The sequence below is a fragment of the Streptomyces sp. NPDC001513 genome (assembly GCF_042894695.1).
In the GTDB taxonomy this organism is placed as follows: domain Bacteria; phylum Actinomycetota; class Actinomycetes; order Streptomycetales; family Streptomycetaceae; genus Streptomyces.
The window spans coordinates 448,639-506,070 of sequence record NZ_JBIAVU010000004.1 but is presented as its reverse complement, the minus strand read 5'-3'; the positions used below and the strand labels follow the sequence as shown (position 1 = coordinate 506,070).

The 57,432-nt window shown below is 68.0% G+C and carries 44 protein-coding genes and 4 pseudogenes (1 of these 48 only partly in view); 22 read left to right on the top strand and 26 right to left on the bottom strand.

Annotated features, from left to right (window positions below):
* Window positions 1-1,238: 1,238 nt before the first annotated feature.
* The 4 genes from ACFYZ4_RS11600 to ACFYZ4_RS11585 all read right to left on the bottom strand — a co-directional run bounded on the left by ACFYZ4_RS11600 (window position 1,239) and on the right by ACFYZ4_RS11585 (window position 5,827).
* On the bottom strand, window positions 1,239-1,649 hold the full coding sequence (locus tag ACFYZ4_RS11600) for a phosphotransferase (protein WP_390783766.1): 411 nt from the start codon (window positions 1,647-1,649) through the stop codon (window positions 1,239-1,241).
* 481 nt (window positions 1,650-2,130) lie between these two features.
* Window positions 2,131-3,498 carry an MFS transporter gene (locus ACFYZ4_RS11595; protein WP_390783765.1) on the bottom strand — a complete coding sequence of 456 codons (1,368 nt, stop codon included), beginning with the start codon at window positions 3,496-3,498 and terminating at the stop codon, window positions 2,131-2,133.
* Between the two features lie 102 nt (window positions 3,499-3,600).
* Entirely contained in the window at window positions 3,601-5,070 is a 1,470-nt protein-coding gene (locus ACFYZ4_RS11590) for an NUDIX domain-containing protein (RefSeq protein ID WP_390783764.1), read from the bottom strand.
* A gap of 352 nt (window positions 5,071-5,422) precedes the next feature.
* Window positions 5,423-5,827, bottom strand: coding sequence for a hypothetical protein (locus ACFYZ4_RS11585; protein WP_390783763.1), 405 nt, complete (start codon window positions 5,825-5,827; stop codon window positions 5,423-5,425).
* A 397-nt stretch (window positions 5,828-6,224) separates the two neighbouring features.
* On the opposite strand from ACFYZ4_RS11585, the gene ACFYZ4_RS11580 reads away from it, so the two are divergent.
* Window positions 6,225-7,538: a helix-turn-helix transcriptional regulator gene (locus ACFYZ4_RS11580; RefSeq protein WP_390783762.1), complete on the top strand. Its 1,314-nt coding sequence runs from the start codon at window positions 6,225-6,227 to the stop codon at window positions 7,536-7,538.
* 89 nt (window positions 7,539-7,627) lie between these two features.
* On the opposite strand, the gene ACFYZ4_RS11575 is transcribed toward ACFYZ4_RS11580, so the two are convergent.
* Window positions 7,628-7,870, bottom strand: coding sequence for a hypothetical protein (locus ACFYZ4_RS11575; protein WP_390783761.1), 243 nt, complete (start codon window positions 7,868-7,870; stop codon window positions 7,628-7,630).
* Window positions 7,871-9,147: 1,277 nt separating this feature from the next.
* On the opposite strand from ACFYZ4_RS11575, the gene ACFYZ4_RS11570 reads away from it, so the two are divergent.
* The 3 genes and pseudogenes from ACFYZ4_RS11570 to ACFYZ4_RS11560 all read left to right on the top strand — a co-directional run bounded on the left by ACFYZ4_RS11570 (window position 9,148) and on the right by ACFYZ4_RS11560 (window position 11,183).
* On the top strand, window positions 9,148-9,810 hold the full coding sequence (locus tag ACFYZ4_RS11570; protein ID WP_390783827.1) for an HNH endonuclease family protein: 663 nt from the start codon (window positions 9,148-9,150) through the stop codon (window positions 9,808-9,810).
* A 361-nt stretch (window positions 9,811-10,171) separates the two neighbouring features.
* A pseudogene (locus ACFYZ4_RS11565) lies at window positions 10,172-10,432 on the top strand (IS110 family transposase); the annotation flags it as partial.
* A 19-nt stretch (window positions 10,433-10,451) separates the two neighbouring features.
* Window positions 10,452-11,183 (top strand): DUF2625 domain-containing protein, encoded by a 732-nt coding sequence (locus ACFYZ4_RS11560; protein WP_390783760.1) that lies wholly within the window; start codon window positions 10,452-10,454, stop codon window positions 11,181-11,183.
* Between the two features lie 632 nt (window positions 11,184-11,815).
* Here ACFYZ4_RS11560 and ACFYZ4_RS11555 read toward each other — a convergent pair.
* Complete coding sequence (locus ACFYZ4_RS11555; protein ID WP_390783759.1) at window positions 11,816-13,549, bottom strand: DNA/RNA helicase domain-containing protein; 1,734 nt, start codon at window positions 13,547-13,549, stop codon at window positions 11,816-11,818.
* A gap of 556 nt (window positions 13,550-14,105) precedes the next feature.
* Here ACFYZ4_RS11555 and ACFYZ4_RS11550 point away from each other — a divergent pair.
* Window positions 14,106-15,071, top strand: a complete 966-nt coding sequence (locus ACFYZ4_RS11550; RefSeq protein ID WP_390783758.1) for a DUF3883 domain-containing protein — start codon at window positions 14,106-14,108, stop codon at window positions 15,069-15,071.
* Window positions 15,072-16,114: 1,043 nt separating this feature from the next.
* Here the strand turns inward: ACFYZ4_RS11550 and ACFYZ4_RS11545 are convergent.
* The gene (locus tag ACFYZ4_RS11545; protein ID WP_390783757.1) at window positions 16,115-16,537 is read right to left on the bottom strand and encodes a hypothetical protein; all 423 of its coding nucleotides are present in this window, start codon (window positions 16,535-16,537) and stop codon (window positions 16,115-16,117) included.
* A 671-nt stretch (window positions 16,538-17,208) separates the two neighbouring features.
* On the opposite strand from ACFYZ4_RS11545, the gene ACFYZ4_RS11540 reads away from it, so the two are divergent.
* Window positions 17,209-17,742, top strand: a complete 534-nt coding sequence (locus tag ACFYZ4_RS11540) for an NUDIX hydrolase (RefSeq protein ID WP_390783756.1) — start codon at window positions 17,209-17,211, stop codon at window positions 17,740-17,742.
* Here the strand turns inward: ACFYZ4_RS11540 and ACFYZ4_RS11535 are convergent.
* On the bottom strand, window positions 17,712-19,070 hold the full coding sequence (locus ACFYZ4_RS11535; protein WP_390783755.1) for a hypothetical protein: 1,359 nt from the start codon (window positions 19,068-19,070) through the stop codon (window positions 17,712-17,714). The two genes, ACFYZ4_RS11540 and ACFYZ4_RS11535, sit on opposite strands and share 31 nt — an antisense overlap.
* Before the next feature lie 739 nt (window positions 19,071-19,809).
* On the opposite strand from ACFYZ4_RS11535, the gene ACFYZ4_RS11530 reads away from it, so the two are divergent.
* From ACFYZ4_RS11530 to ACFYZ4_RS11520, 3 genes are all read left to right on the top strand, one after another.
* A complete protein-coding gene (locus ACFYZ4_RS11530; protein ID WP_390783754.1) occupies window positions 19,810-19,965 on the top strand; it encodes a hypothetical protein in 156 nt (51 codons plus the stop codon).
* 90 nt (window positions 19,966-20,055) lie between these two features.
* A complete protein-coding gene (locus tag ACFYZ4_RS11525) occupies window positions 20,056-21,267 on the top strand; it encodes a JmjC domain-containing protein (RefSeq protein WP_390783753.1) in 1,212 nt (403 codons plus the stop codon).
* The gene (locus ACFYZ4_RS11520) at window positions 21,201-22,046 is read left to right on the top strand and encodes an aldo/keto reductase (protein ID WP_390783752.1); all 846 of its coding nucleotides are present in this window, start codon (window positions 21,201-21,203) and stop codon (window positions 22,044-22,046) included. The genes ACFYZ4_RS11525 and ACFYZ4_RS11520 overlap by 67 nt, the downstream gene beginning before the upstream one ends.
* Here the strand turns inward: ACFYZ4_RS11520 and ACFYZ4_RS11515 are convergent.
* Window positions 22,037-22,894: a hypothetical protein gene (locus ACFYZ4_RS11515; protein WP_390783751.1), complete on the bottom strand. Its 858-nt coding sequence runs from the start codon at window positions 22,892-22,894 to the stop codon at window positions 22,037-22,039. The genes ACFYZ4_RS11520 and ACFYZ4_RS11515 overlap by 10 nt on opposite strands.
* A 407-nt stretch (window positions 22,895-23,301) precedes the next feature.
* On the opposite strand from ACFYZ4_RS11515, the gene ACFYZ4_RS11510 reads away from it, so the two are divergent.
* From ACFYZ4_RS11510 to ACFYZ4_RS11500, 3 genes are all read left to right on the top strand, one after another.
* Complete coding sequence (locus tag ACFYZ4_RS11510; RefSeq protein WP_390783750.1) at window positions 23,302-23,727, top strand: hypothetical protein; 426 nt, start codon at window positions 23,302-23,304, stop codon at window positions 23,725-23,727.
* Window positions 23,728-23,736: 9 nt separating this feature from the next.
* Window positions 23,737-24,174: a hypothetical protein gene (locus tag ACFYZ4_RS11505; protein ID WP_390783749.1), complete on the top strand. Its 438-nt coding sequence runs from the start codon at window positions 23,737-23,739 to the stop codon at window positions 24,172-24,174.
* 1,077 nt (window positions 24,175-25,251) lie between these two features.
* Complete coding sequence (locus ACFYZ4_RS11500; protein ID WP_390783748.1) at window positions 25,252-25,434, top strand: hypothetical protein; 183 nt, start codon at window positions 25,252-25,254, stop codon at window positions 25,432-25,434.
* A 259-nt stretch (window positions 25,435-25,693) separates the two neighbouring features.
* On the opposite strand, the gene ACFYZ4_RS11495 is transcribed toward ACFYZ4_RS11500, so the two are convergent.
* From ACFYZ4_RS11495 to ACFYZ4_RS11480, 4 genes are all read right to left on the bottom strand, one after another.
* Window positions 25,694-26,128 carry a hypothetical protein gene (locus tag ACFYZ4_RS11495; RefSeq protein WP_390783747.1) on the bottom strand — a complete coding sequence of 145 codons (435 nt, stop codon included), beginning with the start codon at window positions 26,126-26,128 and terminating at the stop codon, window positions 25,694-25,696.
* An 82-nt stretch (window positions 26,129-26,210) separates the two neighbouring features.
* Entirely contained in the window at window positions 26,211-26,729 is a 519-nt protein-coding gene (locus ACFYZ4_RS11490) for a hypothetical protein (RefSeq protein ID WP_390783746.1), read from the bottom strand.
* A 435-nt stretch (window positions 26,730-27,164) separates the two neighbouring features.
* Window positions 27,165-29,888 carry a dsDNA nuclease domain-containing protein gene (locus tag ACFYZ4_RS11485; RefSeq protein WP_390783745.1) on the bottom strand — a complete coding sequence of 908 codons (2,724 nt, stop codon included), beginning with the start codon at window positions 29,886-29,888 and terminating at the stop codon, window positions 27,165-27,167.
* A 152-nt stretch (window positions 29,889-30,040) separates the two neighbouring features.
* Window positions 30,041-33,421 (bottom strand): DNA polymerase III subunit alpha, encoded by a 3,381-nt coding sequence (locus tag ACFYZ4_RS11480; RefSeq protein WP_390783744.1) that lies wholly within the window; start codon window positions 33,419-33,421, stop codon window positions 30,041-30,043.
* A 656-nt stretch (window positions 33,422-34,077) separates the two neighbouring features.
* On the opposite strand from ACFYZ4_RS11480, the gene ACFYZ4_RS11475 reads away from it, so the two are divergent.
* Entirely contained in the window at window positions 34,078-34,245 is a 168-nt protein-coding gene (locus ACFYZ4_RS11475) for a hypothetical protein (RefSeq protein WP_390783743.1), read from the top strand.
* Between the two features lie 78 nt (window positions 34,246-34,323).
* The gene (locus ACFYZ4_RS11470; protein WP_390783742.1) at window positions 34,324-36,330 is read left to right on the top strand and encodes a B12-binding domain-containing radical SAM protein; all 2,007 of its coding nucleotides are present in this window, start codon (window positions 34,324-34,326) and stop codon (window positions 36,328-36,330) included.
* Between the two features lie 271 nt (window positions 36,331-36,601).
* Here the strand turns inward: ACFYZ4_RS11470 and ACFYZ4_RS11465 are convergent, their stop codons facing one another.
* The 3 genes from ACFYZ4_RS11465 to ACFYZ4_RS11455 form a co-directional block, all read right to left on the bottom strand.
* Window positions 36,602-38,749: a tyrosine-type recombinase/integrase gene (locus tag ACFYZ4_RS11465; protein WP_390783741.1), complete on the bottom strand. Its 2,148-nt coding sequence runs from the start codon at window positions 38,747-38,749 to the stop codon at window positions 36,602-36,604.
* A 227-nt stretch (window positions 38,750-38,976) separates the two neighbouring features.
* Complete coding sequence (locus tag ACFYZ4_RS11460) at window positions 38,977-39,312, bottom strand: helix-turn-helix domain-containing protein (protein ID WP_390783740.1); 336 nt, start codon at window positions 39,310-39,312, stop codon at window positions 38,977-38,979.
* 4 nt (window positions 39,313-39,316) lie between these two features.
* A complete protein-coding gene (locus ACFYZ4_RS11455; protein WP_390783826.1) occupies window positions 39,317-40,432 on the bottom strand; it encodes a tyrosine-type recombinase/integrase in 1,116 nt (371 codons plus the stop codon).
* An 811-nt stretch (window positions 40,433-41,243) separates the two neighbouring features.
* Between ACFYZ4_RS11455 and ACFYZ4_RS11450 the strand changes: the two genes are divergently transcribed.
* The 3 genes from ACFYZ4_RS11450 (at window position 41,244) to ACFYZ4_RS11440 (ending at window position 44,480) form a co-directional block, all read left to right on the top strand.
* Window positions 41,244-42,404: a HEAT repeat domain-containing protein gene (locus ACFYZ4_RS11450; protein ID WP_390783739.1), complete on the top strand. Its 1,161-nt coding sequence runs from the start codon at window positions 41,244-41,246 to the stop codon at window positions 42,402-42,404.
* Between the two features lie 350 nt (window positions 42,405-42,754).
* Complete coding sequence (locus ACFYZ4_RS11445) at window positions 42,755-43,528, top strand: hypothetical protein (protein WP_390783738.1); 774 nt, start codon at window positions 42,755-42,757, stop codon at window positions 43,526-43,528.
* 436 nt (window positions 43,529-43,964) lie between these two features.
* On the top strand, window positions 43,965-44,480 hold the full coding sequence (locus ACFYZ4_RS11440; RefSeq protein WP_390783737.1) for a hypothetical protein: 516 nt from the start codon (window positions 43,965-43,967) through the stop codon (window positions 44,478-44,480).
* Between the two features lie 34 nt (window positions 44,481-44,514).
* On the opposite strand, the gene ACFYZ4_RS11435 is transcribed toward ACFYZ4_RS11440, so the two are convergent.
* The 4 genes from ACFYZ4_RS11435 to ACFYZ4_RS11420 form a co-directional block, all read right to left on the bottom strand.
* Window positions 44,515-45,342 carry a HEAT repeat domain-containing protein gene (locus ACFYZ4_RS11435; protein WP_390783736.1) on the bottom strand — a complete coding sequence of 276 codons (828 nt, stop codon included), beginning with the start codon at window positions 45,340-45,342 and terminating at the stop codon, window positions 44,515-44,517.
* A 286-nt stretch (window positions 45,343-45,628) separates the two neighbouring features.
* Entirely contained in the window at window positions 45,629-45,805 is a 177-nt protein-coding gene (locus tag ACFYZ4_RS11430) for a hypothetical protein (protein WP_358726848.1), read from the bottom strand.
* On the bottom strand, window positions 45,802-46,737 hold the full coding sequence (locus ACFYZ4_RS11425) for a hypothetical protein (RefSeq protein WP_390783735.1): 936 nt from the start codon (window positions 46,735-46,737) through the stop codon (window positions 45,802-45,804). The genes ACFYZ4_RS11430 and ACFYZ4_RS11425 overlap by 4 nt, the downstream gene beginning before the upstream one ends.
* A gap of 709 nt (window positions 46,738-47,446) precedes the next feature.
* Window positions 47,447-47,794 (bottom strand): hypothetical protein, encoded by a 348-nt coding sequence (locus tag ACFYZ4_RS11420; RefSeq protein ID WP_390783734.1) that lies wholly within the window; start codon window positions 47,792-47,794, stop codon window positions 47,447-47,449.
* A gap of 261 nt (window positions 47,795-48,055) precedes the next feature.
* On the opposite strand from ACFYZ4_RS11420, the gene ACFYZ4_RS11415 reads away from it, so the two are divergent.
* Both ACFYZ4_RS11415 and ACFYZ4_RS11410 read left to right on the top strand, forming a co-directional pair.
* On the top strand, window positions 48,056-48,478 hold the full coding sequence (locus tag ACFYZ4_RS11415; RefSeq protein WP_390783733.1) for a DUF6924 domain-containing protein: 423 nt from the start codon (window positions 48,056-48,058) through the stop codon (window positions 48,476-48,478).
* A gap of 120 nt (window positions 48,479-48,598) precedes the next feature.
* Entirely contained in the window at window positions 48,599-48,925 is a 327-nt protein-coding gene (locus ACFYZ4_RS11410; protein ID WP_390783732.1) for a hypothetical protein, read from the top strand.
* Window positions 48,926-49,514: 589 nt separating this feature from the next.
* On the opposite strand, the gene ACFYZ4_RS11405 is transcribed toward ACFYZ4_RS11410, so the two are convergent.
* Entirely contained in the window at window positions 49,515-50,648 is a 1,134-nt protein-coding gene (locus ACFYZ4_RS11405) for a hypothetical protein (protein WP_390783731.1), read from the bottom strand.
* Between ACFYZ4_RS11405 and ACFYZ4_RS11400 the strand changes: the two are divergent.
* A pseudogene (locus tag ACFYZ4_RS11400) lies at window positions 50,604-51,743 on the top strand (IS110 family transposase); the annotation flags it as partial. The gene ACFYZ4_RS11405 and the pseudogene ACFYZ4_RS11400 sit on opposite strands and share 45 nt — an antisense overlap.
* 299 nt (window positions 51,744-52,042) lie before the next feature.
* Here the strand turns inward: ACFYZ4_RS11400 and ACFYZ4_RS11395 are convergent.
* The 4 genes and pseudogenes from ACFYZ4_RS11395 to ACFYZ4_RS11380 all read right to left on the bottom strand — a co-directional run bounded on the left by ACFYZ4_RS11395 (window position 52,043) and on the right by ACFYZ4_RS11380 (window position 55,296).
* Window positions 52,043-53,333, bottom strand: a pseudogene (locus ACFYZ4_RS11395) (IS30 family transposase).
* A 194-nt stretch (window positions 53,334-53,527) separates the two neighbouring features.
* Window positions 53,528-53,950, bottom strand: a complete 423-nt coding sequence (locus ACFYZ4_RS11390) for a hypothetical protein (protein WP_390783730.1) — start codon at window positions 53,948-53,950, stop codon at window positions 53,528-53,530.
* Between the two features lie 119 nt (window positions 53,951-54,069).
* Window positions 54,070-54,687: a VOC family protein gene (locus ACFYZ4_RS11385; RefSeq protein ID WP_390783729.1), complete on the bottom strand. Its 618-nt coding sequence runs from the start codon at window positions 54,685-54,687 to the stop codon at window positions 54,070-54,072.
* Window positions 54,688-54,840: 153 nt separating this feature from the next.
* Entirely contained in the window at window positions 54,841-55,296 is a 456-nt protein-coding gene (locus tag ACFYZ4_RS11380) for an alpha/beta fold hydrolase (RefSeq protein ID WP_385585513.1), read from the bottom strand.
* A gap of 411 nt (window positions 55,297-55,707) precedes the next feature.
* Here ACFYZ4_RS11380 and ACFYZ4_RS11375 point away from each other — a divergent pair, with 411 nt between their 5' ends.
* Window positions 55,708-56,544, top strand: a complete 837-nt coding sequence (locus ACFYZ4_RS11375) for an enoyl-CoA hydratase/isomerase family protein (RefSeq protein WP_390783728.1) — start codon at window positions 55,708-55,710, stop codon at window positions 56,542-56,544.
* Window positions 56,545-56,596: 52 nt separating this feature from the next.
* On the opposite strand, the pseudogene ACFYZ4_RS11370 reads toward ACFYZ4_RS11375, so the two are convergent.
* Window positions 56,597-56,869: pseudogene (locus ACFYZ4_RS11370) on the bottom strand (ATP-binding protein); the annotation flags it as partial.
* A 404-nt stretch (window positions 56,870-57,273) separates the two neighbouring features.
* On the opposite strand from ACFYZ4_RS11370, the gene ACFYZ4_RS11365 reads away from it, so the two are divergent.
* Window positions 57,274-57,432: the 5' portion of a nuclear transport factor 2 family protein gene (locus ACFYZ4_RS11365; RefSeq protein ID WP_390783727.1), read on the top strand. Its footprint extends 315 nt past the window's final position; 159 of the gene's 474 nt are visible here — the first part of the coding sequence; it begins with the start codon at window positions 57,274-57,276; its stop codon lies beyond the right edge, outside the window.

Genomic DNA, 57,432 nt, shown 5'->3' with positions numbered 1-57,432 from the left:
AGGCGCACGAGTCGGGGACCGCGGGGCGTCGTGCGGGCCGGGACGGTCTCGGGTCGGAGTTTGCGCAGCGACGGCACCAGGGGGCGACCTGCGACGGGTTGGGTCCTGCGGGGATGGCTGGAAGGAGGAGGTGTAGGAGCCATGGGGGTGCCTTCCGGATGAGGTGTTGTGCTCTGCCCTCACGAAACGGTGGCGTCCTCACCGGGCGGCTCACCATGACTACCCCCGCCGCATCACGAGTGGATCGAGGCTGTGGTGGTGACTCCCCACGACCTCCCCATCGCAGGTCACAGCCCCAGGCCGGCATGAGCCACGGGAAGAGGCATCGCTACAGGCGGGCTTTTGCACGCTCCGCGAACCTGTAACGGAGTTGAAGGAGGACCTCGGCACCTTGCACAGCCGCGCTGGAAGCCGGTACGGCGCCGAGTGGACGGCGACGAAACTCCGCTGAGGCCTCGCTGTCCATGAGTTGGAGCGGGACCGGCTGTGGAACGATTGCGGCCGGTTGCGGGCACGGACGTGGAGTTCACCCCGGCCCCGTAGACCGGGCCATAGACGGGCTGAGGCCGTCACCTCACCAAAAGAGGCGCCGACCCTCTACCATGTCCCGGCCCTGGGTCCGCCGAGCCACTGCAGAGGCGTGCTGCCGGTGGCGACCATGAGCGCTGGTATCGCGCCTGACAGCCGCGGGCATTGACGGGTTGTGCGAACACATCCGGGGCGCCTTTACGTGGTGGGTGCCCGGGATGCTCGGCGTCCACGTCCGGCGGTCGGTGTCCCGGCTGGCCAAGGTGGCGTGGCTGGTCGGCGCGGTCGCGGACGCCGCCGAACTCACAGTGCTCCCAGGCGACGGTGCAAACGTGCGTGCAGGACGAGCTCTGGCCGCCATCCGCGCGGGGTGCCTGCGTGCGACTCCCCAGGAAACTCCCCATCGCAGGTAACAGACCTCTACCGCCGTGACGTCACCAGCTACCTCACCGGGCGGATGGCGATGTTCGAGCGGGCACACAGCCTCAGGCAGCGCTACTTCGTCCAAGCCCTCGGCCTGGCGGGCGACACCCAAGCCCATGTCACCACCTGCCGGACGCTGCGCGGGATGGCCGTGCAGGTCTCCAACCTCGGCTCTGGGCCTAAAGCCCTGGAACTCGCCGACTCGGCGCAGGGGCAGCGAACACCGTCTCCTGTAAGACCTGTTCCACCGTCATACGCCCTCCGACACGACGCCGGCTCCGGGGTGCTCAAGGGGCCGGGGCAGCAGCACGTCGCGCCCGGGCGTGGGGCAGGGCTCTGGCCAGGTGCCACTCCAGCCTTCCCAGCGGCGGGCTTTCGGCGGCCGGCCGAGGCGGGGCGCTGTCGTGGATGACCGCCGCGAGCTGCCCGATGCGGCGGAAGATTCGGCGCTGCTGCTCGGGCGGGTAGACGGCGCCGTGCAGGGACCGGCCGCCCACCCCGGTGAGCACCACAGCCCGCAGCTGCGCGTCTGAGGTCGCCAGCCGGGGCGCGGACGCGCCAAGGACGAACAACCAGTTGCGGAGCGCGTCTACTTCACGCCGGTGGAAGCGGTCGTTCTGGTGGATCTTGACGTACCACTCGCCGTCCTCGGCCCCGTCCGCCCGCCACGCACGCCTCTCCTCGCGCGCCCAGGACACGTCCTTCCAGGTGTGATCCGGCCGAACGTCTGCTCGGCGAACGCGCGCACCGCCTGCTCCGGGACCGCGCCGGGGCCGCCGGAGTCAGGGACCAAGACCAACCGGTCGACGGACCGGTCGTACTCGATCGGGTCGCCCGGCTCCTGGAAGTACACGGCCATCCGCGCGCCGGCCCGGTATGCGTCCAGCCCGGCCCGGCAGTAGGCCACCATCGGCTCCGGCAGGGCCTCGAAGGAGAACCACCCCATGGCGTCGCACACTTGGGGCTCCATGACCTCTGGGGTGCGGTTCCCAGCAATTAACCTCGAAGAACACCCCCAGGCGGCCAACGCCGCCCGGGTGGCCACAGCCTCGGAGGTGTCTGCGGCGGACTGGCGCGGAGGGACGGGCTCGTCGGGCGCGGCGGAGTCAGGCAGCACGGTGCACTCCAGGGGATCGGCTGGTGCGGCAGCAGGAGCCGCGGCCGAGTTCGGCACCTGGTTCACGGGGCATCGCCTTCGAGCGAGCGATCGTGGGCGTCGTCCGTGCGTGCTGGACTGGGTACGGCCGGAGGGGATGCCCGGAGCGCGAGCGGGGACGGCCCAGCGGCGGGCGGGTCAGGCATCTGCCGTAGAGCGCGCAGCGGGGAGCGGGCGAGGACGACGAGGGGGACGAGTAGCAGGAAGGTCCCGGCAGTCAGGGTGGGCCGCACACCGATCCACGTGCCCAGGCCGCCGGCGAGGAGCGCGGCCACTGGGCGGGCGCCGGACGTCAGCCACGTGCTCACGGCCTGCATCCGCGCCTGCATCCCGGCCGTGGTGACGATCTGACGGATGGATCGCTGAGTGGTGCCCGCGGCACCGGCACAGGCGAGCTGCAGGAACAGCACCGCCCCGATCGTGATCTGCCAGGCGAGGCCGGGGGAGGCGAGCAGCAGTGGGAGTTGGGTCAGTGGGGTGATCGCGAGCGCGGTTAGCATCATCGGCCCCGGGCCGTACGGGCGGGCGGCCGCTGGGGCGGTGAGTGCCCCGGCGGCCGCGCCCAGGGCGCCGAGGCCCAGGACCACACCGAACGCGGTCGCGCTCATCGCGAGGGAACGTAGCAGGTACAGGGCCCACAGGGTGTTGAGCAGCCCGAGGGCGAACGAGGTCGTGGCGTTGACCAGGGTCAGGGTCCACAGCCGGTCATCGCCGCGCACGTACCGCAGACCCTCGCCGATCTCGGCGCGCAGTCGGCGAGTCTTCGGGCGGGCGCGGACGGGTTCAGCCGTCTGGATGCGAGCGGTGCATACGGCGCTGATCAGGTAGGAGGCGACGTCGCCGAGCAGGGCCCGGGCGGGGCCGAGCAGCGCCGTCAGCGCGACGCCGAGGTGGCTTCCGGCGGTCGCGGCGACCGCGAACAGCGCGCCCACGCGGCTGTTGCTCCGCCGGATCAAGGACCGTTCGACGAGGCTGGGCAGCAGGCTGATGGCCGCCGCGTCGTGAAGCACGCTCGCCGCGCCCTGCACCACGGCGACGACCATGAGCTGTGTCAGTGTCAGGGTGCCCAACGCGGCCGAGACCGGCACGGTGGCGAGTACCGTCGCGCTGACCAGGTCACCGGTGATCATCTGCCGTCGCTTGGAGTGCCGGTCGGCGAGCGCGCCGGCGTGCAGGGCGAGCAGCGCGGGCGGGAGCTGTCCGAGGAACGCCAGCCAGGCGACTTGGGCGGTTGTCGCGTCCAGGTGGAGCACGGCCAGTACCGGCAGCGCCATCTGCGTGATCGAGCTGCCGGTCACGCTCGCGGCCTGGCCGGTCAGGTACCGGCGGAAATCCCGGTGCCGCCACAGCGAGGTGCCGGTGGCGGAGGGGGTTTCAGCGCGGGGCGGCACGGAGTACCTCCCTCGGCTCCGCCAGGCGCTTCCGCAGCACGTGCGTGGGCTCGGTCTGGGCCCGCCGACAGGGTCCGCTACCGGTGGGTGTGCCCACCCTGCTCACCAGCCCAGCTGGGAATAGGGGCGGCCTTCGGAGACTGCGGTGATGGCCGTGCGGGTGTAGGAGACCAGGCGGTCCGGGAGCTCGTGCCGCGGCCACCACTGCCAGGTCAGACACTTGTCGGGCTCGCGAACCTCGGGGGTGCCCTCCCACCGGCATGCTCGGAAGACGAGCTGCATCAGGGGCAGGCTGCCCGGGCTGTCGACGACGTGGACGACGTGCGCGAGCTCCACGTCGGCGGGGTCGATGACCAGCCCTGCTTCCTCCCACGCCTCGCGGACCAGGCATGAGAGGGCGGACTCCTGCTCGCACCGCCCGGCGAGGTAGTGCCAGGTGTCGCCCGCGTACTGCGACTCGGGATGACGCAGGCCGAGAAGCACCCGGCCCTCGTCGTCTTCGAGATGGAGGTGGACTCCGACGCCGTTCAGCACCGTCCGGCTGCCCCCGTCCCACACGGGAGGAGCAGCGGCCGGCCCGTTGTCCGGAGGGTTCTCGGCCGCGTGCCGGTGAATCAGGTCCCGGGTGGCGGGGCTCAGGCGCAGCCGGTCCAGCTCATCGGGCGCGAACCAGCGCAGAAGCACACCCTCGTGCAGCGCGAGACGGTCGGGGTTGCCGTGCCACCGGCCGGCGAAGACCCGGACGGGGACGCTGAGGCCGTCGATGCTGGTGGCGGCCTCCAAGGCGTAGGGCTTCAAGTCCTCAAGGCGGAGGTCGGGCACCTCCTCGGACAGCTCCCGCAGCAGCGTGCCCTCAAGGCTCTGGTCGTCGTGCTCGCGGCCACCGCCGAGAAGAGCGAACGCCCCCGACTGCCAGATGACGCCGGGCTTGTGGTCGCGCAGATGGAGCAGGTACCGGCCGGTCCCGTCGTGGATCAGCGCGGACACGTTCACCGGCTCCGGCCGGCCGTCCAGCCGCGCCGCGAGGAGTTTCGCGCGCAGTGTCGGGGAGCTGACTTCCGGCTGCGGGAGCCACTGGGCGCCGGACACCTCCTCGTCCTGCAGCGCGATCGTCGGCGGCTCCTCGTCGGCGAGGTAGAAGACGTAGCGGAAGTCGTAGTGGCAGTGGGCCGGTTCCCCCTTGGACGGGCTGGCGTCGATGTCGTGGACGTCGATGTCGATCGGAGAGCCGAGCAGTTGCCGGGTCAGGCACAGGGCGCCCGGCGCGATCCCGGCCTCCTCCGCCACCTCGCGCAGCGCCGCGGCGAGCAGCGTCCCGTCGCCGGGCTCGACGTGGCCGCCCGGGGTCAGCATGACGCCGCCGGTGGCCCGGTGCCGGATGTGCAGGACCCGGCCCTGGCGGTCGATCACGACGGCACTGCAGGTGATGTGCCCGGGCAGCGTCGTGCGGGCGGTCACGTCAACGGGCCGGTCCAGGGCGGCGAGCAGCCCGGCCAGGGCGTCACGCTCGCCGGGATGGCGACTGATGTACGCGTTGATCGTCTTACTGATCGCGGTGAAACTGAGTGACATCGTCTCGCCTTCGACGTGGGCGGTAATGCGGGCTGGGCTGTGGAACTCGCGCTGGAGGGTCAGCTCGCCGTCTCGAGATCGGGCGGCGGGCCACCGCGGGAGTCGGGCGGAGTCTTTGGCAGGTACGCGACGGCTTCATCGCGGCCTCGTTCGATGGATGCCAATGAGTTCCCCCTCGTGGACGTGATGCTGGTGCTGCCGTGCTCAACGACGCCACACCGATTTCGAACACCAGCGCTTTCGGACGGGTTGCCCACCCTGGAGTGGAGCGGATTTTCGAAGGTGTGCGATGCACCGACCCTTGCCCTGAAAGAGACCACCTCCGTTGGCTACTTGGCCGAAACGCCGACGCTCAGGCTTCCGGCTCGGGCTGGGCGGGCTCGTCAGCGGGCCAGTACGGCTTCGGGTACCGCCGAGCGGGCCCATTGCCACCTACGGGCGCTCCACGGCTTCGGGGCGGGGCCGGCAGTTCCGCGCAGGCACGCCAAGCGGTGGTCCGCTTCGGCGCGGCCTGCCGGATGGCGGTGGCGTGGCGCAGGGCGAACAGGGTGGTGCACAGGGAGCGGATGTCGCGGATGACCTGGTAGCTGGGCCAGGTGGTGACATCGTGGCCGTAGACGCGGGCGAAGGCGGTGTAGTCGTCGGGGCTGGCGCCGAAGACGTCGCGGTGCCAGGCGGCGGTGGCCTGGTCCCATTCGCGGTGGCCGATGGAGAGCTGTTCCCAGTCGATCAGGAACGCCCCGGCCGCGGTGGACATGGTGTTGCCCGGCCCGGCGTCGCCGCCACCTGGGCGCCGGAGCCCACTGCCGTGTCAAATCGCGCAGGCGTGATCCCGGGAGTCACCAGCCAGGTCGGCCCACTGGGCCCGGCGAGTGCAGGCGGCACGGAACTCGCCCTATCCAACGGAGACTGCACGTCGATCTCCTCTCGAACGGTCGAGCGGTCCGGTCGGTGCCCGTATAGGACGGCAGACCGGAAGAAGGAACAGGGAACAGGGCAGCGGCACCCGACGGTCGAACAGCACGCGAGGTCGCTGGGATGATCGAGTGTCGAGCAACTGGCCGCCTACTGAAAGGAGTTGTCGGTAATCCCGGCGGTAATCCCGGCCGGTAGACGGCTACGCTCAACACGGATGCTGCTGATTGGATGACGGAGTGGCCAAGAACACCCACGCCCTGGCACTTGTGCGCGCCGCGCGGGGCATGACCGGCGTCGACCTCGCCCGAGAGATCTGCGCGGCGGCTGAACGCCGCGGCCTGCGTTCCGGCACGACCAAACAGCGCATCTATAAGTGGGAAGTCGACGGGGTCACACCCGACAGGGAATCCCAGGAGTACATCGCCGAAGTGTTCGGAGTTCCCCTGGAGAACGTCGACGTGAGGTCGTGGCCGAACTGGCTGCCCGACGCCGGAGTGGTCCCCCTGGGCTCCGCCAGTACCATGCCGGCCCTGCGAGAAGCATTGAGAGCATCCATGGAGCGATCCCGCCGCTTTGTCCTGTCCGCGATCTCCGGCACAGCATTGACTACCCTGGCTAGTACTTGGGCGTCCGCCGATGTGCGGCCCCAGGCGACAGGCCGCACCCAGAGCAAAGCCGTCGGCGAAGACCTTGTCGTCCTCCTCGAGGAGACCAGTGCACGGCTGACGAGCCTGGCTACTCAGGAACGGCAGCACACTGCCCCTCTGATCGACGCCCACCTGGCAACCGTGACCGACCTCATTGCCGACGGCCGCTACTCCGGCTCGCTTGGCCTCCGGCTCCACGCCCTGGCCGGGATCCTCAGCCAAACCGTGGCGTGGCACCGCTTCGATCTCGGTTTGTACGCCGAGGCCACCCGCTACTGGGTAGCCGGCCTGCACAGCGCCCACGCCGTCGCAGACCACGACCTGGGCGCTGCAATGCTCAGCGACCTCGCCTACCAGGCTTCCTGGCGCGGCGACCCTGCGACAGCAGCCGCCATCCTCCAACGGGCCCTCTCCAGGACAGTCCATCCGGCGGCTCAGTCCCTCCTTCAGCTGCGGTTGGCCCGTGCACTGGCCGCGCAGGGAGAACGCCGAACCACCCTGCGCGCGCTCGCCGCATCCGAACACCTTCTGGGTAAGGCGTCCCTGGAGCCGAAGCCGACGTGGTGCGCATGGATGTCCGACGCGGACCTGGCCGTTGACTCCGGCCAGTGCCTGATCGAGCTGGGAGACACCGGTCGCGCGCAGAGCCTGATCCGCGAAGGCCAGGACCTGCTGCCCACCACCCGCGACAAGACCAGAGGGGTCTTCCTCGCCTACCAGGCCAGCAGCTTCATCGACCTGAGTGAACCAGAGCAGGCCGCAGCCGCAGCGCTGGAGTCGCTCGAACTCGCCCAGCGCATCGGCGCACCCCGCTGCGTACAGCTGGTGGAAGATCTCATCCCCCGTCTTGAGTCCTTCCGCGACGCTCAAGGAGTACGGGAGCTCCTCGCCCACGCCGCATAGCCCGGCCCGCGGCCAATATCCGACGGAGGAGTCGGCGGACAGCAGGTTGCGAACGTGTGAACCTGCCGCCACCGCGGTGTGGCCTGACGTCACCGCGGCATCTCCGAGGCGGTGATGTACACCGCGACGGCGACTACGAACACTGCGAACCGCCACGCGTTCATGGGGATGCGGCGCCGCTCTTCGCCCGGAGGACGCCTGCGCCACGCGTCCTTCATTGCACAGCCGCCCTCGATAGGCGGGTGGTTCGGCGCCCGCCACAGGCGCCGGTATAGATCTGCGAACTGCCGGCGCACGGTGTGCTGGCCGTCGCGCAGCGGCGGGTCGTGCATGACGAGAGGGGCCTGCGAGCGGGGATCCAACGGGTGGTCTCCTTCAGAGCGGGATCCGGACAATGGCGTCCTGTTCGGGCGCGTGGATGGCGCCTGCGCTGATCACTTCGAGGTGCCCGCGTGCGACGGCATGCCGTCGCGGGTGGCCGCGACCTCCGTGACCACGTGTAGTTCCTCGCCGTCCGCCGCGCGCGAGATGAGGCGGTAGCTGGCGACGAAGGCCTACATGGCGGTTGGGGCGGGCGGGCTCCGGCTCGAGGACCAGGCGATGATGGTCAGTGCCGTCCGGAAGGGCGGCGGGATCGTCACCAGGCTGACGTGTTGAGCATGGTCCAGGCGCTGTCGCCCCGCGTGAGCAGCTTGATCACTGTCGGGGCGCCGGATATGCAGAGCGCACCCGCCCAGTTCGAGCGGAACCCGGAGGCTCGGCGTGCTCATTGCGCGACGTACAGGCCGGGGCCGGGCACCAACTGAGGGGACGCGATGGGGGAACCATGGGGAGACGCTGGGTGGTGGGCATGGGGGAATGCGTGGGGGGAAGCAAGGGGGGAACGTGTGTCGTCCGGCGATTTGCCGTTGGTGCAGGTGGCGAGCCGTTCTTCGAGTGGTGACTGGGCGGACTTACTCCTTGGGGCGGGGTGGGGGTGTTGAGTGTGGGGTGTCCGGAGCGGGGTGGGTTGGGTGGCTGTTTGCGGGCCGTGGGGTCCTGCGATCGGCGGAGTGTCTGCGACGGTGGGGGAGTTGTTGACTCTTGCCCTTGCGCGGCGGCATGGTGCCACTGGTCGTGCACCCCCGCCATCCCCGCGATGTCGGCGTTTGAGCGGTCGTTCCCGAATGACTCGACCGCACGAAGACGCCGGCCCTCCGCCAACTGCGGCCGAAACAAAGGAGGAACAGACGGTCCCGAGACAAGGGGCGAAGGCTGGTACGACACGCCAACAGGCGTCCACCCGCTAGCCCACCACACGCACAGAGCCAAGGAAAAGATCAGGTAGTTCGGAGCCCCTCCGTGGAATTGCCTTGCGACCGATCACGACCGCAAGAGCCCGTTGCGATCGCCAGCCCGCACCGGGCACCAGGCACCGCGCGCCACCGTCGGTCGGCGGCATCCGCCGCGCGGACCCTGCTCGGGCCCGTACCGATAACGCTGGCTGCACCGTGACGTTCATCCTTGCAGTGCCGGTTCGCCGGTGAATCCTCTTCCTCGGCCGGGTGAACCGGCCTCGGTGGTCTGTTGCTGATGATGTGGGAGCCGGTAGAACCGGCTCATGATGATCATGATGCGGGCTGCAGTCGCGGCCGCTGCTCTTGCCCTGACCCTGCCCGCCGCCACCGCGCACGCCGCCGAGGAACGCGCCGTACCGCAGGTTCTCCCAATCGCGGTGGCAGTGACCGCGCTCCCACTCGCAGTGGAAGACCGAACCGGCTACCAACGCACCAGCTTCCGGCACTGGAACACTGGTGCCAATCCGTCGGACGGCTGCAACACGAGGATGGAGGTGCTGATCGCAGAGGCAGTCGAGGCACCGGAGGTCGGCCCGGGCTGCACCCTGTCCGGAGGGCTGTGGTGGAGCTACTACGACGAGCGAGAGGTGACGCCGGCCGGCGCGCTGGACATCGACCACATGGTCCCGCTCGCCGAAGCATGGGATTCGGGTGCCAGTTCGTGGACCGCGCAAAGGCGCGAAGCGTACGCCAATGACCAGGGGCAACTCGCCTCCCTGGTCGCGGTCACGGCCCGTTCGAACCGGCAGAAGGCGGACCAGGATCCGGCGGAGTGGCTGCCGCCGTCCGCAGACGCGCTGTGCCGATACGGCGCAGAGTGGACCGCGACCAAGCTCCGCTGGGGCCTCGCGGTGGACGAGCTGGAACAGGACCGGCTGCTGGACATCGCGGCCGGCTGCGGCGGCACCGACGTGGAGTTCACCCCAGCCCCGTAACCGGAGGTCGCAGTACCGAGGGCCGTCACCCCGTGAGCGTGGCGGCTCTTCGCCTGTCCGGGTGCGGCCTCCCCACGGGCTGGTGCTGCGCCCCGCGCGAGACGGCTTGATGCCCCTGCCGGGGTGAAGGAGTGCAGGTGCGGGCGGCTGGGCTGCGGCATCCCACCCCGCAGTCCTGGTGCCCGGAACACGGCAGGGACGCTGCGGTGGTGATGGGGTGGCACGCCGGAGGCGGCCCCCCGCTTCGCGGAGCTCCCCGCGAGCCTGAGGCTCGCCCTCCACCTCGGCCCCCGTGTCAAGGATGCGGAAAGGTGTGGGCCGACACAGAACCTTCCGAGGGCGCCCTGAAGGGGCGGAATCCATGGACGTGTTCTGCGGGATCGGCTGCGCGGAGGGACACCACGACGTCGCGCTCGTCGACGACACCGGCAGGCTGCCGGCCAAGTGCCGGATCAACGACGACCTGGATGGCCACCGGTTGTTGCTGGACCTCCTGGCCGAGCACGACGATACCGGCGAGACGCCGATTCCGGTGGCCATCGAGACCAGCCGCGGCCTACCTGATCCATCGCCCCGGCCTTCGAGTGAGCGCGGTCTAGCCCACGCGATGAGGCGATACCGGAAGGTGCGACCATCGTCGGATGCGAGGGATCGATGAGCTGGTCAATGTGGACGATCCGGCGTGGCCGGAGCTTCAGGCGGTTCTCAGGGCGAGCTCCGTGCCGGTTCAAGTGCTGCCCGCAGACGTCAACGAGGGCCGCCGGTGCCTTCTGCAGATGCAGGTCACCGGGCGATCGGTGCTGGGTGCACTGGCGTTGCACACCGGCGGATTGCTCGTGGACAACGGGTGGCTGCGAGTTTTCGGCGGGCGTTCGGGTTCGGTCGCGGATGGGCGACTCCCGAGTCTGGCGCAGGTCAACCGCTTCCCCACGGACTTCGACCCTGGCTGGCATCCTGCGACAGGTCTTGTCGTCGGCCACGACATTGTCGGAGGGGTCTTCGCGTTGAACGGCGGCGATCCCGCGGCCGCGGGCCGCCCTGGGGCACCTGGCCAGATGACGTATTTCGCTCCCGACGCTCTGGAGTGGGAGGCGATGGAGATGGGCCACTCCGGATGGGTCTCCTGGCTGCTCTCGGGCAGGCTGGAGACGTTCTATGACGGAATGCGCTGGCCCGGCTGGCGTGAGGAGACCGCTGCCCTGGCTGTCGGGCAGGGCCTTTCCGTGTATCCGTTCCTGTGGTCCGAGGAAGCTCACGCCGATCTCGCGGCCACGAGCCGGCGGCCTGTCCCGATGCGCGAGGTCCTAGGAGTCGCAGCGGACTTCGCCCGGCAGATGGGGCCGTCCGATCCTGGGTTCCTGGGCGAGGTGTGACTGGCTTCGCTGTCGGTCCTGGTGCGTCAGCGAAGGTCCGGAGCCCGGGCGACTGGGCCGAGGTTCTGCGCGCGCGATTGGGCAGCGAACACCCACGGCTTGACGCGTCAACTGCATGAGGTGTCTTGCCACCCCACTATCAGTCACCGTCGCCAGACCACAGAACCTGTGCCAGAACCGGTTCTCTCGTACACAGGCGCACAGGCCATTGGCACGGACAAGAGCACCTGGTCCAAGCTCGTCGGCAGCCGCCGGACTCCTGACGCCACGCCCGGATCGCGGCCGTAGCCAAATCCGGGATCGGCGAGTAGGACGCGACCTGCTGCGGAGCGCCCCCTCGGAGCGGGTCCGCCAGCTGCTCCTCACCACCAGACTCTGACCACCCTGCTGGAGGCGTCTCTCGCGGTCAGATCGTGGGTCTCACCGGCGGCGGCCCGCTCTTCCCCCACCACGATCCGGCTGGGTATCGCCGGGCATCCGGCTGCGGCCCCGGCGGAGGCCGTGGGTTTCCGCCCCGACGGCAGGCTGCGCCCCGGCTGTGGCTGATCCGGGTCGGTAGTGGACCGGGTGTGTGTCTGGCCGGGCAGAGGCCGTGGGACGAGCGCGTTGAGGTGGGCTTGGTGTTGGTCCGGTCATGTCCTGTGTCGGGGGCGGGCCCCGACCGTTGTCACGGTGGTGTTGTCGGGGTGGGAGTTGAGGAGGGTGGTGAGGTGGTGGTGGGTTTCGGGGTCGGTGGAGTGGATGCGGGTCGTGTGGGTGCCGCGGGTGAGGAGGACGCGGTAGATGTTGAGCGCGAGGGGGAGGTATTCGTCGGGGGCGAGGTCGCGGAGGCGGGCGTCGTGGCTTTCGCCGGGGTGGGCGGTCCAGTGGTTGTCGCGCCAGGTGAGGTCGGGGCCGATGATGACGGCGGAGTGGTGGTATTCGAGGCCTTGGGCGGTGTAGACGCAGCCGACTTGTTGGTGGCCGCCGGTGTGGCTGGCCCAGAGCTGGCTGGGGGGTGCCAGTGGTTCTCCGTCGGCGGTGGTGAGTGCCGTGGAGGCGTTCCAGGCGGCCTGCCAGATGCGGGGTTCGCCGGTGGGTGAGGTGCTGGTGATGTGGATGTCCAGGGGCAGGGTTCGGGCGGCTTGGCGGGTGGGTGTCCATTTCCAGCAGAACCCGGCGGTGATCCGCGCGCTGTGGCCGTCGGCGGTGGCCCGTTCGACGCCCTCCTGGAGGGCGAAGGGATCCTCGCACAGCCCGAGGTCGTAGCCGGCCTGTCCCGTCCAGAGGACCGGGCGCCCGTACAGCAGGGCCTCGACCCAGTCGGTGTAGGCCTTCGAGCCCTGGCAGCGGAACGACCCGGTGAGTTCCAGGGAGTGGTGGCGGCGTCCCGCAGCCTGGGCGAAGGCGGCGATCTCGGCGACCGAGACTCCCTCGTTCGGCCGGATGACCTGGCGCTCGTCCAGGAACACCACCACCAGCGGCACCCGTTCGAGAGCCGCAGCGAGTTCGGGTGCCATCCGCCCGCCGCTCCGCGCCATGCGCTGCGCCTCGTCGATGACGACTGCCCGCGCCCGGTCAGCGGTGCTGCGCAGGCTGGAGGCGGAGGGGAACAGCTCGCGGGCGCCGGGGTGACAGGCGGTGGCATCCAAGAGATGGGCGCGCAGCGTGCCGGAGGGAGTGACGAAGCGCGGGGACGCGTCGGGGTGGTCGCGCATGAAGTGGCTGAGCAGGCGTACGGCCAACGCCGACTTGCCGCTGCCCGGCCCCCCGCGGACGGTGATGACCGCCCCGCGCGCGGTCGGCTTCCCTCCTGGCCCGGGTTCGCTCAGGGGCGAGGGCGCCGGGCTGCGCAGGCTCTGCGCGGCCTTGTCGCGGATCCGGGCGAAGGCATCCTGCTGGTCGCCGACCAGGGCGAAGGCCGGCTTGCCTGCCAGGACGGATCCGACGTGATCGAGGAGCCCGGCCGACGGAGCCCACCGGATGCCCTCGAACGAGGCGGCCTGCGCGGAGCTCACCGCGCCCACGTCGTCGCAGCGCAGCAGCCGGGCCAGGGCCGCAGGCGGCAACGTCAGATCGCCGGCGGTCAGGACGGGGATGTCCTTGAAGTCGCCGGCGGCCGAGCTGAGGGCGGCCCCCTGCTCGGCGGTGGCGTTGTGCAGCACCACCACAGCACGCAGATCCAGGCGGGGCGCACCTTCGGGCCGCCAGTACCCGAAGAAGCTCCGGTAGGCGGCCACCTGGTAGACGGGATGCGTGGTCACCACCCCATCGCTGCGCATGACCCGGCCGCCGTCCAGGATCCGGCAGGTCTGCCACTGCTTCAGCTCGACCACGACCAAGGCGAGCGCGCCATCGGGTGCGGTGCCGACCAGAAGCGCATCCAAGCGCCGCCCTCCGCCCGGCGTCCCATACTCGAGGTATACCCGCAGATCCGAAAGGCCGGCCCGCATCAGGGCTTCGAACAGGGGAGGCCAACTCGCGCGCCAGCTCCGCACCTCACCCTCATCCGGAACCCCGAACCCACAAGCGCGATACCGCTCGACGCACCGCGCGATGAACGAGGCACTGCCCACCTGCACGGCGATCTCCCCGACGGAGCCGGCCGCCACGCACGCGACACCGGCCGCCGACTCCTGGTCCGGCCCGGAAGCGGGTAACTGGACGGGGATGGCAGGCTTGTCGTGCGTCGTCTCCACACGGGCACTGTCGGTCACGGTGTTTCCCCTGGGTTCCTGTCGACGGGCCTCGGCCGGCGACGGTCGATTCGACTCAGGCCAGGCGTTCAGTGCGGGATAGACCGCTTCGAACGTCCGCCACTGATTGGTTGTCAGTAGGTGCCGTCACACTCGGAGTTCGGGTCCGGCACCCCATCCGATCATGACGCTATCAAAGAATAGGCACTATCGACCTGTTGATAGAAGACTGCTTATGATGCCCTGCATGAAGACGTCGACGTTCGTCATGGTCCATGTCGGCCAGAGCACCGAATCCCAGCGCAACCTCGAGCACGGCATCGAGACCCTCTCCTGGGGCTTCCCCGAGAAGAAGCCCGAGTACGACACCGCACAGCCCCACTTCGCGATCCTGGCCACCGGAGCCTCCCCCCGAGTGCAGCTGCCCGACTGGCTGCGCGGCACCGCCACCCTCTACCTCTTCCAGGTCCGCGGCGGGTTCTACGAAGGCCAGGCCTGGCACTGGCCCGACGAGGAAGCCGAGCGCCGCCTGAAGTACCCCCAACGCTTCGGCATCGAACCCCTCGCCAAGCTCGAGAACGTCCCCCTCGGCCCCGAAGGACCGCTCACCGAAGCCGGCAGCGACGCCATCCGCCGCTCAGGCACCGACCGGGGCATGGGCAAACTCGTCCAGATGCCCGCCCGGCGCCTCCTGCAGCTCGCAGGCATCCCCTTCGACCCCGACGAACCCGAAGACGTCCCCCTGGACCAATCCCCCGGCTTCACCGCCGACCAGGTCGACGGCAAGAAGAAGCCACAGCGCCGCCGCCGCGGCGCCGGCTACATCTCGGATCCCAAGAAGCGCAAGACCATCGAGGAACACGCCGAGCAACTGGCCATCAACCACTACGAGAAGGACGGCTGGACCACCGAGAAGCTTGGCAAGCCCTACGACCTGCGCTGCACCCGCGGTACGGAGGAACGCCACGTCGAGGTCAAGGGCACCACGGGCGCCGCGACCAGCGTGGAGCTGACCATCAACGAAGTCCTCCACGCACGGGACAAGGACAACACCGTCGACCTCTACGTCGTGAGCGACATCAGGGTCGACACCCACACCGACCCCTATACGGCCAGCGGAGGAACGGTCTCCCACTACACCGACTGGGAGCCCGCCGACGAAGACCTCCGGCCCCGCAAGTACGAATACCGACTCCCGGAAACCACCGCGTGAGACGGAGACCGACCGCAGGACGTGAGTCGAGTGCTTGAACGCCAGCTCACCGTCGTGCAATCGGTAGACCCGGACCTGCACCTGCTCGATGGTCAAGCACGAGTACCCATTCAGGGGTCGTCGGGTGTGGCCGGTCCGGTACCGGCGGTGATTCGGTGGTGGGCGCGGAGCACAGCCCTCGACTCGCGGATGCAACTACAGGAACAGCCGCCACACGGCCGCTGCCATTTCCGCAACTTAGAAACAAAGCCAGGAGGTGGTCCCACGCCAGTCCTGCGCGGCAACAAGGACGATCTGCGCTCTCCCCGCAAGCGGAGGTGCTCCGGTACCGGCAGGGCTGCTCGCCGGGCGTACGGGACTGGGCGCTGCCATAGCCCGGCTGGGGCTGGCTGCAGCTGTGCCCGCAAAAGTCGCCGCGCTCGCGCTGCGGGCCGCGATGGAGGCGGCGCGGAAGAATGGCGGCTGGCCAGGAGGCGCAGGCGAAGCCGCGGTCGGTCCGTACCGTGCGGCGGAACAGCCGCGGGCCGATGGGCCTCGCGGCCGCGCTCGGGCGCGCTGGCCACCGAGCGGGCCCGGATGCCGCCAGCCGCCAGCGCTTTCCTGTGCAAGCGGTGGGCGGGCCATCGCCCTGACCTCACCGGACACGTCGCTGCCGTGGGCTTCGACCCGAACTCGGACCGGCTCACCGTACGCCCGGACTCGCCGGCCTGGGTGACGAAGGCGTGCTTGGAACATGCCCGGGGCGTCGCGGCCATCAACGCCTCGGCTGGCCATACAATGCGCGCCCTGCGGATCCTGGCGCCCGGCGCTGCACCCGCACCCACACCCGGCCATCAGGGCTGTGGACAAGAGCAGCCAGGAGCGGGGGACAGCCACGCAGTTTTCGCCCGCACAAAGTGAGGGGCTCCCCCGCGTGAGCGGGGGAGCAGTAGCGGTGCCGGACGATGCGCTAGCTCGATTGAGGCTGCCCGGGCACAGTGCCGCCAAGCTACGGCGTCTGAGGTCGCCGCCCTGCGTCGGGCTGGAGACCAAAGCCCAGCGAGCTACTCCCAGGCGTCGGCAGTCGTGCGGTGAAGAACGTGTTTGTCCAGGACGATGGTGTTGCTGCTTCGGACGGTGCCGTGGAGGTCCGAGAGGTTGCCATCGAGGTGAATGGTCCTTCCCTCTGTGTGGTAGGTACCCGTGTTGACACCGATCTTGAACACGGGGCAATCGTCGAGGTTGCAGATCACGTTGTTGATCTGCTCGAAACGGCCGTCCGCGGTGAAGGTCAGCTTCTGGATGTAGAGGGTGACTCCCGGGCGGTCTTTGTCGACGGACTCGGTCCACTGCCCTGTCAGCCGGGCCTGGTGCGCGGCTGGGGCGTCGGCCCCCGCCACCTGGGCGGCGGCAGAGCCACTGGTGGCCGTCATGGCGGCCAGGAGCAGCAGTGCGGTGCCCAATGCTGACTGCATCGTCGTCTTCATCTGCGTCCATCCCTTGTTCGTCGGTCCCTGGTCCGTAGAAGACGCAGCAGGGTCGGCTTGCGTGACTGGGGGTGACAGCCGCCCCTCGCTTCGGGGCATGCCGCTGGACAGCCTCCGTGGGTGAGTGCTGTCGGCGTTGGCGGGCCCGACCGTATCCGTTCCGATGCCGACCTGGTTCCCCTCGCCAGGGACCGCGTCTCGTTTCGGTTGCTTCGCGGATGTGGTGAACACTCCACACCGACCACAGGAGACAGAGGTACTCGGCCCCCTCCGCTACCCGGCATGGGGCACACCGGCGGACACTGATTGGCCGAAGAGCCACGACGCTCATCACATCGGCAGTCACGCTACCCGTGGGGGGCATCCCCGCGTTCGCGGGGCAGTAGCTTCCGTGGACCTTAACCGTCGCCCTGCGGCTTGGCAGGTGGTCTGCTTTACCAAGGAACGGGTCGTCGCGCGATCAAACTGCCGCGTCTGGTGCTGCTGGTGGTGGCTCTGTTTCGAAGGTTTCAGTGGAGCCCAGAGGAGAAGTTCGTTACGGGCTTCCTCACGCAGCTGAGTCGCTGAGCAGCACGGCCTCCATCTCGTCACAGTGACGCAAAATTCGCGAAGCTGCTCCCGTCTTGGCGGCACTCTGCGATGCTGGAGGCCGATCGAGAGGGGTCTCAGCGATGCAGTGGAAGATCCACGGTGAACGTCCGATCTACGAGAACGCATGGGTGAACTTGTGGCTCACCGATGTTGAAACGCCGGACGGGCATCGCTGGGAGCACCACGTCGTCAAGCTTCGCCACCTGGCCGTGGCTGCTGTCGTTAATGACCGCCAAGAGGTTCTGATGATGTGGCGTCACCGCTTCATCACAGATGCGTGGGCCTGGGAACTTCCCATGGGTCTGGTGGAGGCGGACGAGACCCCCGACGAGGCTGCCGCTCGTGAAGTCCTCGAAGAGACCGGCTGGCGTCCGGGCCCGATGAAGCCGCTGATCTATGCCGAACCGGCGAACGGCATCACGGACTCCCAGCACCATCTGTTCCGCGCGGACGGTGCGACGTACGACGGGCCGCCGACCGAGAAGAACGAGTCGGACCGGGTCGAGTGGATCCCGCTGGCGAACATTCGGGGCATGATCGACCGCCGCGAGATCGTCAGCAGCGGCTCTCTCGTCGGTCTCCTCTACGTCCTGATGGACGAAGGGGTTCGCTGACTCTGCGGGGGAAGCATCGCTCGTAGACGTGCCTCGAAGGCAACCGCGGCCGGCACCTCGCGATAGGGCGCAAGCTGCTCGTAGAACTCGCGAAGGTGCCCGGCCACCCGCTCGGACGACACCGCTGCGGCGGGCACCAGGGCCTCTATCGCCGTGTGGCACGCCTGGTCGAGCTTGCCCCGCTGGAGCTGCGTACGAGCCAGCCAGAAGGCATGGAACGCCCGGCCACGCTGGTTCGCAGGATCCTCCAGCGCCAGCGCATCCGCGATCAGCGGTTCGGCAATCGCAGCTTCCCCAAGACGGCCGTGTGCAATGCCGGTGTCCACGATGAGCTTCGGCTCATCGAAGTACGTCACCCATGCCGGATCCGGGTCGCCCTCGCGGATACGCTCGAACTGACTGTGAGCCTCGGAGATCGCGTTATGGGTCGCCTTCCGGTCCCCCAAGGTCGCGTGGGCGAAGGCTTCGCGCATGGCCAGCATCGTCCGTACTCGCGGCGTCGCCCCGGTGGCGGCACGGGCCTGGTCCTGGGCAGCAGACACCAGTGCAAGCGCGTCCGCCGGCTTGTCCTGGTAGGTCGCTTGCAGGCTCATGCAGGCCAGCACGTTGGCCATGAACGGATGGTCATGAATCTCTCTGGCCAGTTGCAGAGCCTCCGAGAAGTACGCGCGGGCCTGCTGATACTGCCGGGCGTCGAAGTACGTCCAACCCGTCAGCCGCGCCAGCTCCGCCGCGATGCCGTAGAGGCCGTTCTGTATCGGCGTCGGCCGCTGGCCCTTCAGCAGTCCTTCGACGTATCGCAGCTGGCCGACGACGGCCGGTCGAAGGGTCTCTCCTCCGTGCTCGTCGTCGAGTCGCCAGTAGTCCTCGATCGAGGACCGGAGCGCCTGGAGAGTGGCAGGGCTCGGCTTGGCTCCGGCAGCCAAGGCAAGGATGCTGTCCACATCCACTCCGGGTAAGGCTGCAAGCGGCCTGAGCCCGGCAGGAGCGTTCACCGACTCCGGTGGCTCTCGCTCTGCCACGGCAAGCGCAAGCGGCGTTTCCCACTCCCGTCGGGCAAGCCCGAGCATGTGCCCCGGGATGCGCAAACCGTCGGCAATCCGCTCGATCACGTCCATGTGGAGCAGCTGCCGCTGGCCTGCGATTACCTCCCCCACTCGGCTCGGTGTCAGCTCACACTGGCGCGCGATCATCGACGGGTAGATGCCTACGTGAGCCTTGACCAGGCGAAAGACCCTCGCGAAGTCGCGCACGCGACACGCGTCGATCATCTCGGGATCGGTGAGCAGACTTGCCGGTAGTTCCTTCGTGCGACGTGACTCGGGCATCGGGCACGCTCCGGAGGAAGACTACGGATCGCTTCAAGGTCTCAACCGACCGTGATGTTACCCAAGTTGGGTAATCCGCTGGGCCTTTCTGGCACGTCGTCCTGATCGCGATCCTTCTGGACATGGCGAAGCGACCAAGGACGACCGCCTTGAACGAGTCGGCGGGCACTCCTGACACAGAGCGAACGGCCCTCAGCGAAACCTCTGACCTGGGCATAGAACCCCGCGTCCGGATGAGCATCCGGGTATCGCGGGACTCGGGCCGGACATGGTTGCCGAGCACACGGGTCCTGGAAGGCGACCCGTTCGACATCCTCTCCAATCCCGGCCGATACCCCCCGTGTGAGTGCCCGCGCTGCGGCCGTACGGCGTCGTCGGTGCGTGCCCTTCGGCCGGCATCCATCGTGCCGGGGGCGGCGTAGTGGCCGCCTTCCGACAGTGATGGCCCCTTTAGAGCGGGAGACCCGGGTGCGTGGTCGAGCACGGCGGGGCTGGCGCCAACAGCTCGCCGTACTTCTCTACGCCGTTGCCGTCACCGTCTTGGTGGTCGCCTTGGCCATCGCCGGTGATCCCAGACGCTGATCCTCAACTGGCCTCCGGGAATGCCCGTTCACTCGACCGTGGCCTCGCGCCACCCTCATCTCCTCGCAGGCCCGAAACAGCAGGGCTGGTGAGGCACGCCCCATCGGGGCTGGGCCGGCACCCGTCGGCCCTGGAATTCCAGGAAGTGGAGACACGCATGGCAGCGCAGAAGGAAGACCTGCTGGTCGCCGTCGAGAGCCTGATCAAGGTCCAGGACCGCTTCACCGCTGCGGCGGCGGAGTCCGACTCCACCGGCACCTCCGCAGGCGACGACGGCGAGAACCGCGACGGCCTGAACCTCCCGCAGGAGTAGTACCACCAGCACGCCAAAGCACCAATCGGGGGCTCGTCATCCACGGCGGGCCCCCGGCCCTCACGCCCATCACGCAGACCGGAGGAACACGTGGACCACCACTTCGTCACCGCGATGGAGAATGCCCTCGGCTGGGACGGACCCCGGGAACTCGGAGCCGCCTTCGCCCGGGGAACGATCGAGGATCTGAATCTGCTCAATCGCCTGCTCAACCCCAGGAAGCTGCTGGACCTGGTGATGCGCCGCAGCGTTACCACCCCCCAGTTCCGCATCTTCCAGGACGGCGCCGAACTGCACCCTGGCCGCTACATCCACCCCTCCGTCACCCGGCGGGGACAGGCCATCCCCATGGCCGACATGCACCGTGTCGGCGCGCTGATGCGCGAAGGCTGCACCATGGTTCTGGACGAAGTCGACTTCTTCGACCCGGCCATGGAAGCCACCTGCCGCGCGCTCCAGTGGTGGGCCCGTGAGCTGGTGCAGGTCAACGCCTACCTGACCACCCAGGACGCCAGCGGCTTCAAGCTCCACTGGGACGACCACGACACCGTGATCGTCCAGCTCGCCGGCCGCAAGAGCTGGGAGGTCCGCGGATCCTCGCGCAAGGCGCCGATGTACCGCGACTCCGCCCCCAACTCTGAGCCCAGCGAGGAGATCGTGTGGCAGGGCGTCATGGAGCCCGGCGACGTAATGCACATTCCTCGCGGCTTCTGGCATCAAGCCACCCGGGACGACCAGGGCGACGGCTACAGCCTTCACGCCACCTTCGGCATCGTGAAGCGCGTCGGAGTGAACTGGCTGGCCTGGCTCGCCGACCAAGCCCGAACGCAGGAGCTGTTCCGGTACGACCTGGACCGCTGGAACTCCCCTGGCCAGTGGGACGGGCAACAGCGGCTCCTGGCCAACGCCGTCGCCGAAATGGCTACAAAGCTGACCCCGCAGGATTTCTTCGATGCCCGGGAGCGGGAACGCCTGGCTGCCCGGCACGTCCCGACCACCGGCCTGTTCGGCAAGCCCGCGGCCGTCGTGTGCGTCACCGACTTCGAGCCCGTAATCGAGCAGCACACCGACACCGTGGACGTGCTCGCCGCGGGAAAGAAGCTCACGTTCGCTGGCAAGGCGTACCCCGCGCTCGCCCTGCTGCTGAGCGGCCACCCCGTCGACATTGCCGACGCCGCCGAGAAGACCGGCTTGGACGTGGAACAGCTCGCCGAGATCCTGCTGAAGGAGGAACTGTGCACGGAGCTGACCCGCGCCTTGTCCTTGGCCTACACCGGTCTCGTCACCACCGCGACATCCTGACGGCCGCACTCGACCTTGGTGTCACGGCCCTGGACACCGCAGCTCCCTACCTCGGCTTCCGCTCGCACACGGTGCTGTCCGAGACGGTGGCCGATCTGCTGCCGAAGTTCACCCTGTCTACGAAGGTGGGCTTCTTCCCGGGTGCCGGAGAGGCTGAACACTCGTTCGATCCGGTCCGACTGCGGCTGGCCATCGAGAAGGCGGCTCGGGAACTCGGCAGGGAACCTGACACTATTCTCCTCCACAATCCCGAGCGGAGCCTCACGGGCATGTCTCTGGCTGATGGCCACGCCCTCCTCGGCAGCGCTTGCTCCGCCCTGGTCGACGCGGCCCGCGACGGCTTGTGCCGTACCTGGGGTGTGTCTTCCTGGGATCCCCGGCCGCTCGGCATGGCGGGGGTGGACGACCTACCGTCTCCGGACGTCCTCATGGTCCGGGCCGGGTTCCTCGTAGGTATCGATCTCCTCGACACCACGGCCGTTCTGCGCAATGCCTGGCGGGCGGGGGAGACTTGGGGCATGAGCCCGTTCGGTGGCGGCTACGGGGAGGTGTGGGAGGACTTCGACCCTCGCCCCTTCCTTCGACCGCCCCACCATGGCTTGTCGCGCGTGCAGGCAGCATTCCGTACGGCGTTTCACCTGCCAAGTGCTGCCGCGGTGGCCGTCGGCACCGACAACCCCGGTCACCTGGCCCAGCTGGTCCAAGCCCTGGGCGCGGAGGTGGACACCCCCGCCGTCAGTCAGTACCTGCGCGCCCTTCGTAGGCACCGTCAGACCTGAAGCTCGGCCACCAGGCGCTCGGCCTCCTTCCGGGCCGGCGCCAACAGCGGATCCTCCTCATACGCCTGGGGTCCAACGATCTTCGACAGGAAGAACAGCGACATCAGCTTGCCGTCCCGGCTCTCCAAGTCCGCGCGTCGCTCCTGGTGGACGCGGTCCGCGAGCGTCGGGACGGCCAGCGCGTTGCCCCACAACGTCGCAGCGTCCAGGCCTCGGGGCGCCATGCCCCAGTCCTCCCAGTCGATGATGGAGAACTCCGGTCCCATCACGTTGGCCCAGGTGAGATCCGCATGAGCCGACGTCCACCGCTCGATCCGCGTATCGGCAACAGCAGGGAAGACCTCGCCAAGTGCTTGCGTCACCTGCTCCTGGGTGACCGTCACCGTGTCCGGCGTCGCGATCCGCGGCGTCTGCTGGTCCGCGAGGGCGTCCAGCGAGGCGTTCAGCGCTGCCCACCAGGTATCCGGCAGGGCCGGGTCTTCGAGCACCAGGGCGCCCTTGGCAACAGACGGCGACGCAAGCAGCTCCATCTCATCCCCACGCCACATCACCGGCTCGCCCGGCTCGCGCCACGCCACGCCCTGGTACCACTCGGGCATCGCGACCCCTTGCAGCACGGCTGCGGCCTCGGTCCCGTTCCAGCCCTGCGGGCCGATCCGCTCGAATCCCCGCCGCTCGATGCGCACCCACGTATCCCGCTCCGTACGGCCACTCAAGGAACGGCGCTTACGTACCAGCGCGTACCGATCCAATCGCACGTGGAGGGCCCCCTCCACACGCTCCAGCACGTCTTCCACCGGCTGACGGCGCAGATCCGCTGGAACAGAAACGGGTAGGGATCCAGTCATCACGGCCTCCTCGGCGAACGAACGACCGTAGCAGCAAGCTGCCTTAGGCGCGATCTGTCTGTCAACATCGACCACACCAAACCACACCGGGACTGGTGGGCTGGCCCAAAAGTGGCTGTGCTGTGTGATCATGCTCGGGGGTCTCGCGAGGAACACGGTCCCTGTGATGGGCGCAGATCTTGGAGAGCTGGTTCGCCCCCGCGTCAGCAAGGAGCATGCGCTGATGGTGCTCTTTGAACCTCCCCAGGTGTCGCTCTTCAGGTGGCCAAACCTGCTCAGGTGATCTCCCCACCCATTGCGTGATCCTCGTCGGCGTGTCGAACTGGTCTCGGCGAGTTCTGGAGAGCCTGCGTGAGTACGGAGTTCGGGCTGTTGAACGGCCCTGGATGCTCACTTGGGAGGAAGACGTGGATGCTCACGCACTGCGTCGCCAGGGCTGGTCGATCTCGGCGATCGCCCGGCACCTGGGGCACGACCGCAAGACGATCCGCGCGTATCTGAATGGCGAGCGGGTCTCCGGATATCGACGTCAGTCGCCGGACGCGTTCATGCCCTTCTTGAAGTACTGCTGGCAACGGCTCAGCGGTGACCCCCACTTGTGGGCCTCGACGCTCTTCGACGAAGTGGTGGAACTCGGCTATTCGGGCGGCTACTCAACCTTCACCCGGGCCCTGCGGCGATACAAAGCGCGACCCCACTGCGAACCGTACCGGGCTTCGAGCGGCCGAGACGTAGCGATCATTGCGCGTCCCGAGGAGATCCAGTTCGACTGGGTCGAACTCCCAGAACCGCCCGCGGAGTGGGGCGTCGGCGCCCTGGCCCACTCGGGATGATGGCGGGCCGTGCTCGCGGAAGCAGAGACCTTCCCGCACCTGGTCGATGCCATCGACGCAGTGCTGCGGCGCCTGGGCGGAACCGCCCGAAGGTGGCGGTTCGACCGGATGGCCACCGTCTGCCACCCGCCGACCGGACGAATCCTGCCCACGTTCGCCGCCGTCGCGAAGTACTACGGAGCCGGTGTCGACATCTGCCCGCCCCGGCGGGGCAACCGCAAGGGCGTCGTTGAGAAGGCCAACCACTCTGCGGCCCAATGCTGGTGGCGAACCGTCCCGGACGGCATCAGCATCGAGGCAGGCCAGAACGGCGTGGACAAGCTGGCCGTCCAGATGGACAGCCGCAAACGCCAGAGGACGGGCAAACGCTCTCCTGAGCCGCAGGTCACGACGGGTGCTCTCCGCGCGAGCGGAGGTGGTCCGGCTTCGAGCGGCCGAACGGCGTAGTCGAGATCGTGCTCTCCGCGTAGGCGGAGGTGGTCTGGAGGAATGGGGCTTCGCGATCACGATGCTGATGTGCTCTCCCCGCAGGCGGAGATGGTCCGGTGGCCCGCAGGCTCGCGCCCCAGCATGTCCGGTGCTCTCCGCGCGAGCGGAGGTGGTCCGTCCGCTTCCTTCGTCTCGATTCGGCGCAGCGTGTGCTCTCCGCGCAAGCGGAGGTGGCCCGACGTTCGACGGCGGCGGCAGTGAAGAGGCGGCATGCCCTCCGCGCGAGAGCGGAGGTGGTCCGGTCCAACGCTCTACGAGTCGTGGGGCTGGAGGTGCTCTCGGCGCGAGCGGAGGTGGTCCGAGAGTACGAGACGCTTCTCGCCTGGCGCTACAGTGATCTCCAAGCGAGCGGAGGTGGTCCGCAGCAGGAGCGCATCGCCGACGCGGTCGCCGCGTGTTCTCCGCGCAGGCGGAGGTGGTCCGGCCCCGGGCATCGCGTGGTTGTCCTGCGGCGGGTGTTCTCCGCGCGAGCGGAGGTGGTCCGGCTGCGGGGCGTTCTGCGTCCCGGGCCGCGAAGAGCTCTCCGCGCAGGCGGAGGTGGTCCGCGGTCCGGCTGGCGGCCGTAGTTCTTCCCGTCGTGCTCGCCGCGCGAGCGGAGGTGGTCCGTGGCCGAAGGCGTCCGTCCTGGTCCCCTTGAAGTGCTCTCCGCGCGAGCAGAGGTGGTCCGCTGATGATGGCCGCCATCGCCCTGGCGCCGGCGTGTTCTCCGCGCGAGCGGAGGTGGTCCGTTGCGGGTTGAACCTCAGTGCCTGATCAACGTGTGTTCTCCGCGTGAGCGGAGGTGATCCGTTGCACCACTTCTACGGGGTGAACGCGGACCGGCGCTGGCCTGCGCGGGGCCGTCGGGCCGTGGGGAGCCGTATCAGGCCGCCTACCCGGCGGAGGACGTTCGTCGATGACGCTGCTACTTCGCGCTGATGGCCGCAGCCTGTGTTCGGCATCGTTCCAGCCCTGCAGTCACCTCTTCGTGGTCCGGGCTGTCCTGGCTGGCCAGGAGTTCGCCAGCCGCGGTCATTGCTGCCCAAAAGTCGCGTGGTGAGCCGCGCCCGCGTCGGCCTCCCCGCGCGACGACTGCGTGAGGACCGCATCTACGACGAGGCCCGCCACACGGCTGACCCAGTCCACCTGATGCGGCTGTTCGGCCTGGGCAAGGCCACGGCCATGAAGTACGTCGCGGCCGCCCACCCTGACAAGCGCCCCGACCCGATCGCCCCCTGAGCGGTGAGTCGGACGGCCACTCCCGGTCAGTCCGCACTGCCCTGCTCTGCCCTGTGAAACGGAATCCATCACTCGATAGAAACATGTGTTCGATTCTTGGGGGAAGTCGCAGGCTGCCTGCCCGCCCGCTGTGCCCCTGTCCTGCGCCACCGAACCTTGATCGTGTGCCATCGAACTTTGACGGATGCGACTTCGGTCACACGCGATCAAGGTTCGGTGGCACAGCACAACCGTGGTCTCTGCCGCTGGCCGGGGCTGGTCAGGTGCGTGGTGGCGAGGGTTTGGTGGCACCCATCGGGACGAAGAACGTGACGGTGTATACGGCGAGGGCGAAGACCGTCATGCCGATTCGGAGGCCCGCGCCCCCTGGGAGCGCATCGGTTCCCCACACGATGCCCAGCCCGGCCAGGAGGCACAGGACCCACCAGCCCATGAGGACCCTCCAGGCCAGCAGGTCTTTGCGGTACTCGATCTCCTTGGCCGCCCGTGCCTCGGGGGTGTCGTGCATGACCTGGGACACCCAGTTCAGGTAGGCCATCCGCTGCTCGTACTCCATGGCCTCCCAGTCGGAGGGCCTCAGCGGGAACCGGATGCCATGCTGCTGCAGGTAGGCGCTCCGCTGGTCGCCGCTCAGCCCCCGCCAACCGGCTGGCGGCTGCCAGGCCATCAGTTCCTTGCTGCTACTCATGGTCATGGGCCGACACGGTACTGGCCGGCTGCCATCGAACCTTGGCGGCCGCGGGTCTGTGCCACCGAAGCTTGATGCTGGCGCTTGGTCACCCTCCAGGGAGGGCCCTCGATCGACGGCCCCACAGGCTTCGTCGCCTTCTGGCGGTCTTGAGGTCGGCGCGGATCTGCTTTCGCAGGGCGTCGCTGGCGGCAGCTCGTTGCTCCAACAGCGGCGCAATCTCCGCTTCCTCCTCTGGGGTCGGGGAGCGCGGGTCGCTCATCCCCTCGGAGACGAACGTGCTCACGACGTGGACGCGAAACACTGCATCGCGCCATAGCCTGGACACTGGCTCAGTGGCAAACGCATCAACCCGAGCTGATAGAGACTCGAGAAGCTCCCGTTCCTCACGTGTCTGCGGGCCGAAGTAGCGACGTGCAGCTGGATCCATGTCCGGTTCAGCCAGGTAGGGATGCTGGTTCGTCAGCAAGTCAACGTACAACTGGGCGCGCCGCTCCCAGAGCCTTGCCTGGTCGCTTGAGCGCCGCTGGTGCCAGAGGGTGGCGATCGACATCCCAGTTGTTGCGAGAATGGCGAGCGCCGGGATCAAAGTCTTTTCCACATCCATGCCCGTAGCGTCCCCCTTCGCAGAGCAGACTATGACCGCTCTGCCGTGCCAGGCACTCAAAGTTCGATGGCATGAAGTCAAGGTTCGATGGCACAGGACAGCCCCGGCTGGCTGCGGTCCGGGCCGCGGGCGACCAGCCACCCCGGACGGGAGCGCTCCACAAGCCGGGCCAGAACCGGGGCCTCGGATGGCCGTCCGGACAGATCGAGCGCACAAGCCGCGCGGTCGCGTCGCCTGTTGAGGTCGGCCAGGTCCTTCCGGTACTCGTCGGCGACCGCCTGAAGCCTTTCGACCGTCCGCCCGGAAGCGTCCCGGCATTACGGTGCCACGCAATCTCCCCCGTACCCCCTCGGGCGGGCCTGTCGCTGGGGGCGCATGGCTGTCGGCCTTCACGTGGCGCGGACTGGGGTTCCCTGCAGAGCTGGGCTTGGGAGGTCAGCGTGCGGACGGTGGCTGCTGGGCTGCGAGCGCTTCGATGATGGCCTTCTGCCGGCTGATGTCTGAAGCCTGCCCCGGGGACGGCTCGTAGCTGGCGAGGCCGTCGATCTCGGCGAGGGCTGCGGCTATGTCGCCCATGTGGGCGAGGATGACTGCACGATGGGATCGCAGCCCGATCATCAATTCCGACAGGTTGTACTCCCGAGCCACCGGCAGTAGCTCCCGCTCAAGGATGCTCAAGGCTTGCTGCATACTCCCGGCGTTCACCAGGATGTCGACCACCTCTTGTCCGGAGTCGACGAACTGGAGCCAGGCGCCAGTGACCGAGTAGAGCTTCATTGCAGGGATCGCGGCCATGGTCATGGGGCCGCTGACTACACCCTGGCGGCGGCGCGCCTTGACAGACAGGGAGAAGCAGTCGGCGAGTCGTTTGTATTCGTCGGGTGAGTCGCTGGTGCGGAACCGTTGCTGGAGGTCCGCGGTCGGCCCGTGGAGGTCGTCGAAGTCGAGTCCGAGGTGTTCGCAGTAGGCGGCAGCTCCCTTGGTAGCCAGCACGTCGGCTTCGATGAGCTGGTCCGCGTGGTAGAGCCCCTGGGAGAAGTTGTCCCGCAGGGCCCGATCCTCCGAAGATCCGGCCACCACCTGCGTGAGGCTGGTCATGAATGCTTCCGCAAGGCGACGTACGTTCTTGGTGTGGCCGAAAACGATGAACTGGCGCATGGCCAGGAGCACTCTCTCCCGTGAGCCGATTGCGCTGTTTCCAGTTGCAGCGAGTCGTTCCATGGCGCTTACGTGACGGGCGCATGCCTCCCAGTCGTCGTCGTAGTAGGCCCAGGTGCTCAGCGTGTTGTGGGCCTCGAACCGTACGGCGATGTCCTGGGCCGGATCCTCAGCGGCATCCGCCACAGCGGCTCGGATTGCTCGGGGATAGCCAGCTTCGAAGAAGCCGTCTTCTGAGGCGAGGTCGAGGAGCCTCTCGATACGGCCCGTCTCGGTCAGCAGACGCATCCAGCGACCAACCTGTGCAAGTCCATGTCGGCCTTCCAACATCTGCAGGAGGGCGTCGCGTACACGGCGGGCGACGTCATGAGGCAGGTCGTCCGCGGCGGACGAGGCTACGGGGCGCACTGCGTCATGCAGGGTGACCCGGCCGTCAGCGAAGTCCTGAGTCATCCCATGGGCAGCCAGGTCCCGCACAGCCCGGGCGGCTTGGGCAGGGCTGTGGCCAGCCGCCTCCGCGAGCTGCTGCAGCTCGGCGCCCGTGACAGGTACTTCCGCGATCGCGAGGAGCCCGGCTGCAGCCCGCGCCCTCGGCGTGAGGAGGTCGAAGGCCTTGTCCAGGATGAACTCCTGGGCGGTGGCAGTGGTGTGGGTCTGGGCCAGCACAGCGTCGCAGAAGGCGGCCCCGTCCCCAGCAAACGCGGTGCGGGTTAGCTGCGTGGAGTTGAGCACGTACAGCGGCAGGCCCGCAGTGAGAGTCAGGACACGCTGCGCGGTGCCGTAGTCCAGGGTGCACCCTTCGCTGTCGAAGATCGCGGCGATGGTGTCTGTGTTCCAGCCCGCCAGCGACTCGGGGGTGATCCCGAGGTGGGCGGCGAGCAGGAGCTGATCTGGCTGGGGGTGCCCCAGCAGAATCATCCGGGCTGTCGGCAACGCCTTGACCAGCACACGCACGTTCTCAGCTTCGAGATGGTGAGCGTTGTCTATAACCACGGCGACGTTGATCCCCGCGTTGGACAGCCCGATATGCACGGCACGCAGGACATCGATACCGTCGGCGGCAGGCAGAGTTTCGGCGTCCGGCCCGCTGAGATGCCGCGCGGCCAGTTCTCGGGCCAGGGCACCTGGAACGGATGCGGTTGGCATGCCTGCCACGTCGAAGTAGGTGACTGGATGTGGGCAGTGCGCGGCGGCGTGTGCCGCCCAGGTGGTCTTTCCAGCCCCGGAGAACCCGACGACCAGCCGCACCGGCGCGTCGCTCACGAGCTTCGGCTCCCCGTCATGCGATCGGTAGATAGCAGGTAGTTGCGGGAAGGCTTGTAGTTCCTCTACGAACTGCTCACACAGCTGGGGCAGTGTGGCGGCAATGAACTCGTGACCGTGGGCGCCGGTGCATGCGTACTGCACGCGGGCGGCGAGCTTCCACACCAGGGTCTCGGCGCTCAGGGACCCGAACGGGACCCGCTTGGCCTGTTCGATGCACCATTTCAGCATGACGGCGAGGTTGCTGCCCGGTGTGGGCAACCACGGCTCCATCGGGTGGGTCCTGCCCGGTCCCACGAGCGCGACATCCGTAGGCCAGGACGGCTGCAGCGTCCTTTCGAGCAGGTCCGGTCCCAGGTTCGCGTTGGTGACCACGATCAGCCGGGGACTGCCGACACGGCGACCAGAGGTGTGCTCGCCACGGATCCTGGCGAACTGCTCGACGGCTCCCTGCACGTCGCTCCATGTCAGGCTGCCCTCGCGGGTTTTGACCTGCAGATAGAGGTACCGGTCGTCGAAGACGACTTCGACGTCCTCGTCGCGTTCCACTCGAAGCAGTCCCGCGTTCGCCTCTCGTAGCTGTAGGAGGCATGCGACCGCGTACAGATGTTGGTAGGTGAACCCGCGATGCAGTGATGTGATGCGCCGAAGCTGTGCGCTATCGAGGGCCTCCGGAACCTCTCGACCACGGTGAGGCTCGGCACCAGTGGTCTCCCCCTGCGATTCATCTGCCTGCATCACACAAGGGTAGGGGCGCACGCTGTTGACGACGCTGGCTGAACCGGACATTGCGTTTGCCTGGATCCACTGTCCGGAGTCGGCAACCCACTGACTACCACCCCCTTACCCACCCCAACCCCCGCCGGTTCCCGAGGCATCCCCTACGAGAATCACGGAACCCGCTGGATTCGGTCGGCGTACGGGTGCATGCGTGATCCGGCGGTGCCGACGGTGATGGTCCGCTCGGGGGCCGGGTGCTGGGCGGGGGTGGGTGCGGCTTCGCTCTGACCGAGGAGGCTCAGGACGGCTTCGGGGCCGTGGTCGCGGCGCGCGGCGGCGAGTTCTTCCAGGTCCCACACCATCTGCCCGACGACGGTGCGGCGCGGGCCGCGCGCCTCGACGGTGCCGCGCACGAGCAGGAGCGCGGAGTGGAAGACGGTGTGGGCGACCGCGTCGTGGCTGTCCTCGAAGAACGCGATGTCGACGAGCCCGAAGCCGTCCTCCAGGGTCACGAAGATGACGCGCTTGCCCGAGGGGATGGGCGGGGTCTGCGTGGAGGCGCGCACGCCCGCGACCAGAACCCGCTGTCCGGGATACATGGTCTTGAGGTGGGCGGCGTCGGTGGCGCCGATCTCGCGCAGCAGCCGGTGGTGGTGGGTCATCAGGTGCTGCGACACGTCGATCTTCAGCACGTCGATCTCCGCGCTCAGCGCTTCCCTGCTGGTCATCTCCGGCAGCCCCGATGGCTCGGCGGTGACGAGTTCGCCGCCGAGGGGGAGCTGGCCGTCGGCGGGGCGGGCGCGGGTGTGGGAGTGGAGTTCGGCGACCTGGAGCAGGAGGTCGCGTCGGGTAAGCGGTCCGCGCAGCGCGTCGAGGGCGCCGATCTGGATGAGGCGCTCGGCGATCGGCAGGGCGGGGCGGGCGCGCTGCCAGAAGTCCTGGAGGCTGTTGTAGGGCTGGCCGGCCGCGATCCGGGCGACCTGGTCCTCGCTGATCCCCTTCACCGAGGACAGCGACAGCCGAACTCCCCACACCCCGCCATCCACCTGCTCGATCCGGTAGTCGGCAGCGGAGCGGTTGATGTCGACGTTCAGGACCGGCACGTGGTGGCGGCGGGCGTCGGAGACGATGACCCGGGCGGGCCACATGCCGGGGTCGTGCTCCAGCAGCCCCGCGTACAGGGCGGCCGGATGGTGCGCCTTGAGCCACGCCGACTGGAGGGCGGGCACCGCGAAGGCGACGGCGTGCGCGCGGCAGAAGCCGTAGGCGCCGAAGCCCTTGATGATCTCCCACACCTCGTCGAGGACGGTGGGGGAGTAGCCGCGGCCGCCGGCCTCACGCCGGAACCAGGCCTCCACCTGCGGAAGGCGTTCCTTGTCGGCGAGTGCACGGCGGGCGACCTCGGCCAGTGCCCGGTCGCAGCCGGTCAGGACGGAGAACATGTCGATGATCTGCTCGTGCCAGATCGTCACCCCGTACGTCGAGGCCAGGACCGGGACCAGGTCGGGGTGCGGGTATCGGGGTGCGGCGCCGTGGCGGGCGGCGATGTAGAGCGCCGGCATGCCGCCCTTGACCGGGCCCGGACGGAAGAGGCTGATGTCGGCGATGACGTCCTGGACGTCGCGCGGTTGGAGCCGGCCGACCAGGTCCTGCTGGCCGGGAGACTCCAGCTGGAACATCCCGACCGTGTCGCTCCTGCGGATCAGGTCGAAGGCACCCGGGTCGCCGAGGGGGACATGGTCGGGGTTGTCGAGGTCGATCTGGCGGCCGCTCGTGCGGCGGACCTCTTTGACCGCGTGCGCCATCGCGGACTGCATCCGCACCCCGAGCACGTCCAGCTTGAGGAGGCCGAGGTCTTCCACGTCCTCCTTGTCGGCCTGGACCATCGGGTACTGGCCCCCCGGCGTCGGTTGCACCGGCAGCCGGTCCAGCAGCGTCGAGTTGGAGAGGATCACCCCGCACGGGTGCATGGCGATGCCCCGCGGCAGCGCGTCCAGACCTTCGGCCAGTTCCCACAGCGGCCCGAACGAGCCGGCCTCCCCCGAAAGCCGCTTCAGCTCCGGCAGCGTCGTGAGCGCGTCGCGGATGTCGCAGGCCCGGATGTGCGGGAACGACTTCGCGATCCGATCGACCACCTGGGGCGCGATCCCCAAAGCGAGGCCGGTGTCGCGCAGGGCATGCCGGGCCCGGTAGGTCTCCGGCATCCCGGTCACCGCGACGCGCTCCCTCCCGAACCGCTCGATGATCCGGTCATAGACCTCCAGCCGGCGCGCGGACTCCACATCGACGTCGATGTCCGGCAGCGACGACCTGCGCTCCGACAGGAAGCGTTCGAAGAGCAGGTCGTGCTCCAGCGGGTTTGCCGTCGCCACGAACAAGGCGTGGTTGACCATCGAGCCGGCACCCGAGCCCCGGGCCGCGACCCGGATGCCCATCGCGCGGACGTCCGCCACCACCTGGGCGACCGCCAGGAAGTACGCCTCGTACTCCAGCTTCCCGATGACCCCGAGTTCGTACTCCAGCTGCTCGACCGCGCGCCGGTCCCGGTCCAGGCCGCGCGCGAACATGCCCGTCTCGCACCGCTGGCGCAGCAGCCGCATGGCGCCGCCCGGCCCCGGCTCGGCCCCCACGACCTCCGGCTCGGGGAAGTGCGGCCGGCCCAGCCCCAGGTCCGCGACCGGATCGAGAACGCACTCCTCCCCGGCCCGCACGGTCTCCGCGAGCAGCGCGGCCCCGCGGCCCGCACCGGCACCGGACGCCTCCGCGATCCGCTCGGCGTCGGCCCGCATGGCGGCCGGGTCCTTCAGCCAGCGCTCGCCGCAATCCAGCCTCCGGCGGTCAATCGGCCGCAGCAGCCGGCCCGCGTCCAGCACGTCGGCGATCCGGTGCTGCGCCGGATCGGCGTACCGGACCGCGTTCGTCAGCACCGCACGGACGCCGAGCTCGTCGGCGAGCCCGACGGTGCGGGCGGCCAGCCGCAGCGAACCCGGCCCCGTACCGGGCACACCCCAGCGCACCGCCTCCAGCCGCAGGTGCGCGCCGGCCACCTCCCGCCACGGCGCGATCAGTTGCTCGGCGAGGTCCGGCCGCCCAGCCGAGAGCGCTCGCACCGGCTCCGAGGCCGGCCCCAGCAAGACCAGCAGGCCCTCGTCCACGTACCGCCGAAGCGTCTCCCAGGACACCACCGGCGCTCCCCCCGCCGCATCCGCGTGCGCGGACGACACCAGACGGCACAGCCGCGCCCACCCCGCGGCGCTCCGCGCGAGCAGCGTGACCCGCAGCGGCGGCTCCACCACGTGCGCGCCACCACGTACCGGCGTGCGCAGGCGGGCTGTGGATCCGGGGCGGGCCGGCGAGTGGGATGAGACGGCGACGTCGACGCCGAAGACAGGGCGGATACCGGCGGCGATGGCAGCCTTCGCGAACCGGACGATGCCGGTCACGGTGTCGCGGTCGGTCAGGGCGAGCGTTCCGATACCACGCTCCGCGGCCCGACGGACCAGGTCGCGGGGGTGGGAGGCGCCGTAGCGGGCCGAGTAGCCGCTCGCCACGTGAAACCGACGGGTTCGCGGATTCCGGACGTAGAAGGGTCACGAACCCGCTGTGCAGGGCGGCTGCGACTGGCATTGCCCGGTGGGTTCGTGGCCGATCTTGGGGCGTGCTGCAGCCAGGACTTGTCCGGTCGATCATGTTCGGAGCCAGATGACGATTGCTGCTGCGGGCCGGACAAGTCCGAGTTGACCGCCATCGGGCGCGAGGCACCCGAGCGGTCAGCGGCCCGGACAGTGCCGCCCATCTCCTCCCTCTGCCGGCCCAGCTCGACCGAAGCGGCCTCCAACCCCATCCGGGTCAGGCTCCGCGGCGTCTCACCGTCCGTGGTGGACCGCTGTCTAGGACAAGACCGTGCTTACGCACATCAGTGATGCGAAGCGGTTGGCTCCTCCGTGCGCAGGGCGCCTGGACTTCCCGGCTGTCCACCTCCAGGAAGCGGACCTGGTGCGTACCTCGGAAGCCGCACCATCCAGCTTTCTAGGCGCAGCCCTCGCTCCCGTCTGCAGTTGCAGCACAGACGGCCTGTCGGCCCTCATGCCCTGCGGGGCCACTCGGCCTTCACGCCGGTGCGTCGTGTTGTGACAAGTGTTGACTCTAGGTAGCGTCAGGTGACTGAAAGTCACTTCAGCCTGCGAGAGCGGCGAGGGAGCCTGCAATGTCGAATCCGACTGAGGACATGAACGCGAAAATCGCCAAGATCGTGAAGGAGGCGAAACCGGAAGAGATCATCTCCATGCTCAATGGGTCCGACATGGACTCGATCATCGGAGCGAGGAATCAGAACCACAACAACAATCCGTTGAACGCAGAAAAAGAGTCGTAGGGATCCACCCCGATTTCCACCTCCCGTCGGGGGTCGCCCCCCCGGCGGGCTAGCGCATCGCGGCAAAGGATTAAAGCCATGTCGGATCTCCTCCTTGTGTTTCCTCCTCAGTGGAGCGCGTTCCAGCCATCTCTCTCCCTGCCCTCACTCTCTGCGTGGCTAAAGCGTGCCGGATATGATGTTACATCAGTCGACATTAATGTCTATTTCTATGAATGGCTCGTGTCTGATGAATGTGCGGATCTTCTGATCCAGCAAGTGGAAGGTCGTGCCGATCTAACCCAAGAGGAGCAGATTGCCCTCGTTGCCATCTTCAAGAGTGCTCGGGAATTCCGAAGCGACATCCAGCAGTTGCAGCAATCCGGTGGAATCGCTCGGGAGAGCAGCGCCTACTTTGAGAGTCATTATCTTGGAGTGAAGTCACTAGCAGCGTACCTGAATGCCGTTTCAACGGCTTGTGAGGAATTTGTCGTATCCCCTTACGAGTTCCAGTTCAAATCTGGAAACCTAAATTCGAGCGAGTTGGAACGGATGGTCGAGTCGCCTAATCCCGTGCTCGCCAAGTTTCTACACCGGGCGGTTGAGAAATATGTAGTGCCGCAATCTCCAAAATTGATCGGAATCTCTTGCATCGGGCAAGAGCAGCTGTATTTCACGCTCCTCCTGGCTTCCATTTTGAAAGAATGGCTCGATGTTCCCGTCATGGTTGGAGGCACGATCCTTTCCCGCATCTTCGAACGTGGGGCCTTGAAGGCGAGCTGGTTCGACCGGTTCTTCGACATTATCGTACGCAATGAGGGTGAGAGGCCGGCTGAACAAGTAATGCGTAACCTGAACTCCGGGAGTGCGCTAACTGAAAACGTTCCAGGAATCGTATTCCGTAGAGACGGCGAAGTTGTATCGTCGCAACCGTGCCTACCTCTAAAGCCGCATGAAATCCCTGACCCAGATTTCGATGATATGCCGTTGGGTAAATATCTGTCTGCGGAGACGACACTTCCCTTGCTTTCATCGCGAGGGTGCTACTGGGGAAAGTGTGAGTTCTGCCATCATGGCATGGTGTACGGTGAGAAATATGCCGGATATGAAGTTACTCGCGTACTTGAAACTATTGAAAACCTGGCCTCCAGGTATGGTGTCCGACATTTCGCATTCAACGATGAAGCCATCCCGCCTAAGGTTGCTCGATCACTCGGAGAGATTGCTCCGTCTAGTGACGAGACTGGATGGTGCTTTACCGGCCTGATCAAGTTCGAGAACTTCTTCCGGCGTGAAGACTTCGCCAACCTTCATCGGATCGGTTTCAGGTCTCTCTACGTTGGACTGGAATCTGCCTCCGAGCGAGTATTGCGATTGATGCGCAAGAATACTCGGAGAGAAGTGATGGTGCGCAACCTTTCGGATGCCACCGATGTCGGCATCTGGATGCACTGCTTCCTATTCTTCGGATTTCCAGGAGAAACCGAAGCTGAGGCTCGGGAGACTTTTGATTTCATCCTTCAGAATTCACGGATCGTAAGCTCTTTCGGGGTCGGAGCTTTCTCCTTGGAGCATAACGCCCCTATCTTTCGCCATCTGGCGGACTTTGGGGTCACTCTCAAGCCTGGAGGGAAGAATGACGTGGACGTCTACTATCGATATGAGGTGTCGGAGGGAATTAAGCCTGAACGCGCAGCCGAGTGGAGTAGCATGCTGAATGCCGCTTCCCTGAATATCCCTAGTTACTACGGAGCCGGGTGGGTTCCTCGCGAACTGCTCCTGTGTATTCTGTCCGCAATGAGTCCGAAGGACCTAATTGCCCACGGTCTCCAAATGCGGGCCCTGAGTGGAATGCCCCCGAGTGTCGCACTGTCGCGAATTGTCACGCGGGTTCCGCACCCTAGAGATCCAAGTGCAAAGATTGCAATCAACAGGATCAATGGTTCGGCCCTAATGGTCAAGGGAGGGGCCTTGCGGCTGCTAGATACTTGCTCAGAAATCGAGATGAACTTCGGTAGCCTTCGTGAACTAGCGCCGCTTCTCTTTGCTCGGCTGATGCCAACGGCCAATAACGTCCATGTAACGTCTGAGCTGGATTCGGATTGAGCACGACTCGAGTCTTACGGTACAGGGAGTCCCATCTCGTGCCATTGAAGCCCCGCGCACAGTCCTTGTTGTGGCCCCAAGCCCGATAGGGAACTGCCGGGAGGCGGCGGCTATCCGGGCGAGCTCGCCTCGGGACAGAGAACGGCGGCGAGGTGACCAACGGGTTCGCGGATTCCTGGCGTCTCCGAGCGCGTACCCATCGACCTATGGATCTCACCCACGTCGTCCCTGAGGTCCGGAGTTCGTGGGTACGGATGCCGAAGCCAACTGTTCATGCCTGGATGGGGTCGGGGCGAATGTCAGCGGGGTGGGCAGCCGCCACGTACTTCACTGCGGTGATGGCCGAGAGCCCGAAGACCCGCATCAGGCGGACCGGGTCGGCGCCGTCGTGTGCTTCGTCGAGGATCCGGTCCTGGCGGAGTTTCCCCGCCTGAAGGCCGGTCCCCTTCAAGGATGTTCGGAAGATCATTCTGCTGACCGGGGCGTCTCCGTTGACGGCGGTCTCCCGGTTGATGAACAGGTGGGGGTTGGGTGTGCGGGGCCACCGCCGGAACCGTTCCGCAGCCCAGCTTCTGGCCAGCTCGAGGGTCATCTCGTCCAGGTAGACGAGGTGGTCCGGGCGGCTCTTGCGGCGGATTCGCAGGCGTCCCCGGGTCCGGTCGAGGTCGTCCAGGTGCAGGCCGGTGATCTCACTCGGCATGAGGGCGTGGACGACGACGAGCGCGATGACGAGCCGGCTGCGGACGTCGGGGGCATTGTCGAGGATGCCCTTGAGCCGGTCGGTGGGCAGGGGAACCGGCGCATGGCGGGCGATCGAGAGGCGGATGGTCCGCGCGGGATCCCGGAAGATGAGCCTCTCGCGTCGCAGTGCCCGGAATAGTGATCGCAGGCTGGTGTGCACTGATCGGGCATGTGGCCTGGTCAGGGGCTTGAGTGCCTCTTCGATGATCTCTTTGGTGACCTGTCTCGGGTCGTTGATGCCCTGAGTGGAGAGGTCCCGCAGGATCGGGGCGGCGAAGGAGACGTAGTTGTAGATGGTCGTCGGGGCGATGGGCCTGCTGGGCTTGCTTCCCTGTCCCGTCAGCACGTCGATCCAGGTGTTGACGGCCGCGGCGTACGAATCCGGCAGGCCGGTCGCGATGTTCCGGGCCCGCAGGAGGTCTGCGCTGATCTTCTCCTCGGCGATGAGGAGTTCGCGGCGCCGGAGGAAGTCGGTGACGCGGGCGTCGGTGTGGTTGCTGCTGAGGAGAGCGACCGCCTGGATGTCGATTTCCCGGATTGGAGCCTGGACCCCGAGCCAGGACAAAAGGATCCGCAGGGTGCGGGTGCTGCTGTGCTGGTGGTCGGGGTTCCAGCCGCGGGAGCGGATGTAGCGGGCGAACTCGGCCATCACGGCCTCGGCCTCGGGTGTCGGCGCGGGCAGATCACTCTTGTCCATCCTGGTCCAGTCCCGGGCCGAGGCCTCGAACAGTGCGGTCTGGGCCGGATCGACCAGGTGGGCCGAGATGGGTCGAGCCGCCCTCGAGGCGGCTTTGACCAGCCTCTTTTTCGCGACGAAGCGGCCCTTGCGCCGGGTCCTGGGCGGGTAGCGGGCGTCCGTGGTCCGCAGCTTCGGGGCGAATGCGGCCCCGAACCACAGCTGGTCACCCCCCTTGAGGGTGATGCCGTCGATGTCGGTGGCCGTCTGGGCCTGCAGCACGGTGCAGAACCTGCAGAGGCCGTCGGCCAGCGCCTGGACGCTCCGGCAGCGTTCGCACTCACCGGATCCGGGGTGGAAGCGGGCGAACTGCTTACAGGCCAAGCAGACCTTTCGCCGGTCGTTCGACCAGGCCAGGCAGCGTGTGCAGCTGCCGTGGACGACTCGGTCGGCCGGAACGATCCTGGAGCGGGCGTCGGCCAGCAGTCCCGCCCGCCGCAGTGCCTCCGCGATCGTGGGAGACATCGAGGGCAGGTCGTCCAGCGTCTGGGGAAGGACCTGCCGCTGCCCCGGCTCACGGGTCGCCAACGCCAGACGGGCGAGCGAACGGGTCAGGTTTAGCCATGCTCCGCCGACTTTCCGCTCGCGAGCGATGCCCGCCAACTGGTGTTCCACCAGATCCAGTTGTGGGATCGGCCGGTCGCGGATGCGACCCGCGTCGGAGATGGCCAGCGTCCGCCGCGGTGGCGGGAACAGGCCGAGCTGTCCGTCCACCTGCCTCGGGAAGAGAAGAGGATCATCATGCGGCTGCGACGGGGACGGCTTCCGCACCCACTCGGGAACGGGCTCCCGCGTCGTCGGCCGGTCGTGTGCCCTGAGCGGGTTGGCAGGGGGCAGCTTCACGTCCGGCAGCACCACCGCAAGCTGCCGCGGCCGCCCGGGCGGCAGGTACTCCCGGCGGAGCTCCGCCCAAATCCACTGCTCGTCCTCACCCAGCCTCACGGCCAGAAGGCACCCTCGGCAGGTCCCGTCCACCGCGACTGGCTGCGGCCAGCCGCACCGCCGGCAGACACCCTCCCGGCGCCCGTAGGAGCCCATGCGGGCCCAGGACCGCGACCGGGTGCAGAACACGCACAACCTGTGGACGGAGAGGACTCCCCAGTCCGAACAATATCCGCATTCCTCCACCATCACCGGCTTCGTCCGCCCCGCCATATTCGATTCCTGTTCTAATTTGGGGGCAGGGCGCGTCGCTGGCCGCCGCTGGCAGGCCGTGGAACCGGCCGAGCCGGGCCCACGTCCCCGCTGGCGGTCTGGATCTCGCCGGGCTCCCGGCCCGCCGCCGAGGCCACCGGCTCGGCCTCCATCAGGTCCGCGACCGTGCAGCCCAGCGCGGTGCAGATCTTGTCCAGATCGTCCAGGCGGACGGTGATCGGCTTGTTCGCCCACAACGCCGCGACCTTGCTCAAGGACGGGTGGAACCCGACCTCGGCGAACGCGGCCTGCAACTGCGTCGGCCGCCAGATGTCACGCCGGGCAGCGACCCAGCGCAGGTTCCACTTCATCGCTTCACGACTCCAAGCTCAGCCGGCGAACCGCTCGCCGGGAGGACTCCAGACTCTGCCGCTCCGGATCGCCCTTCGCGGTCGCCAGATAGCCGACCGTGGTGGTTGCCCAGATGTGGCCCAGCAGGACCTGCACGTCCCACAACGGCATGCCCGCTTCATAGTTGTGGGTCGCGCACGCGTGCCGCAGCAAATGCGGGAAGAGCTGGGTGATCGAACCCTTCAGATGCTCCTTCGAGGCGGCCTTCAGGGCTCGCCGGAAGGTGTCCGGGCCTACCGCCGGCGCGATCGGCAGGTTCAACGAGGCGATCGACTTCGGCATCCGCTCGGAAGGGAACAGCGGCGCGTGCGGATCACTCGCGTCATCGCGGAACTCGCCCCGGATCTCCTCCACGTACCACCACAGCAGAGCCCGGCCCTCCTCGAACAGGTATGCCTCGCGCTCGCGCGAGCCCGACCCGTTGGCGCCCTTCCCGAACACCAGGAACCGGCCCCATTGGCCGTTTTCCCAGTTCACGTCCCCCAGTCGGACCGCGCAGAGCTCAGCCGCCCGCACCCCCGACACGTAGGTGATCTTCGACATCACGTAGTTCCGGACGGCCACCGGATACTTCCTCGAGGCCGGCAAGGCATCCCGCCATGCGGCGAAGAATTCCTTCGTCGCCCGTGCCGACGGAGGGATCCGGAGCCCGAAGTCACCGCGGTGTTCGGGCCGGTTGAAGGAATCGACCGGGGACTGGACTCCGGCTCCGAACCGCCGCAGGATCTCGCCGGCGTACCGCTGCTCGAGGAAGGCGAAGTAGCCGTCGATCCGGTTCATCTTCGACCGCACCGTGGTGTGACGCCCCGGCTTCCCCACCCCGGAGAAGTACTGGTCAACCTGCCGCGACGTGAGCCGCCAGGGCACCACGCCGTAGAACGAGCAGAGCTCCACCACCGGCTGGACCAAGGCTTCCAGAGTCTTCGCCGACAGCCCCGCGACATCCCTCGCCCAGCAGTACTCGGCCAGCGTGTCCTGGTAGAGGGCCCGTTCGTCCGCCTCAGTCGACGACTCGAAGGCCCGGCGCTGCAGCGTCAGGACGTCGGCCAGCCCCGGCTCCGCCCCACTCGGACGCTCCATCGCGCCCACCCCGCCCTCGCCGGTGATCAACGAGAAGCGGCGACTCCCTGAATCTGCCACGAGGCAGCAAATTACGCTCAGGACTCCTGGAATCTGCGAGAAAACAGCAGAACCTCACACGATCGAGTGGATCTCACCCACAGCCCTCCGGCCAGCATGAACAGCTGCAACGGACTGCCGAAGAAGCTCTGGGAACCCGTCGGATCTCCACTTGGAGGTGAACACCGTTGCTCATGCCCACCTCCCATGATCAAACGGTTCCAGCCGGTATGGCTGAAACTCCCCCCTCAAGGTATCGAACTTAAATCGAACAGTGCGAATCGACCACTCCGCAGTAGACGTGATGTTGATTGTGACTGAGCGCTATACCTGGCCACTGAGCGCGATAGTTGGCCGGTCAGGGCATTCTGGCTGACTTGCGCGCGCCTTGCTCGGTGCATCGGTGCATCGGTGCATCGGTGCATCGGTGCCGGACAGCGGGACAGCCCCGACCCGCTGTCCGGCCGGGGCCAACGCAAGGTGCAGCGCGAACGTACGGAGCTGGGGCTGCGGCGTTCCTGGAGGGTGAAACGTCTGGGTGACGCCGTGAGGCGTTGGGTGTTGTCGTACGCATGCGCGATCATGCCGTCATCGGGCGGAAGAACGCGGGGAGGGTTCGATGGGTGTGGGGTTGGTGAGGGACTTGGGCTGCCCGGACCGGCGCGTTGCCGCGGCAGAAGCGCTGGCCAGGGGCGGTGAGGCGGCGGCGGAGGCCATTGTGCGTGAGCTGGCGGATGAATCGTCTCCTGTGGGATGGCGGGAGGCCGCTCCCGTGCTCCGGAGCATCGGGGGCGCGGCGTTCGACTCCCTGCTCCAAGGGCTCCTCGACGCGCCGACCGTGGAGATACGAGACAGGGTCGGCCTCGCATTCGCACGGTTGGGCGCGGGGTTCCTCGACCAGTACGCCACCGCGATCTCGTATCCCTCGCCGTTCGTCCGCCGCCAGGCGGTGCTCGGGATCCGGCACTGCAACGGGGCCGGCCTGTCGACCGTCCCCGCTCTGCTGCCGTTGCTCGGCGACACCGATCCTGAGGTCGCCCAAGAGGCGCAGGACACCTTGATGATCCGTGGCAAGGAAATCGAGGCGAGCCTTGTTCCTCTCCTCCAGCGGATCCGGCGGGAGGGCCCCGGCCGGCAGCGCGCTCGGGCGCTGTCCGTCCTCGCGGTGCTGGGCGGTGAGACCGTGCTGTCTGTTGAGGATGTTGCGGCAGTCGAGCGGCTTGTCCGCGTGAAGCTCGCAGATGATCGGCCGGCGGCGTTGTGGGCATGTTGGAATCACTGGATCGCGGTGCCGAGCGGGGACCAGGCCGGGATCATCAGCACCTTGGGACTCACGGATCCGAGACCGGTGACCTTCGCGCTCGGCAACGACATCGTGGACTCTGACGGTCACGACGCCGATCCGGGTAGCCACGACGGCTTCACCAGGGTCTTCGTCACCCCTGAACTCGACGGCTGGACCTTCGTGCTCGGCGCATGGTGCGACCCTTGCGACGCGGAACGGAGCGAGGACGTCCTGAGGCTCTGCACTCTGCTCAGCTCACGCTACGGACGTGCCGAGGCGTACTACTACGGCGCTCAGGGCGACGGCTCCGCCTGGCTCGTCACCGAACACGGCAAGGTGATCCGACGCTACTGCGAGACCGGCGAAGGCGAGGATGAACTGCTGACCCTGGGCGATCCCCTGCCGTTCGAGCGGACGCGCCGAGAGGAGCTCGGCCTCCAGCCCGTTTGGGACCCCGCGCTGGAATCCGAGGACGACGCGGATGAATGGAAATGGGCCGCGTTCCATCTCGCACCCGAGGTCGCCGAACATCTTGGGGGCAGCCCTCTCAGCATCGGCCCGGAGACGGTCTCGCGTGGTGCCGGCGTCATCGCCCTGACCCCGTACGGGGTTGTCCAAGGTGTGCCGGCAGGCGCGTACCGCATCTGAGGAGCCTTCAGGCCATGGGCGAGAATCCAGCTTCTCCGTGGCGCGGCAGTGAGCGTGCAGTTGGCCGGACGGGCCATCTATGGCGCTCAGTCACATTGATCTTGTTGTGACTGAGCGGGATAGTTGGCCCTTGAGCGGTGCGCTTGGCCCCGGTGAGCTTCTGGTTGGCCCGTACTGCCGTCGAGACGGCATTGGCCTGGCCGGGCGGGTGTCAGTGGCGGATGCGAGGCTTTGGCCTGCACCTGGGGGCCGCCCGAAGAGCAGGCCGTGCCGGGGCCACATCCCTGACGGCCCGACTGTCCCGGGTGTGTTGCCGTCGACCAATCCGACAGCGGGGAGCGTTTCTTCCGATGCCTGCACAGCACACACGTCCCAAGAGCCGTCCCGCGCAGACATCGGGCACAGATGTCCTGCCATTCACGCCTTCTCTCGTCAAAACAGTGTTCAGGGACGTGACCTCCATGCACGTCTCTCGGCCGGCCGCGTGCGCGGCCGTGTCGGTGCTGCGGACGGTGCTGACGGAGATCGTCGAAGGATGCAGTAGAGCGGCGGCTGAGCAGGCGCGGAGGAAGCTGCTTCCCGCGGACCTTGTCTCATCGCTCGACCGCAACGTCGAGGTCACGGTGGGGGAAAAGTGGTACGACCACAGCCCGACGTTCAAGGGCCTGAATGGTGTCACCTACGATGCCGAGGGTGTCATCGTGCGTGCCCCCAGGCGTAGCCGGTCGCGCAAGCCCAGTGCCATGGTCGGCGCTCACAGGTTCGAGACCGAGGTCAAGAAACTGCTGCGAAGCCAGGGGGTGACGGCCGTCCCGGCTCTGGTCCGCGACCTCGACGGACTCGCGAGCAACTTCCTGACAGACCTCGCCCGGGACGCGGTGATGGTCGTCCGTGAAGGCGGGGTCAAACGGTACGGCACGGCCGCCCTCGTCCTGCCGGGAGAACCGGCCCCACCCCCGTTCCTCAAGGAATCCATCCCGGCGCTGTACTCCCGCACGGGAGATGCCCGGACCGTCGGCAGGGACGACATCCTGGGTGCTACCACGATTCAGTTGTTCGGAGACATCCGAGAGCGAGCCCTCACCGAAGCACGCGCAGCGACACGGAACACTTCGTCCGTCTGAATGGGCAGCACCCTGGCGCAGCCCTCTGTGGCGTTTCCATAGGTTCAGAGGCGACTGAGATTCAGCGTTCTGGTTGTCCGGCGGGGCCAACTGCAGCGCTCGGTCACACTTGTTGTGACTGTGTGCGATAAGTGGCCCTTGAGCGCGATGGTTGGCCCGCTGTGCGTTCCACTTGGCCCCCGCACCGCTGCGGGCCACGGCCGAGGCCATCTGGCCGGGCCTTGCGGCCCCGTAGCCTGGCAAGCCGCCTCATGACAAAGTGATCATGTTGGACTGACTGTGGTGGGGGAGACACGTGAGGCGACATCTCAGGACGGCGGCAGCGGCCATGCTCGCAGTGGCGCTGGCTGGCTGTGGCGGGAGCGGGGGAAGTGCGATCGTTCCGACGAACGGCCCGGGTCAGGCCTCCGTTCCAGCGGGCCCCTACCGGTTGAAGATGCCCCAAACGGTACTCAAGGGCGCCTTCACGGAGTCCGACCATTCCGCGCCCGATCAGAACATCCCGACGATGCTCTCGGGCCAGATCGAGCACGGCGTCTCCGCCTTCGCCGCCTATGAGCCGAGCGACCGAACCACAGAGACGTCGGGGTCCGTGCTCGCGGTGACCGGGGTGTACGGAACCGTACTGAACCCAGTCACGGCCCGCGACGAGTTCCTGAAGATTCTCGATCGTCGGACCAGCGTCCCGGACATGCGCTCCGCCGTGATCATCGGCCCTCGCACGATCTTCCCTCAAGGCTCCTCGGAGCCCGTGTCCTGCCGGATCGTCCAAGAGGTCGATCGCTTCGGCACGACCTGGGAACCCGACTGTTCCTGGGCGGACGGATCGGCCGTGGCGCACGTGTCCCAGACCGTGGACTTCAAGAAGCCGCCGGCCGAGTTCGACCTTGAGGCCTTCGCCGCGAAGACGGCGATCATCCGCAACGAGGTCCGCGTCCCCATAGCGCCGTAGGGCCTGGCCAGCGCCGCATGAAACGCACGCCTCGTCAGCCGCGGAGGGGCTTGCGCTGACGTGCCTCAGTTGCCTGGTCACGAACATACGGGTCAGCGTCTGCTGCCAGCTGGTCAAGCACGGCCGAGGTCGCGGGGTCTGCGGGCTCTAGGGCGGGAAAGCGGCCCAAGGCGATCGCGACCCAGGCTCGAACGCGGGGGTTGTCGTCGTTCGCGAGCAAGCGGATCTTCGGCAGGGCTCTGGGTTGCTGCAGGAAGCCGAAGGAGCTGAGGGCGGAGAGACGCACCTGCGGGGAAGGGTCGTCCAGCAGGTCCAACAGCAGGTCGATGGCCGCCGGCTCTGTCCCGTGGCTGCCGAGCGTGCCCACGACCGCGCTGCGGACTCCTTCGTCCGAGTCCTGCGCAGAGTGGGCCAGCAGGCTGAGATCGGCTGGTTCGGGGACGAAGCCGAGCAGCCAGATCGCCGCCCTGCGAAGGTCCTCATCGTTGCCAACGGCGCACGGCAGGAGGACTTCGCGCGCGGCGGCGGGGTCCTCCTGCGCGAGTACATGGAGCCTCGTCGAGAGGGAGTCCTGGTCGTCACCCAGATTGCGGGAGTAGGCCCGCAACAGGGCGGCAAGGGACGTGTGGCCGGCGGTCTCGGCCAGAATCCGGGCGAGCACATGACGGGCGTACCAGTTGCCCGCTTCCACGGCTGCCGTGAGATGCCGTTCCAGGTGCGGAATCAGCTCCCGCCGCCGGGCGGCTACGAGCTCCTCTTCGATTTCTGCAAGGTCGTCGAGGTCGAAGTCCGGATCCGTGAGTCCGGCCGCCAGCTCATCAAGGCGCAGGGGGAGATCATCCGCCGCCCGTTGGCGTTCCAATCCGTCCTCCTTGTGATCCTTCAGACCGCACCGAACCTGCCGCTGCGGGTCTCCCTGCTGCGGTCACGGAATGGATTGTCCAACAGGTCTCTGACAACGGCGTTTGTGGCAGCCAGTGCGCTCAGCCGATCAGACCCTCTCAACGTCCGCGCAGGTCCCATGACCTTGACAAGAACGATTGGGAATCAGTCACACTTGAGACCTAGCGCTCTTGTTGGCCAGTCTGAGTACTGGAATTCGCGCAGGTCAGCTGTATCGCCCCGTGGGGGCCATACAGCTCGGACCATCACTGTGCTGGTGGCCCGCCGCTTCCGCCCGTGCTCATCAGGAGGTAGGCGAGCGTCACCACCCCGACCCCGACGAGCACCGCGATGCCGGCGTCGGGGTGCATGTACGCGATGTATGCGGCGACGGTGCCGAGCAGCAGCAGGACGAGGGCGCGCAGATCCAGGGGCCCGGTCACCGGGGCACCTCGGGGCCGAGTTCGCGGGATACAGCCGCTGCCAGGTCGGCCTTCGCCCTCTCCACTGAGCGGTCCGCCAGCCGAATCGTCTCGGTGTGACCGGCCTGGCGCATGTCGCCCCGCTGGACGCCGTAGGGGAGGTGGAAGACGTCCCGCCAGAGGTCGAGGACGGCGGCCTCCACGGCGCGGGCCTGGTGGCCGAGCATGGAGGCGCTGATCACCTCACGCCAGCCCTCCCGCTCGTGTTCCTCTATCCGGTCGCTGCCAGTCTTGCCGATGCCGATCTTCACCGCAGCGAGGCGGCCGTGCATCATGAGGTACACGAACGCCGGGTCGTCAGCGCGGATGCCGTAGCCACCGCAGTACTTGCATGCGCCGGTTTTGGCATGCTTGATGCTGTCGAAGACCGGCGCGACCTCGCGCCTGCACTCCTCGTTGAGGCATCGGGCCTGCCACGGTTTCTTGACGCCGGGGAACCTCACCAGCGGTTCGGCGCCGGCAGCGCGCATGAGGTCGGCGGCCTCTTCGGGGGCGATGGCGCCGTTGCGGCGGCAGAGGTCGCAGCCCCTGCCTTGTTCCTGGCGGAGGGCCTTACGGACGCTGGTGAGCGTGGGTGTGGTGATGCCGTTGCACGTGCCGCACACCGACATCCAGGGGGTGTTGTTGCCGGGGTAGGGGCCTTGGGGGGTGAGTCCGCGCTCGGCCATGATCGCGCGGGCTTCGTCCTCAGTGCGCTTCTCAGAGCCGGAGCAGCGGCGGCACGGACCCTGCCCGCTCGTGACGACGTTGGCGTAGCGAGGAGAGCAAGGCTGTCCGCACTTTACGCAGGTGCCGGGCCATGGGGCGGTGGCGCCGGGATAGGTGACGGACGGGGTGAAGCCGCGGGCGCGCATCTCGGCGGCGGCCTCCTCCGGATCCTTTTTCTTAGGCATAAACAAGCATCATGGTTCGTGTGGGGCAGCCGTGTTGGCTGTTCGTGGAAACAGGGAGCCGCTACGGCACCATTCGGCACCCGATCGTGCTGCCTGCCTGCCTGCCTGCCGACCGCGAGGCCGTCCGACGTGCACTGGCCGACGGCGTCGAGGCCGGACACTGCGCTCGGCGCGCTGGACTAGGCGCGCTCGCGCAGGATGGAGGCGTGGCCGATCAGACACAGGCCACCGTCCATCCTGTCGCCCCCGACAGGTGGCTGCCGGGTGACCGTCCACGTGCATGACACGGAGTTGGTCCTCGGACTCGCGTACGGGCTCGGCGACGTGGCGGAGTTCCTGCGCCGGGCGGGCTGGGCGGATGAGGCGGGCGGGCCGCCGATCGAGTGGCGTGGCGGAGGCCCCGAGGCGTGGACTGAGGGGTCCTGCCAGCGGGCCGGGCGAGGAGTCGTAGGATCGCGCGGTGGCAATCGAACTGACCGACGAACTCCTCCAGCTCCGCCGTACCGCCGACGAGGCGCGTGCCCGCGCTCTGGCCGGCTCGTACAGCCCTACCGCGTGGCGGGCCCTGGCTTGATGCCGCTGCCGCGTTGCAGGCCGCGGTGACCTAACACGCGACCAAGTCCGGGCAGGACCGGCATAAGGTGGAGCAGGGTATCAGGGATGCAGTCCGGGAGCCGGCCAAGGAGTAACCGGACGTCTTCCGCCGCCGCTAGCCTGCCTCGTTCAACTGGTCAAGGAGGACCTGGGCCTGAGCGCGTTCCTGGACGCTGTAGCAGGTCGGGTTCTGGAGCACGAGGTGGCTAGCCTCTCGGAGCTTGATCCGGTCGGGAGCGGGCGCTGCCACATAGGTAGGCGCCGGAGAGGGTTGCGCGGCAGCAAGGGCGGCGGCGCTCGCCTCACGGGTGCTGGAGCAGTTCGGTGGTTGCGGATTCGCGTCCACGGATGCCCGGCCGGCCAGGAACCCGCCGACGCCGATCACGATGGCCCCGCCGAGGCTGACGAGGACTAAGAGGTCGCGCCTGGCGGGCGTCGCGCCGGAGCGTATCGGGTCGGTCATGAGCCGAGGGTAGACGTCCGCCGTGGACGTGCCTTCCTCTGGCCGACACCGTTACCGGGGCGTGGCCTGGGGTGACTTCTACGAGCGGATGGGCATGCCCGGCGCCCGGCTGTCGCCCCTTTTCACGCGGCGAGGCCTAAAAGGGCGTTATATCCTGGCGAGGGTGTTTGATATCGCCAGGCTGCTTGAGGAGTTCCGTCGGCGCGGTGGGCGCCTGGTCTGGGCAGTCGATGTGTCAGCGTCAGGTGAGAGGATCACCAAATGCCTCTGCCTCAGCCCGATGATCTGACCTCGCTGGTCCTGCGTACCGACTTCGGTGACGAGGGAGCCTGGGAGGTGGTTCGTGCCGCACTCGACGCGGCTGGCGAGTACCCCCATGCCACGTATGTCAGCGAGCTCTGCTTTGCTGGCGTAGGAGTCCAGGCATTGCTGGATGAAGAGGCTGCTGCGGACGAAGACGAGCAGATCGTCTACATGTTTCTGGCGGACGCGGCCACGATGAAGGATGCGGGTCACCCGCTCCTGGCAGTGGACCTCTCGGACGAGCCTGGGCGGACGTTCAGGGTCTCCGTTCGGTGGTTTCCTGACATCTCGACCAACCTCAGCATCGCCAACATGGACTTTGCGGAGTTCGCCGACGCCGCTGATGGATCAGGGGCCTTCCGCGGCTTTGGCGGGGGCTGATGCCTTTTCGTTGAGTTCTGTCCGGACTGCCCCTGCCGCTCTGTCTCACAGCCTGCCCCACGGCGGCCGGCAGCCGCACAGACTCGCCCGGCCGGCCTGGGCACCGTGCATAGTGTGCTCATGGATCAATTCGCGGGGCAGGCCCGCCTTGAATGGTGGGCCAATCACGCGACGTGCCTTGAGAAGTACGACATCGACATCACTGTCGCTGCAGACGCGGTCGGCACGTGGCGGGCAACCGGTCGGCATGGTAGTGCCCTCGACATGACCCAGCGCGAGGGCTGGGACTTCCTCATGGAGATGGACCCCCACTTCTCCATCGTGTTTCCCGACGAGGACAACGGCGGGATCTTGGTGAGAGTCTTCGAGGCGGGGGATGGAACCCTCACGCTCACGGAGGCGCCGGACTGGGACGGTTCGGGGAGCATCACCTTCGACCTCCCCTGAGTTCAGCCGCCCAAGGGCAGGGACCGACTTTGCCGCCCTGCCACCGCCTCCGGCATGTCGCCTGTCACTGATCTTTCAGAATGAAGTTCGGAGACGGCGAAGGCATATGAGGCTGCACGCCAGTTCGAGCAGGCAAAGAGGCAGGCCGCGGCGGCCGAGGCCGGTGCCGTGACCGCGTGCCGTGAAGGAGTTCGGTGTCGTCTCCGTCGTGGACGCGTACATTCCGTACGACAAGGGCGTCCGCGGCTCGGGGCTGGCGGCGACCCGCATGCGAATCGTGGAATGGCCCCGACCTCGGCGACGGGCAAGTCGGTCAGCGAGTGGGACGTTGAGGTGCACGGTCCGCAGGCCGACGAACTCGCGGACGCTCCCGGCCGGTTCTCACCAGGGTTGCACCCGATTCGATCTCAGGGCTTGCCTGTCCTTGTAGCCGGGCTTGCCCACGCGCGTGCGCAGGCTTGCCCAGACCAGTGCACCCAAGGCTTGCCCGAAGGGCGGAGAGGCTTGCCCGAGCTGCAAGACACCTGCCGTACGGAGCTGAGTTCGGTGCGCTGGGGGCCCGGCGGTGGCGTGGCACGAGGCAGGGGGGTTACTGGAGGTTCAGCCGGATCGGGTGCGAGGCGTTCACAGGGCACGTGAAGATGCGCAGCTCGCCGAATCGGCCGACGTTGAGGTCGGGATCGCGGCCGCTGTCGATCGTGAGGAACAGGCGAGCCCTCGCGCCGCAGCCGCAGTAGATCGGGACCAGGTCCGTGAGGTGCCAGCTCGGCCAGCCGCCGGCCTTCCATCCCTTAAGGCAGGCCAGGCCGCGGTGGTAGTCGATCCCGTGCTCGTCGGCCCAGGCCTCCGCCTCGCCGAAGAGGTCTTCGGGCAGTTCGTCTTTCTCCGGGAGGTCGGTGGCCTCGACAGGGTCGAGGAGGCAGGGCCGTGGCACATACGAGGCCACGGCATCGACAGGTCTGGGGACATCCTGTGCGACTGCGAGGGAAGAGGCTGAACGGTAGTGCATCTCGACTGCGGGCCCCCAGTAGTGCCTCTGCCCCGGCAGCTCGGAGTGTTCCTGGGGGCACCACAGCACCTGCAGCACGTCCATGGCTTCCGGCCAGTCAGCCGTGGGTACGTCCTGCTTGAGGAGCTGCAGGACCCCGATCAGGGGTACGCCAGGGTCGCTGGGGACCGGCACCAGGCGGATCCGCTCCCACGTGACCCTGTCGAGCACGGTGGCGCCGTCCATGATCCGTGAACGGATGTGGGACTGCTCCCTGATGACCTCGTACACCCCATCAGCTCTGCTTGCCCGCCGGGCCCGCGCGTCCCGATCGATCCGCTCCAGAGTCTCCCGATCCGCGTCGGACAGCTTCTCCCGTACTTCGACCATGTGCGGCCCCCGACACCTGGGCCACTCCTGGTCGGCCGGCCACAGCAGCGGGCCACCGACGTGGCTGCTGTGCGGTGACGGCTCACCCGCCCGAGGGCGCAGCAGTGTGGCCTTGCGGGCGTAGGGGGCAAGGGCGGGTATGCCGGCGAGTAGCGCCTCGGCGGCCGGATTCACGGCTGTCACGCGGACGATGATCCGCTGCGCTGCCGAGGTGGGCAAGCCAAGGTGGATGCGGCCCCTGGGCAGTTGCACCGGAAGGGGGCTGGAGGGTTGCACGTAGAGGTGTACTAGGGGTTGCACGACCTGGAGGGCTATCAGGTCTTGCTGGACCTGCTGGCTGACCATGGCGACAGCGTCGAGTCTCCGATCCCGGTGGCGATCGAGACCAGCCGCGGCCTGCTGGTCGCCACGCTCCGCACTGGCGTCCAGCAGATCTTCGCGGTCAACCCGATGGCGGCCTCCCGCTATCGCGACCGCCACGGCGTGAGCCGCAAGAAGTCCGACCCCGGTGACGCCCTCATGCTCGCCAACATCATCCGCACGGACATGCCGATGCACCGGCCCCTGGCCGCCGACACCGAACTGGCCCAGGCGGTGGCTGTCCTGGCCCGAGCTCAGCAGGACGCGGTCTGGAACCGGCAGCAGGTCTGCAACCAGCTCCGCTCACTGCTGCGCGAGTACTTCCCGGGGCTCCTGGAGGCGTTCAAGGACAAGCCGGGCGGTCTGGCCCGCCCCGACGCCCGCCGGATCCTGGCGGTGGCCCCGACGCCCGTACTGGCCGGCAAATTGCCGCTCTGGCGCCTGACCGACATGATGAAGCGGGCCGGCCGCCGCAGGAACATCGAAGCCGATGCCGAGCGCCTGCAGCAGCTCTTCCGCCGCGAAGCCCCGCACCAGGCCCCGCTGGTCGAAGACGCGATGGGCAAGCAGGCCGCGGCCCTGCTCCTGCAGCTGGACGCAGTCTGCGAAGCGGTCGCCGATCTTGCCCAGGCCACTGAGGAAGCCTTTCGCTCCCATCCCGACGCCACGATCATGCTGAGCTTCCCCGGCATCGGCTCCCAGATCGGCGCACGGATCCTCGCGGAGATCGGCGACGACCGCACCCGGTTCGCCACCGCCGGAGGGCTGAAGGCATACGCGGGCGCGGCCCCCATCACCCGCGCTTCCGGCAAGCGCCACTACGTCGGGCGCCGGTTCGTCAAGAACAACCGGCTCAACCATGTCGGCCACCTCTGGGCCTTCGCTTCCCTCAGCGGCTCGGCCGGCGCCGACGCCCACTACCGGCGCCGACGGACCGGCGGGGACTGGCACATGCAGGCCCTGCGGCACCTCTTCAACCGGATGCTCGGCCAGCTCCACCACTGCCTCCAGGCCCGGATCCCCTTCGACGAATCCATCGCCTTCCCGACGCCTCCAGACCCCGTCGTCTTGACGGCTTAACTGCATGAGGTGTCTTTCTCCGCGATAGCCGGAGGAAGAGGCCTGCTTCCTTTCGGGGCGGGGCCGGCCTTCACTACCACGGTCCAGCCCAGCTCAGCTCAGGCCAGCACGGACCGGCCCCGACAGCCCGGTCGGCAGCCGGCCCGTTCCCCGGTCTTCGTCCCGAGCCCGGCGCCGACCTGCCGCGCGGCCTGGCCCGGACACGCGTGCGCCCGCGCGTGAAGACGGCCCCGGACATGGCGAAGCGGCCCCGCCGGAACGTGAATTCGAGGGGTCGCTGCAACACCGTGGTTGGTTGATCAGGCCGCGAGGAGTTTAGCGAGGCGCTCGGCTGGGGTTTCCCAGCCGAGCGTTTTGCGTGGGCGGCTGTTCAGCTCTGCGGCCACCGTCTCCAGGTGCTGCGGAGTATGGGCGGCCAGGTCGGTTCCCTTGGGGAAGTACTGCCGTAGGAGGCCATTGGTGTTCTCGTTCGAGCCGCGCTGCCAGGGGCTGGCGGGGTCGCAGAAGTAGACCGGGATGTCGGTGGCCACCGTGAACGCCCGGTGGGCAGCCATCTCTGAGCCCTGGTCCCAGGTCAGGGAACGCCACAGATGCGGCGGGAGTGTCCGGACGGCCGTGGTGAGCGCGTTGCGGGTGGCGATTGCGCTGTGGCCGTGCGGCAGGTGGAGGAGCAATACGTAGCGCGTGGACCGCTCGACCAGCGTCCCGATGGCCGATCGTCCGTCCTTGCCGATGATGAGGTCGCCCTCCCAGTGCCCGGGGACGGCACGGTCTTCGGCCTCGGCCGGCCGGCCGGCCGCTGATCATGACCATGTCCTTGACCGGACGGGAGAGGCGCTTGTGGGCGTGGCGGTGCGGACGGCGGTGGGCCCGGCCGGTGCGAAGTGCCCGGGTCAGTTCCCGGCGAAGTTCCCCGCGGCCCTGGACGTAGAGGGCCTGGTAGATCGTTTCGTGGGTCACGTGCATCTCCGGCCGGTCGGGGAAGCGTGCCCGCAGAGCCTGGCAGATCTGCTCCGGGCTCCACCGCATCGTGAGGTGGCCCTGGATGAAGTCCCGCAGTTCGACGTTCTGGCCGATCTTGCCGGGTTTCGGCCGGGGCCGACGGGCGTCGGCGCGGGCCTGCGCGGTGTGTGGCCGGTAGTGCCAGCCTCCGTTGGGTGTGGTTCGCCGGTTGCGGCGTATCTCACGGCTGATCGTGGAGGGACTGCGGCCCAGTTCTGTGGCGATCTGCCGGATCGACGCCTTCTCGCGGAGCCGGTCGGCGATGTGGATGCGGTCGTTCTCTTGCAGGTACCGCAACGGCCGACAGGGCGGCTCCCCTTCATCTGCCCGGTGCCCAGACGTCTGTCCGTGGTCCTGGTAGATCGGGGGAGTCGCCCTGCGGCCCTTGCCGGGCGCGTGGCTGTTGCGCCACTTCTTGCCCGTGCGGACGTCGATGCCCACGATGCGGGCCGCTTCCCGGGTGCTGTAGCCCTGCTCCATGAGCTGGAAGTATGCGGCCCGCTCGCGGGTCAGCTTCTTGGCCCCCTGCGGTCGTCTGTCCTTGCGGATCTCGAAGTCCATCGCACCCCTTGAGCTGGGGTGTTGCAACGACCACTAGAACTTAAGGAAGGCGGGGCCGCTTCGAGTGGAGCGTGCTCGCTATGCGCGGCGGGGCGCTGCGCGCGCCGTTCGTTCGGAACCGCAGCGCCATACGCGTGCCGAGACCGTCGGCGTCACACGGCGCCGGGACTGGGGCTGGCTGACGAGCGGGCGACGCGGCGCGCCGTGCGGGAGCAGCGCGGTCATGTGGTGTGCAGAGGTTCCTTGAAGGACCTGCGGAAGACCGGACCCGCGAAGGGGATGATCGAGGACTTCACCTTCGACGTGAACGAGGTGGGGTGCCGTTCGAGTCTTACGTCGACGCGGGTGCCGTTGTCCGTGGGAGTCATGTGAAACTCCCAGCCGCCCGGGCCGAAGGGCACCGAGTCACGGGTGGTGACGCTGACGCTGATCGCCGAGCGGTCCCATTCGTAGCGTGCACGCTCCCAGGACTTGTCGTTGCCCTCGGTCACCTCCGCCCAGGTGTCGCCCCGCTCGTGGACCTGGAAGTGCTCGGCATCGATGGAAGACCACTCGTCGACGCGGGAGGGGCTGAAGTTCGTCAGCACGCCCATCACCTCGTCCGGGCTCATCGAAGAGTTCACGTGGAAGTGTAGGGAAGGCATGACCTGCTCCCTGGTTCGAGATGACCGCCTCCACCTCCCAGGGTGCGCCTCCGCCCACCGCCGTGCACCAGCAGCCGGAAATGGGCGCGCGGGCCTTGTCCTCCCGCGGGGCGACGAGGTCACGACGGCAGTTCGGTCCCCGCCTGCTCCTGGACCATGTACCGGGCGTACCAGTCGGGCCAGTTTTCGTCCGCCGCACCGATGCGTGCCTCGTGCTCCCCGTGTGCGGCCGCGGCACGGCGCAGCGCGCTCGCCAGGTCCTCGGCCGAGGCGAACGTCGTGGCCGCGGGGTCGAGGCGTCCCGGGAGTCGTGTGGTGATCTCCTGGAGCAGCCAGCCGTTGCCGTCCGGGTCGCTGAATGACAGGAACGAGCCGTAGCTCGTGCGCTGGGGATCCGGCCCCGGCACCCGGGCCTCCGTCCCGGCGTGGTGGAAGACGCCGCCGGCGTCGTGGAACACCTCGCTCGGCTCGGCGCCGAGCCGTTTCAGCTCCTCGCGTGCAGCGTTGATGTCGTCCACGACCAGGTGCAGGCCCTGGGCCGAGCCGGGCGTCTGGGAGGTGACCGAGGTGCCGAAGATGACCGATGCCGGCGAGCCGGGCGGCGTCACCTGCACCACCCTGAAGGTCTCGTCCGGGGCGACGTCCGCGTCCAGCCTCCAGCCGAGCCGCGTGTAGAAGTCCTTGGCCCGGTCGACGTCGGACACCGGCACCACTACGACTTCGAGTTTCATGTCCATGACTAACCACTCCTGGTTCGTGCAGGTGCCGCCTTCGACGAGACTCGCACGGCCGGACGCGGGCCGCGCCCGGGAACCCGGTGGAGGGTGGCCCGGGGAGCACGCCGGGCCCGGCTTCGGAGCGAGCTGCGGCGGCCGGGATGCCGATCCGGGTCAGTTGGCCTCCCACCAGCGGGTGACGACGTCGGCGTAGGCGTCGGCGCCCTCCTCCCAGGCGAAGTGGCCGACGTCGATGAGGTCCAGTTTGCTGTTGGGCAGGTGCAGGTCCAGATACTCGGCGTTCTCGGGCGGTACGACCGCGTCGTTGCGGCCTGCCAGGATCTGGACCGGCGTCTCCAGGCGGGGCAGCAGCTCGCCGAGGACGGGCAGTTCGGCGGGGTACGCGCGGACGTAGGGCAGCTGGTCGGCGAACCGCTGACCCGTGTAGGACGCGAGGTAGTCCTCGCGCACGACGTCCGGCAATTCGTAGCCGTGGATGCCGCCGATCGCGGCGGTCACGGCGGCCTTGGCGCTCATGGCCCGATAGGGGGACAGGTCCTCGTCGAACACCCAGTCCTTCAGGGGGCTTCCCAGGTTCAGCGGGACTGCCGTCCCTCCGGTGCCCACCACCAGCGGCCACCCGCACGATGAAGTCACCCATCGCGGTCGGGGACAGCAGGTCCTCGCGCAGCTCGGAATGGCCGAACCCGGGCAGGTCCACCGCGGTCAGGTGAGCGTGCCGGGCCAGCTTCGACCAGATCGCGTCATAGGCGTACAGGCTCTCGGGCCACGGGCTGAGCAGCAGAGCCTCGCGGGCGCGGGGCACGTCACTCTCCGCGTACCGGATGGACAGTCCGTCGATTTTCCGGAACCGGGGCTTGATCTCGCTCATTTTCCCGTCTTCTCAGGGGCCTTCGTGGCACGCGCCCCGGGCCGTGACGCAAACGTGTCTATGACAACACGGACAGCGACACGCGGCGACGGCGCGCCCGCGGGACCCGGGGAGAGGGCTAATGTCGCCGGGTACCGAACGGAGTCCCCATGACCTTCGCCTGCTCCTCGATCCGGACCCGGCTCGAAGAGGGCGTTCTGTGGGCCACCCTCGACGCGGGCCCGCTCAACCTCCTCGGTGTCGATCTGGTGCGTGACCTGGTCTCCCTTGTCGACACCCTGGACGACGACCCCGGCGACGTACGCGTCCTCGTCATCGACAGCGCCTCGCCGGACTACTTCTCGGCGCACGTGGATCTCACCGCGGTCCCGCAGTACACCGCAGAGGCGGCCAAGGCCGGCGGCCCCGGTGACGCCTCGCTCGGCATGTTCCTGCACAGGCTGTCGCGCGTCCCCGTGATCACCATCGCCAAAGTGCGCGGCCGTGCCCGCGGCGGCGGCAACGAACTCGCACTGGCCTGCGACATGACCTTCGCATCGCGCGAGAACGCGGTCTTCGGCCAGTTCGAGTGCGGGACCGGCGCCCTTCCCGGCGCGGGCGGCATCCAGCACCTGACCCGGCGGCTCGGCCGCGCTCGCGCCATAGAGGCCGTCGCGGGAGCGGCCGATTTCACCGCCGACCTCGCCGAGCGCTACGGCTGGATCAACCGTGCCCTGCCCGACGCCGAACTGGACGGCTTCGTCGAGCACCTGGCCGGGCGCATCGCCGGATTCCCGCCCCAGGGGGTCCGGGCCGCCAAGCGCTCGATCAACGACCTCACGCTGGCGGAGCCCGCGCACATCCGCTCCGACGCCGCCACCTTCCAGGCCCTGATCACCCTGCCCGAAACCCGCGAGCGCCTGGAGCACCTGACCCACCGAGGACTCCAGCGTGCGGGCGAGACCGAACGCGACCTCGGCACGGCCGTGGCGGAGTTCCCCCGTTGACATGGCACATCCCGCCCAGCCGCCGAACGCTTCGCACAAATGTTCCGTGAGGCTACGACTCGCCCGCGGCAAGGGGGAACTCCGTCCAGACGGTCTTGCCGTCCCGGGTGTAGCGGGTGCCCCACCGCTCGGTGAGCTGGGCCACCAGGAAGAGTCCGCGGCCGCCCTCATCGGTGGTGCGCGCCCGTCGTAGGTGCGGAGCCGTGCTGCTGCCGTCGGAAACCTCGCAGATCAGGCTGCGGTCGCGGATGAGCCGCAGGGTCCCCGACCCGCCGCCGTACCGGTAGGCGTTGGTGACCAGTTCACTGACGACCAATTCGGCGGCCGAAGAGACGGTGGAGAAGGCCGAACCGGCGGCGGAGCCGACCGGTGCCGTCGACCTCATGGAGGCCCTGCGCGCCAGTGTCGAGCGGGCCCGGAGTCCCAAGGACACCGGCGAGAAGGCCGCCTCCCCCGGCGCCCGGGCGGCCGACAGAAAGAAGGCGCCGGCCGCGAAGAAGCGGGCGCACTCCGGGCCGGCGGCCAAGGGCCGGGAGCTGGGCTCTCGAACCGGTCCGGGTGCCGGGCCGCGGCGAACAGCGCCGCGGGAGTGCCGATGTCGGGACCCACGACGTGCGGTTTTGTCAAAGATCCGCTTCGCAGTGTGCTTCTGCTTCGGCGGAGCGTCCAGATCTGCCTGAAGGGTCGGGTGAGGCTGTCTCAGCCAGGGCGACCTGATATGAGTTGATCATGAATGCTGAAACTCTTGACCCGATGGAGCGCCTGCTCGCAGAGCGGGCTTGTGAGCGGCTGGTCGTCGAGTTCGTCCACCGGCTCGACCTCGGGGACCCGGGCTCGGTGGCCGACCTCTTCACGCAGGAAGGCACCTGGGAATGGCCCGCCGGCGAC

Excerpts from the sequence above, each read along its gene's own strand:
- ACFYZ4_RS11590 (WP_390783764.1), bottom strand. The coding sequence starts at position 5,070 with ATGTCACTCAGTTTCACCGCGATCAGTAAGACGATCAACGCGTACATC.
- ACFYZ4_RS11585 (WP_390783763.1), bottom strand. The coding sequence starts at position 5,827 with ATGTCCACCGCGGCCGGGGCGTTCCTGATCGACTGGGAACAGCTCTCC.
- ACFYZ4_RS11575 (WP_390783761.1), bottom strand. The coding sequence starts at position 7,870 with ATGCACGACCCGCCGCTGCGCGACGGCCAGCACACCGTGCGCCGGCAG.
- ACFYZ4_RS11570 (WP_390783827.1), top strand. The coding sequence starts at position 9,148 with ATGATGCGGGCTGCAGTCGCGGCCGCTGCTCTTGCCCTGACCCTGCCC.
- ACFYZ4_RS11560 (WP_390783760.1), top strand. The coding sequence starts at position 10,452 with ATGCGAGGGATCGATGAGCTGGTCAATGTGGACGATCCGGCGTGGCCG.
- ACFYZ4_RS11550 (WP_390783758.1), top strand. The coding sequence starts at position 14,106 with ATGAAGACGTCGACGTTCGTCATGGTCCATGTCGGCCAGAGCACCGAA.
- ACFYZ4_RS11545 (WP_390783757.1), bottom strand. The coding sequence starts at position 16,537 with ATGAAGACGACGATGCAGTCAGCATTGGGCACCGCACTGCTGCTCCTG.
- ACFYZ4_RS11540 (WP_390783756.1), top strand. The coding sequence starts at position 17,209 with ATGCAGTGGAAGATCCACGGTGAACGTCCGATCTACGAGAACGCATGG.
- ACFYZ4_RS11535 (WP_390783755.1), bottom strand. The coding sequence starts at position 19,070 with ATGCCCGAGTCACGTCGCACGAAGGAACTACCGGCAAGTCTGCTCACC.
- ACFYZ4_RS11530 (WP_390783754.1), top strand. The coding sequence starts at position 19,810 with ATGGCAGCGCAGAAGGAAGACCTGCTGGTCGCCGTCGAGAGCCTGATC.
- ACFYZ4_RS11515 (WP_390783751.1), bottom strand. The coding sequence starts at position 22,894 with ATGACTGGATCCCTACCCGTTTCTGTTCCAGCGGATCTGCGCCGTCAG.
- ACFYZ4_RS11495 (WP_390783747.1), bottom strand. The coding sequence starts at position 26,128 with ATGACCATGAGTAGCAGCAAGGAACTGATGGCCTGGCAGCCGCCAGCC.
- ACFYZ4_RS11490 (WP_390783746.1), bottom strand. The coding sequence starts at position 26,729 with ATGGATGTGGAAAAGACTTTGATCCCGGCGCTCGCCATTCTCGCAACA.
- ACFYZ4_RS11485 (WP_390783745.1), bottom strand. The coding sequence starts at position 29,888 with ATGCAGGCAGATGAATCGCAGGGGGAGACCACTGGTGCCGAGCCTCAC.
- ACFYZ4_RS11475 (WP_390783743.1), top strand. The coding sequence starts at position 34,078 with ATGTCGAATCCGACTGAGGACATGAACGCGAAAATCGCCAAGATCGTG.
- ACFYZ4_RS11470 (WP_390783742.1), top strand. The coding sequence starts at position 34,324 with ATGTCGGATCTCCTCCTTGTGTTTCCTCCTCAGTGGAGCGCGTTCCAG.
- ACFYZ4_RS11460 (WP_390783740.1), bottom strand. The coding sequence starts at position 39,312 with ATGAAGTGGAACCTGCGCTGGGTCGCTGCCCGGCGTGACATCTGGCGG.
- ACFYZ4_RS11455 (WP_390783826.1), bottom strand. The coding sequence starts at position 40,432 with ATGGAGCGTCCGAGTGGGGCGGAGCCGGGGCTGGCCGACGTCCTGACG.
- ACFYZ4_RS11445 (WP_390783738.1), top strand. The coding sequence starts at position 42,755 with ATGCCTGCACAGCACACACGTCCCAAGAGCCGTCCCGCGCAGACATCG.
- ACFYZ4_RS11440 (WP_390783737.1), top strand. The coding sequence starts at position 43,965 with ATGCCCCAAACGGTACTCAAGGGCGCCTTCACGGAGTCCGACCATTCC.
- ACFYZ4_RS11425 (WP_390783735.1), bottom strand. The coding sequence starts at position 46,737 with ATGCCTAAGAAAAAGGATCCGGAGGAGGCCGCCGCCGAGATGCGCGCC.
- ACFYZ4_RS11420 (WP_390783734.1), bottom strand. The coding sequence starts at position 47,794 with ATGACCGACCCGATACGCTCCGGCGCGACGCCCGCCAGGCGCGACCTC.
- ACFYZ4_RS11415 (WP_390783733.1), top strand. The coding sequence starts at position 48,056 with ATGCCTCTGCCTCAGCCCGATGATCTGACCTCGCTGGTCCTGCGTACC.
- ACFYZ4_RS11410 (WP_390783732.1), top strand. The coding sequence starts at position 48,599 with ATGGATCAATTCGCGGGGCAGGCCCGCCTTGAATGGTGGGCCAATCAC.
- ACFYZ4_RS11405 (WP_390783731.1), bottom strand. The coding sequence starts at position 50,648 with ATGGTCAGCCAGCAGGTCCAGCAAGACCTGATAGCCCTCCAGGTCGTG.
- ACFYZ4_RS11390 (WP_390783730.1), bottom strand. The coding sequence starts at position 53,950 with ATGCCTTCCCTACACTTCCACGTGAACTCTTCGATGAGCCCGGACGAG.
- ACFYZ4_RS11385 (WP_390783729.1), bottom strand. The coding sequence starts at position 54,687 with ATGGACATGAAACTCGAAGTCGTAGTGGTGCCGGTGTCCGACGTCGAC.
- ACFYZ4_RS11375 (WP_390783728.1), top strand. The coding sequence starts at position 55,708 with ATGACCTTCGCCTGCTCCTCGATCCGGACCCGGCTCGAAGAGGGCGTT.